Source organism: Microcystis sp. M144S2 (genome assembly GCF_020246065.1).
GTDB lineage: Bacteria > Cyanobacteriota > Cyanobacteriia > Cyanobacteriales > Microcystaceae > Microcystis > Microcystis ichthyoblabe_A.
In genome coordinates, this window is the sequence record NZ_JADBTR010000046.1 from 1 (window position 1) to 56164 (window position 56164).

The following is a 56164-nucleotide window of genomic DNA, read 5'->3' on the forward strand; positions in this document are numbered from 1 at the left end:
CGGCACCCCCCTTATCAAGGGGGACAGGGGGGATCGGCACCCCCCTTATCAAGGGGGGCAGGGGGGATCGGCACCCCCCTTATCAAGGGGGGACTAAGGGGGGATCGGCACCCCCCTTATCAAGGGGGACAGGGGGGATCGGCACCCCCCTTATCAAGGGGGACAGGGGGGATCGGCACCCCCCTTATCAAGGGGGGCAGGGGGGATCGAACCTAAAATTCATTTTTAATTTAATTATAACCAGCTACTTAACTCTATTATATTTCTCTCGACCTCCGCTACTCGCTGACTCAACGGTACAGTGTCGGCACAGCCTCAATAAGCGGCGATCGCAATACAGCGACAGCGATCGCACTGAATATTACTCTCAAATGGAATGATCGCAAGAAGTTTTCCTATAACATTACAATAAGCGTGTTATGCCGAATTATTATAGGCGTTCTTACGTTTTGAAAATCCCACAGGATCGCCGATACAAAATTAGGTTATACTTCATCTTTATGAGAAAGGCTGCCATACTGGAATCTAATTTTGGGGGGATTGATTACCATATTTAACTTCATTTGTCAAGAAATTCGCTCATTTTTAGGTGCGGCATCGCACTTAAACCCACAGCTGCAATTAATGTGCATGGTGCGTTCCCCAAAATCGATCGCTGGATCAGTAGGAACCACATTAGGGAACGCACCCTAGGGAGATAGCGTACTGCTACGCAGTGCCTTCGCCATCGCACTATAGATTTAGCGGTTCCATTGAATGCTTTAGCCGGCGGTCGGGTGCAGTGATTTATTAGACGCTCGCTTAATTGGCAACCTAACTAATCTATCTTTATGAGCCAGTTGCTTCTGCTTTAAGTCATTAAAAATAGCTCTTAAGTCATATTGAAACGATTGAGCGTATTCTTCTCTATACTTGTGAATTTCATCGAGAATTTCATTTTTATACATGACTAAACCTCTAGGTTATATCCAATAAGCTCATAAGGAGTGCAAATAACTGGCAATATATATCCGAGATCAGAACTAATCTGAGCCAGCTTACGCTGAATTTGGGCATTTGCCATGTGCTTGCAGTTCCATGTTAGCAAATAATCTAAGTTATAGACGGTTGCTAATGCCATATGTAAAGCGTCGTTAGATGCCTTTAGGGGCAGATTGCTTTGAGTCAGAAACGCTTGCGAAAGTTCAAACGCATCTTCTGTAAGTTCGAGAAGCATTAGGGATTGTAACAAGTTTAACCGTTGAGCGGCGATTATCGGATCTCCCTTAGCTGCCTCATCTTCAACGATCTCTGATGCGTAAAGCGTAAATGAGCTACTATGTTCGTTCCACCAATCTTGGGTGATCTTGATATTAGCAGCAACGATCAGATTGTCAGTGGGTCTGGCGGTTAAATGCCCAAAAATACTTGTTTCAATATAGACGCTTCCATTAACGGCAACCTAGAATATCTTTTCGCTCTCTATCCTACCTTATTTAATCTTGGTTTTGAGGGTGTTGGGTAACAGCCGCCAACCCAACCGACAGGATCAGCGTACTGCCACGTAGTGCCTTTGGCATCGCACTTAGACTCACAGCTGCAATCAATCTGCATGGTGTGTTCCCCAAAATCTATTGGTGGAGCAGTAGGAGCCACATTAGGGAACGCACCCTACAAGATCGGCGATCGCACTGAATTTATTTTTCCCGAATTGGATTTTCCGGAAATGGATATATACCCTCCAGACAAATTATATATCGTGATTCTCCGTCGCCATCAACATCCTTGACAGTAGGCAATTTAGGCAACGCAAAACTCTTGGATCCATCACCTCCGTATTTGGTCCTAAGTATGGAGTACAGCGCCTGATAGCCAGATATCGGTAGCTTAGATCCGTCACAAAATGCCCAGCCTGCTGGCGCAAAATCCCCTGCAAAAAGCAGAATCTGTCCGATCAAAAAATCCATGTTTTCTTCTTTCTCCAAACAGTGTTGACTTTTTTAGGTTGTGATCGTCTTTCTTATTTCAACTCGACCTCATCCCTTGAGCCAACTACATATTATACAGAAACTTTCCGTATCTCACGCCAAATACACATTTTTTAATAAATCTTTCCGTATATTCCTCTCCTATAGAGCGATCGCAAGAACTCTTCCTATAAAATTACAAGTAACCGTATTATACCGAATTATTATAGGTGTTCTCAGATGTTTTGAAAATCCCACAGGGTCGCCGATACAAAATTAAGTTATACTTCATCTTTATGAGAAAAGCTGCCATACCGGAATCTAATTTTGGGGAGATTGACTACCATATTTAACTTCATTTGTCAAGAAATTCGCTCATTTTTAGGTGCGATCGCTTTTTACACGATTATTCCGGTTCCGATTGCCTGGCCGGATTTTGGTAGAATTGCCCGATGGATTCCCTTAGTGGGCTTATTTTTGGGTTTAATTTTGGTTTTGCTCGATATAACTCTAGCTGGTCTGGGAATGCCACCCCTGACTCGTGCGGTTGTCCTTGTGGGGGTTTGGGTTTATCTAACGGGAGGACTACACCTTGATGGAGTTAGTGACACGGCCGATGGTTTAGCTGTCACCGACCCCCAGCGTCGTTTATTGGTCATGGCCGATAGTGTTACCGGGGCCTTTGGAGTCATGGCCGTGACCATGGTTTTGCTGCTAAAAATCGCCGCTTTGACTGATTTAAGCGATAATCGAGCCTTAGCTCTAATTTTAGCACCAATTTGGGGACGTTGGGGGCAAGTAATGGCGATCGCTCTTTATCCCTACCTCAAACCCACCGGTAAGGGAGCCTTTCATAAAGTGGCTTTTTGTCTGCCCTGGGACTGTGGGGGAGTAATTTGGGGGTTAATCGCCCTATTTGGTGGTCTAAGCTGGGGAATAATCGCCATTAGTGCCGGAATCGCCCTCGCTCTGCTTACTGGTTACTGGTTATATCGTCGTCTTCGCGGTCACACCGGCGATACCTACGGTGCGGTGGTGGAGTGGACAGAGGCTCTATTCTTGGTTTTTTTGACAATAATTAGCTAATTTTTGCCCTCCACGGCCCGTAAACGGGTTAATTTCAGGGTAAATTTTCCCCCACCGGTTTCTCCGAAAGCTCTCACCCGAATAATATATTTACCCGACTCGGTAATGCGCGCAAAGAGGAGAGCATTAGTGCCACCATCGGGACCATCATCATTTTCTGCTACAGTGGAACCATCGTCGGCCAGGAGAATTAAAACTCCATCAAAGTTTTCCGATTTCAGATCGATGGCCACCTGATCGTCCTTTTCCAAATCTACGGTATAATCTCTGGCAAACCCCCCCTCACCCGTGGGAATATCTTTGTCGGTGAGAGTATCGTTAATTTCTTTATTGAGGATGAGGGGGACGGGACTATAGATTTTTTCTGCTCGCACCGGTAAAGATTGACCGCTTAACCAGAATAAAGTGAGCAAGACGCATAAACTAGAATAGCGACCAGTCAAAGGAAATCTTGTCATAGGGGCAGGTATTCGTTTTCTCAATCTCCCTATTCTACAAAAAACTGATAACTATCAGCAGTTCGACAAAATTAAATTCACACCCCAGAAAGGGGGAACACCAGAACTGCGGAACTGCGGAAGGGAAAAATATGTGTAATTAATTTTGTTAACTATGAAGATATATTCCTTGCTGGCAAAACAAGTAAAAAATCCCCCTTGTAGCAAGAGGGAAGATAAAAACCGTTTAAGGTAATTGCTGTGATCATTAATTGACAATATTTAAAAGAGATTGATTGAAAAATGAACTAGAAGTTAAAAACTTAAAGAGGGTCTTTCCGTGGGCAAAGAAGCTAGAGATTGCATGATATGATAGGCTTGACCGCGATAGGTAACGGCTACCTGTTTCTCAATGGTTTGAACGACATCACGGTTTTTTAAATAGGGAACACCACGATAGCCTAAAATCATCGGACTGGAAGCAACGGTGGCAGTGGGATTTTTGTCGTAAGGAATGCCGCGATAGGTTAATTTCATAGCTGTCCCTGGAGATAATTAGTGAGTTAGTTTTATCTCCATCGGTAGCGAAATTAATTCCAGAAAATCTCAACTTTTTTCTGGGTAACTATCCTACCAAGAAGACCCCCGATAGCGCATTTCTCGACGCAAGGCATAACGACGGGCAAAATTGGGAACATCGCCCCGATGACCTAATAAAATGACCGTATCGCCTTGCTGTAGAATGGTGGAATTGTCGGGATGGGCGATGACACGACCATCAAATTGACGGACAGCAACGATAATAAAAGCACCCTGTCCCCGCACTTCCATCTGACTGATGGGTTGTCCCAAAAAGGGCGAATCGCTTAAAATCGAGTATTCTTCAAATTGCAGGTCGATATCGGCTAATAATTCGTTAAGATTGCGCCTACCTTCATCTTCCTGTAAAAAATCGATTGCGGCCGGATGGGTGATTAAATGGGCCATTCTCTCTGCTCCAATGGTAGCAGGTAAAACCACTTGATCGGCTCCGGCTAGTTTTAATTTTTTCTCGGTGCTGGGATATTCTCCCCTGGCGATAATGTATAGTTGCGGACTGAGTTCTCTTGCGGTTAAAGTGATGAAGACATTTAAGGCATCATCGGGCAACACCGTCGCTAAAACTCGCGCTTTGTCGATGCCGGCTTTTTGGAGAATACTTTCATCGGTGGCGTTACCATTAAGAGTTATGTAACCTTTTTCCTGAGCTAATCGAATCCGATCAGGGTTATTATCGACGATAATAAAAGATTGGGCGGTTTTTGCCAATTTAGTCGTTAGAATGCGTCCTATGCGCCCAAAACCGCAGATTATGACGTGATTTTCTAAGCATTCCATCTCTTTATTCATCCGGCGATCGCTAAAAGCTTTGTTAATTTCTCCCTCGGTGAGCATCTGAAAAAACCCTCCCACCACATAAACGGCCGAGGTGGTCCCACAGACGATAACTAACATGGTAAAAGCTCTCAGACTGGGAGTGTTAATCGGTTTAACTTCCCCGAAACCTACCCCAAATATGGTGATAATCACCATATAAACGGCATCGAGAAAACTCCAACCGTAGGCCATATAACCGATAGTTGCCCCGACTACCGTAGCGAGAAAAAAACTCGCCCCGATGATAATCCTTTTCAGTGAACTTTGCATCGATTTCCGTGACCTGACCATCTAGCTATCAGCTTACAACTGTTTACTAATTACTGTTGAGACTTGACATTGGGGACAAAAATGAGCCGAGCGCCCACTTAATTTAATTCTGGCAATAGTTGCACCGCAAAGACGACAATTTTCGCCGGTACGACCATAAACCCAGGCCATCGAGCCATAATTGCCATTAACTCCCGTAACGTGGAGAAAATCGCTAAAACTGGTGCCGCCTTCAGCGATTGCAGTTTCCAAGACAGAAATAATGTTTTTTGTCAATAAGTCTATTTGCTCAATTTTCAAGAGATTAGCAGCAGTTTGGGGATGGATACCACTTTTAAAAAGAACTTCATCTGCGTAGATATTGCCAATTCCTGCCACCACATTTTGATCGAGGAGAAAAGTTTTAATCGGACGACGACTTTTTTGACAGTGACTATAGAGGTAATCGGGGGTAAAATTGCGATCAAAGGGTTCTAGTCCCAGTTTTTTGAGAGCAGTAATCACGCTTTCTGGGGTTTTATCGGCGGCAATCCACCAAATTTTCCCGAAAGTGCGGGTATCGACAAAGCGCAATTCTTGCTGATTAGCAAAAAAGAAGCGTAAGCGCGTATGAATCGGCAGGGGAGTGGTATCTTTTACCCAGAGCAATTGTCCGGTCATACGCAGATGAACCCCGATACTGCTACCATTATCTAAATTGGCGAGGAGATATTTGCCCCGGCGCTGCCAATTGGTAATCGTAGTCTGAGCAATTCCTTGCAGAAAAGTTGCCTCACAATTAGGATAGGCTAGGGTACGCTGTAATAATACTTCCCCACCGATAATTTTTTTGCCCTGGGTAACTTGATTTAATCCGCGACGCACCGTTTCTACTTCTGGCAATTCTGGCATATAAGTGATTGAACAAAATTAAGTTCTTGGTTAGGGTAGGCAAAAGGCAAAAGATAGATAAACAGAACTTTTTATCGGGAAACGACACCAGATTAACGTCAATTCTACTTTAACTTTAACATTTCGATAGTATCAATTATTTCCCGTTCAAAACTGACTTGAGCGCGATTAGTTTTACCACCAATATAAAAGCGATCGCCAGATTGTAAGGCCCAAATTTGGGAATGGGAAAAGTAACTCATTACTACTCCCATCATCAATAAAGCAAAACCTAAATAGACGATCGGGACTCCCGGATCTGCCTTAATTTGTAAACCTGTACTGCCCACTAATTCGACTATTTTTAGATTAACTCCATTGATGGGAATCGTCATTCCTTCTCGTACAGCAGAGGTTAAATCTCCCTTAGCATCATAGACAATTACCGTACCCTGTAAATCTCTGGTTAAAAGAGAAACTCCCTCACTAAGATCGGTTTTAGTCGGAATCCAAGTTCCCCAGATTTGTCCATTACCTTTGGTGTCTAAACTAGCCATCGGTAGCTGTAGGATCGGACTATTATTCACCTGTACTTTTACCCCGGCAATCCCCCAACTGGTTTGATAAAAAGTCACCCCTTTATGGTGCAAAGGTTGGTTAACTTGAATAGTTTTGCGATCAATCTCCTCTCCTTGATTATCGATCACCGACAAATCAGAATAGAATTGTTCTACGTCACCTTTAGGACTATAATCAATCCAAAAACGATTAACTTTAATCCCCCAATCCTTAGGGAGAGAATTTTTAGATAAGGGTCCAGCTTCAATAATATTTTTAACCTGAAAACTATCGCCACTAGCTACCATTTCTTGAGCGAAAAACCCCGTTAACGCTCCCCAGATCGACCCTGCTAAAATAATTAACATGGCTGCATGAACGATAATCGGACCGATTTTACCAATCAGACCTTTACGAGCATAAAGACTGTTATTTTCTAGAAAAACTTTGTAGCCTTTTTTTTCTAATAGAGGTGTGAGAGATTCTAGGGAACCGGTTTCTAATTCGGCACTTAAAGCTAGTTTTTGAAATTGGCGAGATTGTTGATAAAATTGCCATTTTCTGGCCGCTTTTAAAGCGGGTAATTGTCGTCGGAAGGTACAAGCGGTTAAACTGGAACCAAAGAGAATTAATAATGATAGATACCACCAAGTGCTATAAACATGATTTAATCCCAATAGTAATAAAACTTTCCAAGTCAGAAAGCCAAATAAAGCGGGTTTCTCAGGATAATTAGCTTGGTAAAAAGATAGAGATTGACCCTGTTCGATTACCGTCCCAGAAATGCTAAAAATAGCGATTAAAAGTAAGAGGATAATTGCTAATCGCAGATCGGCAATAGTCTGGATAAATTTACGTCCCCATTGAGGCGGTCTATTCTTTAAATTTGAGGAAGTTTCCGATATAGTCATAGTTAAAAGTTTTGCAATTCTAGCCAATTATCTATCATAACTCTCCACCATCACAGCAGACGGGATAATAAAGAAAAAACTCCAAAACCGATTAATAAAACCCCACTGACAGGATTAATCCACCCGGACCATTGACGCAGAGAAAGAAAGCTTTTCAGCGAGGCAGTAAAAGAACCGACGATAATTAGGGGTAAAACATAGCCGGCAGTGTAGGATAACAATAATCCCCCTCCTAAGCTTAAATCTCCCGTATTTGCCACCCATGCCAATAAAGTTGCCAGAACTGGCGTACTACACGGAGAGGCGATTAAACCAAATGTTAAACCAAGAAGATAAGACCGCAAAATCGGGGGAAAATCGCTGGTAATCCAATCGGTAGCGCCAAGGGAGGGGAAGCGCAGGGGTAATAATTCCAAGAGGTTTAACCCCATCAAAATAGCGATCGCACTGACGATAATTGGTAAACCGATCCCCACCTGTCCATAGACTTTTCCTAAAGTAGCGGCAATTAGTCCCAATCCCGCTAAGGTGGTGGCTAATCCCAGGGAAAACCATGTGGACTGCCAAAAAGCCGCTAAACGACCTTGATTTTCGTAACCCCCGATATAAGCGACGGTAATCGGCAACATCGACAGCATACAGGGGGTAAGACTGGTGAGTAAACCGGCTAGAAAAATCACGGCAATACTGACAAAACTAAGGTGAGTTAGTTGGGAAGTCACTAAGCGATCGGCGTATTGTTCAAGGTGATAGAGTTGAGTCTGTAATTGGTCTAACATATCGGGGAATTTTTCAGGCTAAATTTGGCTCATTTCTAGGATATTACCATCGGGATCGCTGACAAATAATGCCTTTCTACCCGAGGCACTCATTTGAATTGTATAACCTTGACTTTCTAGATAGTTACCCATGGCTGTCACATCATCAATAGCGAAGGCAATATGAGGATTGCGTCCCCATTTTTGGGGATTGGGACGGTAGTTTTGATAATTGGTATCGACAATTAAATGAATTTGATAATCTCCCACTTGATACCAAACCCCATCGTATTGAAAAGGGCGATCAATTCTAGTCAATCCTAGAACATTTTCGTAAAAGTTAACAGCTTTTTCTAGATCGGTGACTAAAATCGCCGTGTGTAAGGATCGCATGATGTTCATAGTTAATATCTGACTCGCGGATCGAGCCAACTATAGGTTAAATCGGCAATTAAGTTAAAGATAACAATTAAAATCCCATAGATAAAGGTAATCGCCATCACTACGGGGGTATCACTGCGGGAAATAGAATCAATTAATAAAGCACCGATACCCGGCACACGAAACACTTGTTCTGTGACTAAAGCACCGGTAAAAATTGAGGGAATATCAAGAGCAATCAGGGTGACAACGGGGATTAAAGCATTGCGAACTATGTGCTTAGTGAGGACAGAAAAATTAGTTAGTCCCTTGGCTAAGGCAGTTTTAACGTACTCTTGGTGAATTTCTTCAGTTACGGAAGAACGCACAAAACGCATCAACATCGCCCCTTGATATAAGCTTAATACAGTTACGGGCATAATTGACTGTTTAACCTGCTCGATCAAACTATTAAAATCACTGATTTCTAGGGTACTGTTATAAAAAGATGGTAGCCAGTTTAACTGCACACTAAAGATAATAATTAATAATAATCCCGTCACAAAGGTGGGTAAAGAAAAGCCAAGTAGCGAAAAAGTAGAGATGATTTTGTCTAACCAAGAATAGCGCTTGACTGCTGAAATTACGCCTAAAGGAAAAGCAATTAAAACCCCGAACATATAGGCAATACCGACAATCCAGAGAGTTGTGGGTAAACGCTGCCAAATGAGGGTAAAAACTGGGCTGCGACTGGTGAAAGAATAGCCCATATCTCCTTGAAGAAATGCTAACAACCACTTGACATAACGCACGGGAAGCGGTTGATCTAATCCGAGACTTTTGCGAATATTTTCTCGCACCGCTTCCGTAATAGCTGGATTAGCTGCAAATTCTCCCATCGGATCCCCCGGCGCTAGGGCCAAAATGCCAAAAACCACCATACTAATAGCTAAAAGAGTGGGAATCGAAAATAATAATCTTCTCAGAAAATATTTGAGCATTTATTTACTACGCTTCCAGTCCTTGATGTTCCAAGTATTTCTATCCCAGGGAGTTAATTTAAACCCCGACAAACTCTTGCTAATTGCCACCACATCGGCACGATGAACTAGGGGAATAATCACAAAATCATTGATTAACATATCATTCATTTTAATCGCTATTTCTCTCCGTTTTTCTGGGTTTAATTCTTGACTAAAAGCTTGCCATAATTTATCGTATTCAGGATTACAATAACGAGCATAATTATCCCCGGCCCAACCATCAGCTTTTTGGGGAATTTCGCTACAGGTAAAGGTTTTAAAATAGGCTTTTGGATCGGGACTATTATTACCTGTAGTGTACATTTGTAGGTCAGCATAAAACTTTTCTACCGTGTCATCGTTAGCAGGATCGCTAGAAAAGAAAATACTGGCATCAACAGTTTTTAATTCTACTCCTATCCCGATCGCTTGTAAACTTTGTTTGATAATTTCTTGGGTTTTCTGACGGAGAGGATTGACAGTGGTTTGAAAAACTAATTTCATTTCTACCCCATTTTTATCCCTAGTGCCATCACCATTACTATCTTTCCATCCCGCATCATCTAGTAATTTATTAGCCTTTTCTAGATTAAATTCATAGCTAGTATTGGGCGAATTATATTCCGATGGCATCACAATAAAATTAGGAGTTGTTTTCCCAGTAATACCATAAAGCTGCGTGGCAATAGTATCTCTATCAACGGCTAAAGATAAAGCTTCTCTTACTTTTACATCACTCAAAAAAGGATGGGGAAACTTAATACTAGACCTCTCACCTTCAGGAGTAGCTTGATTAGGATCGCTCAAATTAAATAAAACTCGTTCAATCAAAGAACCGAAACTAGATATTAACTGACCCCGACCCGCTTTTTCTAAATCACTTAAAACCTTAGCCTCCACTTGCAAATTATAGGCATAATCCGCCTCCTGTGTCTGTAAAACCGCTCGTGCCGCCGAAGTGGCATCACCTCCTCCTTTTAATTCTATTTTTTGAAAACCCAATTTATCCGCTTCTCGAAAGAAAGAATTTGGTTCATAAACCGCCGTATCTCCCGGTTTAAATTCTACCACTTTATAGGGGCCAGTTCCCACCGGTAATAAATTAGCGGGGGCCTGGCGTGCCGTTTCATTGCTATACTTTTCATAGAGATGTGCTGGTAAAATCATCCCTTCTGTCCCCACAAAAACTAATGACCACGCGGGATTAACTTGCTTAAAAGTTATTTTAACCGTATGGGGATCTATCGCTTCTACACTTTTAACTATTTCATAATTGCCGGCGCTAGTGGAACCAGTTTTCGGATTGGTGATAAAATTATAGGTAGCGATGACATCTTTGGCAGTAAAAGGAGTACCATCTGACCATTTAATATCTTTTTTTAGCTTCCATGTCACCGATTTACCATCCCGGGCAACTCCCCCATTTTCAATAGTAGGAATTTCTGCCGCTAAAAAAGGAACTAATTCCCCTTTTTCATCGAAACTAGCCAAAGGTTCTAGGGTAATACGACTCGCTTCTGAGTCTTTAAATCCCGTGGAGAGATGGGGATTTAAAATCGTCGGTGCTTGCCAATACAAAAGTTTTAAAGTTTCTGAATTATTATTGGTCGTTGCCGGAGGATTATTAGCTGTTTGTTGACGACAAGCACTAAAAAGCAGCGTACAACTAAGGGATAAAATTAACAGGGGCAAGAAAAGCGATCGCTTAAACATTTTTAGTGACAATCAATAATTCAACAGGGTGACTTAGGTGATTTCCTACCCCACCAATAACAAGTTATCAGACATTGAGTCTTGATCTCGATCGATTAATTGATTATTTGCCTTTATCCATTCCTAGTCAAGTTAAATCGATCGTGCTATGGTAGCGATGCTGTACTAGACAAGAAAATTCTAGGCACGGCGACGAAAATGCTTATGACCTTATTTCATCAGGGTGCGACAGCAGAGGAAATCGTTAATCGTTACCCATCACTAAACCTAGCTGACGTTTACGCCACGATCGCTTTTTACCTCAAGCACCAATCGGAAGTAGAATCCTACTTGCAACAGCGACAACAGCAAGCACAGGAGATTCCGGTAATCAATCAAGGGAGATTTGACCCCCAGGGATTGCGAGATCGCCTTCTTGCGCGTAAAGCAGCGCAGCAAGAATGATTAAGCTTCTGGTTGACGAGAACTTTGATAATACTTAACTGGTGCGTTACGGCGGATTACTAATTTTGTTTTTTCATTCCAAGCTTATCACCGCCTAACGCACCCTACAAAATTGCTATATCTTATGTGCTGCATCTGACTAAGCGACTTGAGCAAGCGATCGCACGATGAAAAACTCTGCCAACTGACAAGCAGGATGCGATCGCGACCCCCATTCTGAAAGTAACCCCTAAATCTCAAGAGCAAGGATAAGGAGGAAATTCCATTTCGGATGTTAGATTACCGAGTTCAAGGGTTACAGGGCTTGCTTTAGGGCGCTATACTGGTCTATACTGGTTTTCAAGATTAGATCGCTGATTCTCTGGTTCGGATAAACTTAATTGTGTACCTTTTGACCTTAAGCAAATTCTTATTGTTAGAGGAGATCTGTTTGTGGAAGAAGAGATTTTGCAAGAACAAGATGTGTTTGTTGCATTACGTAGCTCCTATGAGTGCGTAATGAACTCATTAGAAATGATTACAAAAAACTTTGAAGAATTGCTTAAAGAAGTTGGCCAAGAAAGTCTAATTTCTAAAAATGGCTATGGCGGGAAAAACTTTAGATTGCTTCAAGACAGGGCAAAGTCAGAGCTTCTGAGTATAGCTTTTTTTGGAGCATTTTCTTCAGGAAAGAGCTTTCTGATTAGCGGATTAAATCAAAAGGTTGATTGGTATGAACGCGAGGGGCGAGATCAATATGCACCTCTGCTTCCCACTTCTCCCCGTCACACTAGTAATTGCCCTGTAGCTGTAGAGCCTGTTGTTTCTGGAAAAGCAGATGAATTTGCTGTTCTATTTGAAGGTTCAGATGTTTGGGAGCAGAAAACTCCGGCAACACTTGCAATAATTCAGGCATACGTTACAGATTTGCCCAATGCAGTATCCCAACGTCTCACAAATAAAGATAGAACCCGAACCGTCCGGACGGCAAGGGTTGGTGTTAGCTCAGCAATTATGAAAGCAAGAATATACGATTTACCCGGGTTTGGAGCTATTGGTGCTAATTATGAAGGGGTAATCCGAAATTTCGTTCAACAGGCAGATTGTATTGCTTATGTGGCTGGTGCAATCAAGCCGCTCGATGAAAAAGATTTAGAACTTCTAGGAGACGTTTATACCCATCACAAGCTTACTGGAAAGCCCGTATTTTTTGTTCTGACTCAGATAGATAGAGCATGGGATATTGATACAGGTAGTGGAAAGATTCAATGGGAAGACGTTCGTGATGCAAACAATGAGTTCCTCGAGCAAAACTTCCTAGTGGAGGGTCGGGCAGATAGTACATTTATAGGAGAGGGATTCATTCCTGTATCACCAGCGCTTGAAGCAAAAGGGATAGCCCTTTCCGCTCAGTCTCATGAGAATTCTCAGAGGTACATAGTTGAGAGTAGAATGGCTCTTCTTCGAGAAAGATTTGATGACTATCTCCAAAATACTAGCGGTCCAATGCACCTCGCTGAGCTTGCATCTGAAGCACAAAAGCTTCTTTTGAGACTGACTCATGATATAAGGCAGAGGTACTTGTCCGAATCAACGCCAGTAACAGAAGCTAGAAATGTAATTATTGGTTATAAGGCTCAACGTAGAATACTAATTGATAAAAAGACTATGGTTGAGAAAGAGTTGAGGGAACTTGGTCAAGTAGCAATAAGGCGGGCTTTTGCGGGCAGTGATCCTGATGATTTAGTTGCTTTTCTGAAAGAAAAGCTGAATGAGAAGATAAAGATGAGTGATGTTCTGAAAGAAAAAGAGATTCATCAAATTGAGACTGAGAAAGTCATCTTGGTCAGGGAGTGGATGAGTCGCAGTTCTAAGTCTCTTATTCCAAGGTGGGTAAGTTCTTGGGAATCTTTCTACAGCCAAACTAATGAGCTTGTGAACCATTTACTAGAAGAAGCCTTAACTGCGCAGCAAAAAGCTGTAGAAGAAAATTCTAAAGAAGAAGTTGATATCACTGCTGCAAAGGTTGAGGAGCGCCTTGCATCGAAGTACGAGGATATGAAAACAAAGACATTTAAGGATACTATAGACCTTATGTCCAAAACCTGGGGAACTTGGACTGTACTGGCAGGGGTTGGTGCTGCTACTTCCCTGCCTCAGGTTGTTGCGCTTCTAGGTGTGGGTTCTACTCCTGTTGGGTTGGGGATTCTTGCTACAGCTCTAATTGGTGCTTTTTATGGGCGCTATAAATTAGTCAAACAACGTGATGAGCGACGCGAAATGATGATGACAGAGTTTCCTGAGTACGCTCAGAAGATTGTGCGTGAATACCGTGTTCAGGCTGATGAGTTTATCAATAGTCGGGTTGGCTTTCTAGTTGAGATAATTGATAATGAAATTGATGCCCTATCTAACTCAATTGACTCATTAGAACAACGACTAAAAGAAGGAGAATATCTGAATAAGAACAAGCGTCTGGAAAATCTAGATTCATTGATACAGAGATGTCGAGAAGTCAATGCTCAAATTGATGAATTCTACGCTTCTGTTGCGAATACTTGAACTGATATGCAAAATGCGTTGATGTTGAATGCTGGAAGTTAGAAGAGTGCGGACGAGATCTAACGACCGTGTTGCAGAGCGATCGCAATCTTGTAGGGTGCGTTCCCTAATGTGGCTCCTACCGCTCCACTAGCAGTAGGCTAATCTGGCTAACACGCTTTTGGGCGTGATATACGGAAAATTTCCGTATAATCAATAGTTAGGCTGCTAAAATGACTTACTGATCTGATGAGATAGGAGTTTTTACGTTTTGTTACGACATAATCATCTTTTCCGCGATCTGAAGAGTTAAGCTGTCGCGCATTTAAAAGACTTATTCTCAAATTAGCTAAATCCCCGGCAATCCCTGTACTGTTCCCTGTTCTCTCCTATCAACCAGCAATTTAAAATCGTGATAGCTTAGGAACTAAACGCGATTAACGTTACGCTCACAATAAAGAAAACTGTATAGAGGAGTTCTTATGACAACTCGTGATACTGCGATCGCCAAATTGCACCAACTCTCCGAGCCACTCTTGCAAGAGGTGAGTGACTTCATTGATTGTATTATCCACAAACATCAAGCTAAACCTGATACCAGCCAAACTGCTGAAAAAATTGTCGAGAGATGGTCACAATGGTTTGAGACGGTGGATCATTTAGACGTAACGCCACTTCAACCAGTCAGCAACTATCAGCAACTCCTGCTCAAAAAATATCGGCAACAAGGACTAGATCTATGATCCTGTGCGATGCCGGAGTCCTACTTTGTCTTGTAGATCGAACTCAGTCTCAGCATAACGCCTATAAAAACGCAGTCCTCCGATTAGAAACGCCCCTTTTAACAACTTGGTCATGCCTGACCGAAGCCATGTACCTTGCGCTGCATCGGGGTGGTTGGCAAATGCAAAAACAACTGGGACAGCTTCTTTTAGACAAACTGCTGGTGGTTTACGATATTCAGGAAAGTGATTACAGTCGTTTGTTGGCATTGATGGAGCAATACCGTGATCGCCCCATGGACTTGGCGGATGCAACCCTGGTCTTGGTAGCTGAAAAGACAGGATATCGGCAAATTCTCACAATCGATTCAGATTTCCTGTTTTATCGGATTACAAACAAAGAAAGCTTTGATATCATTCAAGTGTAATGATCGAAGACCTGCTTCCAACGGCGTATAACTCCACCGTTAGACTGCTCCCACTGTCAGTATGATCGCAATCTTGTAGGGTGCGTTCCCTAATGTGGCTCCTACCGCTCCACTAGCAGTAGGCTAATCTGGATAACACGCTTTTGGGCGTGATATACGGAAAAGTTACAGCAAAAAAGGAGGTTTATTATGGCTGAATGACTAGCAGTTGATGTTTCGAGAACTTACGAATCTGGTATGCTTGGCAAGCGAGGAGACGATAAATTTCCTTGCACCGGAGCAAGAATAACACGGGTGGAATTCCACAAAGAGGTTTCCAAACACCGTATTACTCCCTTTGATGATGGCATAGGACGGGGTGACGCTCACACAAATGATACTGAACTGCCAGATGTTGGAGTTCACTACTGGCTAGATGAAGGAACGAGGCTGAAATACATTTTGAAGGTCTGGGTTGAGGATTAAGGATTTTGTGAATCAGTCGTTAGGGGGCGTTGGTTCCCCTTGCTTTTTTTGTGCGCTACTATGGAATTAAATGATTAAAAGCTAAGACTGCTATGGCACTGGCATCGAATGGACAAACAGCTATAATCCGCACAGAGCGAGGGCTTACAATTGCGGATACTCGTATTACTCTGTATGACGTAATGGATTATCTCAAAGCTCAGTATCCACCCAAGTTTATTCGTGATGCCTTCAATCTTACAGATGCTCAGATTCATGCTGCCCTTTCCTACATTGAAACACATCGAACAGAAGTGGAAGCAGAGTATCAGGAGATTTTAAAGACTGCCGCAGAAACTAAACAATTTTGGGAAGAGAGGAATCGCGAACGTTTTGCTCGGATCGCTGCTACTCCTCCTCGTCCAGGCTATGAAGCGGTTAGAGCTAAACTTCAGGAACGGAGAGCAAAGCGGGAAGCGAAGAAGCAATGATTGTTCTGGCTGATTACAACTTGAATCGGCAGGCAATTCTGATCTCTGGAAGTCTTGTTGTTAGCGGGTTATTAGATCTCGCTCTAATTCGGTTGAGGACATTTGAAGACGTTGGCTTACCCGCAGACAGCAATGATCGAGTAGTTTGGAGATTTGCCCAAACCAACGGGATGCTCTTACTTACGGCAAACCGGAATGCGAAGGGTGAAGACTCGTTGGAACAAGTAATGCGTGAAGAAAATCAACCGACTTCATTTCCGATCATTACGATTGGCGATCCGGATAGGGTCAATGAATCTGACTATCGAGAACGCTGCGTTGAAAGGCTTGTAGAAATTGTGATCGATATCCAAGACTATATGGGGGCTGGTCGGTTGTTTATTCCATAAGGTGACTGGCGCATCATATCTGTTGGTGACACGGCATAACAACCCCAATGCACTCCGACCGACGAAAGCTAATCAGTGTGATCGCCGATCTTGTAGGGTGCGTTCCCTAATGTGGCTCCTACCGCTCCACTAGCAGTAGGCTAATCTGGCTAACACGCTTTTGGGCGAGATATACGGAAAGTTTCCGTATAATCAATAGTCCAGTAGTCGTAACGCACCACCCACGAGATATATTGAAAATAGTAGGCGTTATTTTTTTATCGTTGGGTTGTAACCAGTAACGTTATGGGTTACACTTAATGGATGATAGTCAGTTTCAAGCATCGAGGACTAGAGCAGTTCTTTGAATCGGGAACCACCCGAGGCATTCAGGCAAATCATGCCCAACGAATTCGGCTGATTCTGGCTCGTCTCAGTGCTGCAACTTCACCGCAAGACATGAACTTACCCGGATTGGTACTTCATGAACTGGCAGGGCAACGTAAAGGAACCTGGACGGTGAGAGTATCTGGAAACTGGCGGATCACTTTCACCTTTGACGGTGTTGATGCTTGTGATGTCGATCTTGAGGACTACCACTGATGAAAATGCATAATCCACCACATCCTGGTGAAGTTCTTAAAGAACTTTGTCTCGAACCTTTGAATCTGACTGTGACTGAGGCTGCTGAAGCATTGGGTGTAAGTCGAAAAACCCTATCTGCCATCTTAAATGGTAGGGCAGGTATTAGCCCCGAAATGGCAATTCGCTTAGGGAAAGCTTTCGATACATCTCCTGAAAGTTGGCTCAATCAGCAAATGCAATACGATCTATGGCAAGCAGAGCAGACAATTGGCAATATCAAAGTCAAACGGCTATCAGTTGTCTAACCAGGGTTTGCAGCCGACGGACTCAACACCCCAGTGCGATGCCGAAGGCACTGCATAGCAGATCGCCGATCGCGTAGGGTGCGTTCCCTAATGTGGCTCCTACCGCTCCACTAGCAGTAGGCTAATCTGGCTAACACGCTTTTGGGCGTGATATTCTGTGTTTGTATTCCAACACTTCGTTAATCGATAGCTATATAGAACCCAGCCAATGAGTATGAGTGAATCCAACGAGTTTGACATCACAACGCCAGAAAAACGGCATAAAGCGCTTACCTTCTTGTCGCAGAATAGTTAGCTTGCAATGGTGCCTTTGGCGCTTCCAGTAGCACTTGTTTTGGACAGTATTTCCCTTCTTACATCAGGTGCTAACGAAAAAGAGATTGCAGAACAAAGAAAAGTAGCGATCGACATTATTCGAGCAGGAAAAGAAAATGGTGTTGATGAAATAGAGATTACAATGTCTCAGAAAGCTGGTGTTGGTCTATCTTCAGACGTTGATGGTGTCCCAATTGAGTTTATTGTTGGTGCTTCAGGTACAATGAAGCTAAAGGTAAAATACAAGTAGTGGGTGATGGCGAAACTCTACTATCGTGGCATGGCAGAGCAAAACGACAGACCCAAAATTGGTCGTAGTGCCAGATTATTAGGGGTTAGACCTAATATCGATATAAACATTCAGCAAATGCCAGTAGGTTGCCTAGATGAACAAAGCTATTTGTTACCAGAGCCACAGCGTCAGTTGCATGGCGATCTTGTAACGGTTGCCATTAAGGACACAAAGGGAATGTCTGTTGCCCTATCCATTGAAGGTTTACCAGCATTTCGCAAACCTGCCAGTTTTGGTGGAACTGGCAAAGACCCTTTATGGCAAATTGACGATAGCCATATCACAGGGGATTTACAGGCTGTCCAAGATAGCCCGACTCACGTTAGCATCATGCCAAGAGTTACAATGGCTCTAGAAAAGTACGAGGCAGCATTGGCAAACACCCAAAAATATTGGGAAAAGGTTGATTAGTGGCATACACACAATGGGAGGCTATCAAAATGGCATGGATATTTAGTCTATCGGCAGAATGTGGTTCGGATGAGAGCAACGCCTATAAATTTGCTCAGCATTTTGAGGGAATATCATGGTTGCTGTCAACTGGTCGCCATTGCCAGTGTCACACAGATATATTCCAAGACATAGAAGAAAATTGGTGGTGTCGTGTTTCACCAAGTAATCTTAGCGAAGTGGGAATAGACAGCCCTGAAAGTGCATATTCAATGACAGAGTTAGGTATCTTACTATATCAGTCCCTACGATTTGCTCCCCCATTCCGTTATGCACTGGTTGGTGTTGAAGTCGATGAATTTAGAACTTACAGCGAGCTTATCGAAGAATCATCTAACTTATCTATCCCAGGACTGGTTTTAGCAAAACCACTCGAACAAGAGCTAGGAATATTGTCAGTATTGCGCCCCTTTAGTTCTAGTTATGTTTGGCAACCCTACGCAGGAGAAGTCTACAATCCGCTTATGGCATCCCAAAACTTAAAAAATAAGCTTAATGAACTGCTTAAGTTAACCTCACAAGCGAAGACGGCATAACTAGACCGTTACACTGCTCCCACTGTTATAGCGGTTCTCGCATCTGTGCGGCACACTTAAACCTTTGCTGATTAAGCTGTTCAGGATCGGGAATGTACCTCTTGTGAATCAGAAACGCTATAGTATGATCGCAATCTTGTAGGGTGCGTTCCCTAATGTGGCTCCTACCGCTCCACCAATAGATTTTAATGATATTTATCAATCTCAGGTGCGCCCCCAAGTCGAGGAGGGCAATCATGGGAAGATTGTAGCAATCAACATTGAAACAGGGGTTTTTGAAGTGGCAAAAGACAGCCTCACAGCTTTCGATCAACTTTTAGCCCGATTGACCGATGCTCAAATTTGGTTCGTAAGAATCGGACATCGAGCAGTTCATCGAGTCGGTTTGATTGGGGCAAATTTATTTCAATGATTATAGGTAACGTCAATGCTAATCGTGAGGCAATTATTCAGATTGCAGTTCTAGAGGATTATAAAAATATCTGCTGTCGCACTCCAGCCCATCGCGGCTGAGTTCAACCGTTATCGAGAAAAATAGTTAAATCCCGTCAAATTCCCCTAAAACTTTCACCTCTGGTTCTAACCAGAGGGACCAGCGATCGAACACTTGTTCCTGCACATGACGAATTAAACGCAGAATATCCGAGGCTTTTGCTGAACCAATATTCAGGATAAAATTAGCGTGTAATTCTGATACTTGCGCCCCACCAATTTGATAACCTTTTAATCCCATTTCCTCAATTAAAGCCCCGGCAAATTGCGGTTTAGGATTGCGGAAAACACTACCACAACTAGGACGATCATAGGGTTGGGTATTTTTGCGATGGCGTAAATTATGGGTAGTAATTGCCATTATTTCCTCGCAATTATCGGTAGCTTCTAACTGAAATGTGGCTTCGACAACTAAACGTTGATTCCCTTGCAGAGAAGAACTGCGATAACTATAATTTAAATCTTCTTTGCTTAAAGTTTCTAACTGACCATCGGGATTTAATACCAGCGCCCGCACTAATCGATCCGCCACACAGGAGGTATGTGCGCCCGCATTCATCACCACAGCACCCCCCACCGTACCGGGGATACCCACCGCCCATTCTAGGCCCCTCCAGCCCCTTTTTGCCGCTCTCCAAGCTATTTTTGGCAGGGGTTCCCCCGCCGCTGCTGTAATCGTAGCAGTTTCGGCATCAAAACAACTCGATCGCAGATGGCGAGTATTGAGGACAAGTCCGGGTAAACCTCGATCGCTGATTAGTAAATTTGAACCAGCCCCCAAAACAGTCAAGGGTAAATCTTGCGATCGCCACCAAGCGAACACTTCTCTTAATTCCTCTAGATTAACTGGTTCGGCATACCATTGCGCTCTTCCCCCCACCCGGTAGGAAGTGAAATCAGCTAGAGAAACAGAGGATTTAATCATAGGGTTTTAGGGGTTGGGGAGCATTTTCAGTGAACAGTAATCAGTAATCAGTAAACATAATAACTGATAACTGATAACTGATAACTGATAACTGAATCCTATACTCTAACTGCTAATTGTTCGCGGTAATGAGAGAGCATTTCGGGGATAACTTGATTGAGATTGCCAGCGCCGAGGAACAGAGCCAGATCCCCTGGTTGGAGAATTTCTAGCAGGAATTGACCTAAAGAACTCAATTCGGGGTGATAGTAGGCGTTTTTATGGTGTTTTCTCACCTGTTCAGCCACTTGCTGCCCAGTGACGTGATTGATATTCACTTCCCCGGCACTATAAATATCCGTTAAGACTACCACATCGGCGGAACTGAAAGCGGAGCCGAATTCCTCTAAAAAGGCAGTGGTGCGACTGTAGCGATGGGGTTGGAAAATAGCGATCGAACGTTGGTACTGTTTGCCTTCTACCTTCAATTTTGCCGCCGCTAACGTGGCCAACAATTCGCTAGGATGGTGGGCATAATCATCGATAAAGGTGATGCCGTTTGCCTCTCCCTTGTGTTCAAAACGGCGTTTTGCTCCGGCAAAAGTAGCAATCGCATCGGCAATAACGGCAAATTCTAAACCGAGATAACGTCCGATGGCAACCACTGCCAAAGCATTACTAATATTATGTTGCCCCGGGATTTTCACTTCCATTTGTCCCAGATAACTGCCTTTTTCCCAGACGGAAGCTTTCATCATTCCCTGTTCATAGATAATCTCGCTGACGGTGTAATCCGCACCTTTTTCGGGATCGAGACTATAACTGATTGTCGGACGGAAATGCTCGGCGATCGTGTCACAATCTAAACAAGCGACTAAAATCTGGCACTGATGGGCGAATTCATGGAAAGTATCGATAACTTCGCTTAAATTATGGTAATGATCCGGGTGATCTAGCTCAATATTAGTGATTACGCCGATTTTCGGGGCGTGCTTGGTTAGGGAACCATCGGACTCATCGGCCTCTGCCACTAAAAAACGACCTTGACCAAGACGAGCGTTACCTTCCCAAGCGTCCACCTCACCACCGACAATGATCGTGGGGTCTAATCCCGCTTCTAACAAAACGTAACCGATTAAGCTGCTAGTGGTGGTTTTGCCGTGGGTTCCAGCAACGGCTATACTGTCATAATCAGCGATTAAAGCCGCTAAAACGTCGCTACGGTGAAAAATTGGGTATCCTAAGTCTCTGGCCGCTTGATATTCCTTGTTATGGTCATTAATCGCCGTGGAGCAGATTACTTGCGGAACTGTTTGGCTACTGTTTTGAAGGCCAGGAGAATGAAATAAAGCTAAATTATTTGCCTCTTGACGGTGGAAAATCTGCGCTCCCGCTCCCTGTAGCCGTTGGGTGATATGAGTAGGACGTAAATCGGAGCCAGACACGGGTAAATTGCGTTTGGCTAAGATATAAGCGAGGGCTGACATCCCAATGCCGCCAATACCGATAAAATGGAAAGGTTGGCCGTTAAAATTAACTTTTTTCACTTTTTTCACTCCTCAAACCCACGATTATATAAGTTTTAAACTCGATCGGTAGTAAAGTCAACCTCATGATAGGGGCATTTGAGCAGAATGCCAAAATGTTGCCCAGTCTCCTTGCACAATCCTTGACGCAGAATTAAAATTTTTTCTCCCAATTCCTTTTTTTACCCAGCTTTGCCAAACGTCCCAAAAATCGGTAAAACCCTACACCCCACAAGCTGCCCCCACGAACCTAATTAGGGCAGCCATTCTAGTAAAATTCCCACGGAGCTATCTTTACGAGCGCGGGAATTTTGGGCTTGAATATCGGCAGCTAAACGTAAATTAGAGGTAATCGCATAACCAAGAGAAAGAGTAGTTAATCCCACCTCGTTATCACCACCGGGGGAGATAAAACTCTGACTAACGGTGATATCTGCGGCTCCCGTGCGAGAAAGGGCTAATTTGAGCTTTAATCCTAAGTTAAGCCCATCGGTGCTGTAATTTCCTGTTTGAATGTAACGATAGCCCACCATGGGAGCTAGATTGACATAATCACCCAAAGGGAGGAGATAGTATTGTAAATTTCCTCCTATTGCCGTCCTTTTGCCGTTAAAAGCCGTCTGATAATCGCCGCTTAGGGTTAAACTGGTTTGACCGAAAAACACATCTTCTACCCCCAAAATCACGCCACTGGAATTATCGCTAGAAGGAAACTCTGCATATCCTAAACGGATACGAGTGCGAAAACTAGGATCGCGGCGAATATCTTCGGCGATATCGGGTATTTTTTCTAACCAACGCTCTAAAACCGGGCTTTCTTGCCGAATTTTCGGATCTAGGTCTAAATCCGTTTCTGCCCACACAGCACCACTCGCCCCCCATAATAAACTAAGAGCGATCGCATTTACAGAACAGCAAGAGAGCTTAAACATGATCTGCATTATACCCAAGGAGGCAGGGGGCAAGAGGCAAGAGGCAAGAGAAAGAATCTGGCAATAAAGCTTTTAGCTTAACAAATTACTGGTTACTGTTTACTGATCACTGAAAAGCCGGCACTCCCCCAAAGGTTACAATAAAAGAAAGATCAGATTCCCCGTTATTCTTGAGAGGACGGGGGGCAGTAGGAGCAGCAATAGTGGTTAGAATATTAAAACTTTCGCAATTAAGTAGCGCGGAACGGGCAAAACTTCAGAAAAGAGCCGAGTTAGATATTGATAACGCCCTCAAAGTCGCTCAAACGGTGATAGAAACCATCCGCGAGCGGGGGGATGCCGGCGTTGTGGACTATGTGCGGCGTTTTGACTACGAAGGTGCGACGGTAGAAAATATCAAAGTCAGCGAGGCAGAATTTGAGCGGGCTTTTCAGTTAATTGAACCGGAAGTAAAAACTGCCATTCAACAGGCTTTCCGGAATATTCAAGAGGTACATCGTCGCCAAATGCCGGAAGAAACACTACTGGCAGAAATTGAAACCGGTGTCTTTGCCGGCGAAAAAATCTCTCCTATCCCCAATGTGGGTTTATACGTTCCCCGGGGCCGCGGTGCTTTTCCCTCGATGATGTTAATGTTAGCCATCCCGGCAATGGTGGCAGGAGTGGAAAGAGTTGTCGTTTGCACTCCCCCCGATAAACAGGGCAACGTGGAGCCGGTTTCTCTGGTGGCGGCACGCATGGCTGGAGTCAGAGAAATTTATAAATTAGGGGGCGTACAAGCGATCGCCGCTTTGGCTTTGGGAACAAAAAATATCAAAAGGGTTGACAAAATTACCGGTCCGTGCAGCGTCTATGGGGCGGCGGCCAAGCGGTTACTGTTCGGTACTGTGGATGTGGGTTTGCCGGCAGGTCCAAGTGAGTCGATAGTTTTGGCCGATGAGTCCACCGATGCTCGTTTAGCGGCCTTGGATTTATTAATTGAAGCGGAACACGGGGCGGATTCGGCAGCTTTATTAGTCACCCACTGTGAAGATTTGGCGATCGCTGCTAGTGAATATGCACAGGAATACCTGCAAAAACTCCCGGATTGGCGACGGGAATTCTGTGAGGCGGGTTTAGCCGCCTATGGGGGCATAATTTTAACCGATAGTTTGCAGCAATCCCTCGATTTCGTCAATGAGTACGCCCCGGAACATCTGGAGGTTTTAGTTAGTAATCCTTTTGCCATTCTGGGCAAGATTAAAAATGCTGGCGAAATTCTCCTGGGAAATCATACTCCTTCCTCTATGGCTACCTACGCCATCGGAGTCAATGCTGTGCTGCCGACGGGAAGTTTTGCCCGTTCCTATTCGGCGGTTTCGGTTTATGATTTTCTCAAGCGCTCCACTTTGGCTTATGTCACCCCTGAAGGCTTTGAAAAGTTAAAAGAAACCACGAAAACTTTAGCCGAGTACGAAGGTTTTCCCGCCCATAAATTAGCAATTCAACACAGGGAAATTTTACTCTAAATACAGGGAATAGGAAACGGGGAATAACTTAGATATGTAGGCAAGCTTATTTTTTAAATTCAGAACGTAGGTTGGGCTTCGGCCGTGAGCTCAGCCGAACGGTTGAAGCATGAAACCCAACGCCCGCATGGGTTACGCTACCGCTAACCCACCCTACAAATAATTGTGCCTCCCTACTTAAAACACCTGAAGAAATTGCTAAAACTTACTCATCTTTGAGCTTAGAACAAGTTTATGCAACAATTTTGTACTGTTTGCATGAGCAAGAAAAAATAACCAATTATTTAACCGAATTGTCTAAGGTGTAATCAGCAAGACTGAGGGAAAGTAAGTTCGGTAGCGGTTGACATCTCTCGTTAGTAGGGGCATGGCAGTGACAGCAGCGTGAGCGCCGATGTAGAAATCCGGTAAGGGAGAACGTCGCTCACCTCCACGACGACGATATTCCAAAAAGCTTTGTCCTGCTAAAAAAGCTGCAGCATAGGGTAAAGAATCTCGGCGAAAGAAGTCTTCTGGTAGGGCTGCTTCTACCTCCTCGGGTTGATTAAACCCGATTGAGATTTCTGCATAAATAATTGGGTTAATCACTAAATTTCCTTGCTCCGCATAGTTTGTGAGCATTTGAGCCGACCACTCAAACCATTGCGGGTCTTCGGTTACAACATCAAGAATGACGTTGCTATCTACCAGAATGTCGGTCATGAGTCACGGGTCGCTTGCATGATGTCGTTGGTTGTTAGACGGCTAGTTGCTTTGCCACGGATAGCGGCAATCAGTTGCTTTCCCCGGCTTAGGGTTCTAGGCTTGCGAATTTGCAAGATATCCCCAATCACTTCCAGCTGGATTTCTGTACCGGGTAACAACCCAAGCTTTTCTTGAATATCAGGGGGAATAGTGATTTGTCCGTTAGGGCTAATTTTCATGGTGTTTTTCTCCATATACTAACAAATAATCGGAAGATTCAGTGCCACTGGCTGCTTGACCCCCCCCCAAACGTTTACCTGGGAATAACTCTGATTTATTATCCTGTCTCCTATCTGCTACTATGATAAGAGCAGAGAATCAGGCAAGCATTTTATGAAAAAAGTAATTGTTATTTTAATTCTGGGTTTTCTGAGCGAACAAATATCAATAAAATCACCAATTTCTGGTAATCAAACCCTCAATAATTTAGCCGTAGCTAACAACAATAATCGTCCCACTCCCCAGAAAAAACCTATTCCTTCTCCACAGTTTCGGTGCGATGGTAGAACTCACTGTTCCCAGATGACCTCCTGTGCAGAAGCGACTTTTTTCTTGAGAAATTGCCCCAATGTCAAAATGGATGGAGACGGTGATGGAGTTCCCTGTGAAAGTCAATGGTGTGGAAAAAAATCCTCAGAAAAATGTTGGGAAAGTTCTCCAGATAACTAATTTTGTTTCCTCACCCCAATTCTCTCACTTAAAGAATCGGGGTGAAAACAATCAAGAAGCAGTAATCACGGGAGAATTAAGATATTGATAATTCCAGTCCGATTGTTGCCAAACGCGACCATCAAGGGCAATTTGTTCGATTAAACTAGCTAATCGTAAAGCTTTTAAAGCTTGTTCCCCACCGACAGAAGGTTGGTCCCCACCGCGCACACAATGAACAAAATGTTCTAATTCCGCGTGTAGAGGTTCAATATTGCTGGTATAAACTTTTTCAATTAAACCATCTTGACGGTAGAGAACTTGACCGTAATCGGTGCTATAGTTAGCGGTGGTTTGCCGGTGAATGAGGATTTCATTATTGAGAAAATCCGCTTCCGTGAGAGAATTTTTACAGTGGGCCGCTAAACGGCGAATCTTGCGATGAGTCACCTTACTAGCGGTTAAATTAGCCACTACTCCATTACTAAAACCAAGGGTTGCAGTGACATAATCAAGATAACCGGAATCAGTGGCAGCGCGACTACCACTAGCGGTTAATTTCACCACGGGAGCCGAGACTAATTCTAAAATTAAATCTATATCGTGGATCATTAAATCTAACACCACCGACACATCATTAGCGCGTTGGGAATAGGGACTCATGCGATGGGATTCAATCGCTAAAATCTCCTCGGTTTTCAAGACCTTCGATAACTCTTGAAAAGCGGGATTAAAACGCTCGATATGACCCACTTGCAGAATACAATCGTGATCGGCTGCCGCGTTGACTAAAGATTCCGCTTCACTAATACTAGCGGCGATCGGTTTCTCGATCAAGGTATGTACTCCCCCTTGCAGACAGTCCATCCCGACTCGATGGTGTAACCGTGTGGGGACAGCGATACAAACCGCATCTACCCTAGGTAAGAGATCTAAATAATTTTCAAAAAAACGGACTCGGTATTTACTGGCAGTTTCCAGACCCTTTTCGACGTTGACATCGGCCACCCCGACGAATTCCACGTCTTTTAATAAACTCAGGATGCGACTATGGTGTTGTCCCATGTTACCGACCCCGATAATCCCGACTTTAATCGGTTTGAGTTGATTTCTGTTACCCGGAAAGTTTGCTGGTTGATTGGACATGAATTTTAGACTCCTGTGTTCACACTCCCCACACCACTTGATTAGATTAATCAAGCTGATTTTGTCGATTAATTACCAAGATGGTATCATGGTTATCCAGATTCTGACACGATGTCGGTGTCAATGGGAGTTCTGAGAAGATTTTCTGATTTCATCTCGCGGTTTTTACTCCCACATGCTTATCAAAACATCGTCCCTTAGTAGCGAGGACTACATTCAGCTAAATTTTAACTATGGACAATTCAACGGATTTTAACTCCTTACGGGGATTAAGTGTTTTTTTGCTAGGAATGATGGGATCTGGCAAATCCACCCTGGGAGAGTTGCTTTCCCGACGGTTACAATATCGTTTTTTTGATACAGATATATTAATAGAAAGGGTCGCGGGAAAGAAAATCAGGGAAATTTTTGCCGACGAGGGAGAAGGGACTTTTCGGGAGTTAGAAACCCAAGTTTTGGCCGAATTATCCTCTCTGACTAAAACTGTGATTGCCACCGGGGGAGGGATGGTTTTAAAACCGATGAATTGGAGTTATCTTCGTCACGGTTTAATGATTTGGTTAGATGTTCCTCTCGAAGTCTTGGTTAAACGTTTAAAAAAAGATACCTCTCGTCCCTTGCTTCAGTCCACTGATTTAGAAAGTAAACTGGAATTATTATTAGAACAAAGACGAGGACTTTATGCACAAGCAGATCTTCGGATTGTTGTTTCTGAACTAGATAGACCTACTGATATCGTTGAGAAAATTTTAACAGCAATACCGACGGTGATTAAAGATTTTCATCCAGAAAGAGACAATAACTAATGATAGCAGCTTCAATTTTTGATTTACCTGAACTAATTCCCGACCGAGAAATTCTGGAAATTTTGGCCCAAAGTCAGGCTATTCGTCTGGAAAGAATTATTTCCACTGGTCAAACCACTCCCCGGGGTCAATGGTACGATCAATCTGAGTTTGAATGGGTGATTTTATTACAGGGATTTGCTGAGATTAGTTATGAAGATGGCAGCCAAGTTAATCTGCAAGCGGGGGATTATCTCCTGATTCCTCCTCACCAAAAACATCGCGTCGAATTTACTAGCAATAATCCCCCTTGTATTTGGTTAGCTATCCATTATCGCTAGTAAGTAGGTAGGTGTTAAAAGTTGTCAGACACCCCCCTTATCAAGGGTGGATTAAGGGTAGGGTTGATTCATGAATCAACCCTACTATGAATCAACCCTAGTATTAAGGGGGGATTAAGGGAGGATCGAAGCTAAAATCCATTTTTAATTTAATTATAACCAGCTACTTAAAATATAGTTTCTAACTATTGCCAGCGATCGAATAAATCGGTTAAAACTAGATTAGAAAACAAAAAACCTTCGGGGTCGCTTAATCTGACCCTGCTATCCCCCTCAATTATCACTAAATTACGCTGTTTATGCGGCTCTAAGACCTCTAAAATTGCTTTTTTGATTTCCGAACCAAAATTAGCTTCAATGGCGGGTAAACTCACACCTTCTGCTAACCTTAACCCTAGCATTAAGGTTTCGAGAAGATCATCGATAAAACTATTTTTCTCCACGTCAATCTGACAGCCTTCTTTTACCCAAGCGAAATAGTCGCGACTTTTGCGCGGACGGGTAAAACGTTGTTGATGAAGATAACTAGCAGCCCCCATACCAAAGCCATAATAGGGACGATTTTCCCAGTAAACTCGATTATGTCGGCATTGATAACCCGGTTTAGCATAGTTAGAAATCTCGTAATGTTGATAACCGGCTAAAGCTAGTTTTTCACCGGCTAAAACATACATTTTCGCCGTGGTTTCATCATCGGGTAAGGGTTTTTTTCCCGGTTGATACTGTTTACCGAAAGGAGTAACCGCTTCTAAGACCAAATCGTAACAGGAAAGATGGGCCGGTTGCAGTTCGATCGCTTTTTCTAGGGAATTTTCCCAATCTGTCAGGGTTTGTTGTGGCAATCCCGAAATCAAATCCAAACTATAGTTAACTATTCCCAATCCCTGAATTAATTCCACTGCCTGATAGATATCCTTAACGGTATGCGATCGACCAGAAACCTGTAATAATGGTTCTTGAAAAGCCTGTACTCCTAGACTAACCCGATTGACTCCCGCGCTAACATAACCCTGTAATTGTTCTAAACTAAAGGTAGCTGGATCAATCTCCATAGAAATCTCTATATCAGCTGCAAAATCAAACTTTTTGGCTAAAGTATCCAGAATTGCTCTTAATAATTCCACCGGTAATAGGGAAGGAGTCCCCCCCCCAAAAAAAATCGTTTCTAGGGGTTTCCCCGTCCCCTGACTAAGGCTAATTTCTTCTTGTAATATTTCCACATACTCCACCACAGGGGGAAAAGTCGCCGGATTGGTGCGATTACCGACGACAAAAATCGGGAAATCACAGTAAAAACAGCGCCGACGACAAAAGGGAATATGAATATAAACCGAGGTTATGGGGTGAAAATAGGACATTACAGCAGTTATCAGTGAACAGTAATCAGTAATCAGTGAACTCATACAGCCTTTCTCGTCAAGGTGAGGTACAAACTAAGCCTTGCTAATCAAGTATTTTAGATGCAAGAACGAACCTCATCTATCTGAGAAACGCTGTAACTCCTATCTGATGACTGATAACTGATTCAAGGCTGACGGCTATAATTTCGTTTATCTTCGTTAAGATGTATTATGGCTGGGGAGAACATCTCCTAGAATGAAAGCAACTTTCCCGACACAAATTAGGAGAGGCCCACGGATATAATGTAAAAGTATCCATACTGATTATTTTCTACCGTCATTCCCCTCTATCCCCTCTGGTATTATCCCCATGCTTGATGCCGTCATAATTTTACTATTCGTCTTCGCTATTGCCAGTATTGGTTATAGTGGTGTGGACTTGCTGCCGGTTGCTGTCCAGTCGCAAATCAGCAATATTGAAGCTTTACGCTGGTTATCAGCGGGTTTTGCCTCAATTATTGGTTTAGCTCTTGGTTTAGTTGCCCAAACTACCTATCGTCGTCTAGAAACCCAAGTAAGACAAACTCCGATCGAAGTTATTTTAACCCGTTCCGTCGGTCTAGTTATCGGTTTGTTAATTGCTAATCTGATCCTAGCCCCGATTTTCTTCCTACCGATTCCCAGAGAATTCTCGTTTATTAAGCCGATAATCGCCATTTTAGGCAGTATTATGTTTTCCTATCTGGGGGTTAGTTTAGCAGATACCCACGGTCGCACTTTTTTGCGTCTGATTAACCCCAATAGTATGGAATCAATTCTAGTGGCAGAAGGGACCCTGCAAGCGGCCGCCACCAAAGTTGTGGACACCAGTTGTATTATCGATGGTCGTATCGAACAATTGTTAGACACGGGATTTATCGAAGGACAGATACTCATTCCCCAATTTATTCTTCAGGAATTGCAACAGTTAGCCGATGGCAGTAACGACCAAAAACGAGTCAGAGGAAGACGCGGATTAGACATCTTAAACCGGATGCAGCAAGAATTCCCCGAGCGCATTATCATTCATCCGGCCGATTATGAGGATATTAGCACCGTAGATGCTAAATTAGTCCATCTTGCCCAAGAAATTAACGCCACCTTGCTCACGAACGATTATAATCTCAGTAAAGTGGCCAATCTGCAAAAAGTCACCATCTTGAATGTCAACGATCTCGCCCAAGCAGTACGCCCGATCTACTTACCCGGGGATACTTTGGATCTGAAAATTCTCAAAGCAGGAAAAGAACCCACCCAAGGCATCGGTTATCTAGAAGATGGCACGATGGTGGTGGTAGAAGAAGGAAAAGATTATCTAGGGGGAGAATTGCGGGTAGTGGTGACATCTGCACTGCAAACCTCGGCCGGACGGATGATTTTTGCTAAACCCCAAAATTCCCTAATTGCCTAAAGGTAATAAAACCCAAAAAAGCCTCAAATACAGAGCCAGAGGGGATTGTATTTGAGGTATTTTATTTTTTAAGGGAAGTTAAGTCACCAATCGAACTATCTAGCCAATTGATACCTAATTAAGCTGGTTTATTGATTACAGCCATGGACTGACGAGCAAAACCGAAATAACTATCCCAGAATTGTTTCTGACTATCGAGGGCAACTTTGGTGGCGGTTTCTTGGGCGGTTAGGTAGGATTTCACCCATTCTTGTTGATATTCGAGGGATTTAACCAAAGTTTCCGGAAACTCAAACACTGGTGTAGTCGTGGGAAGACCATTACCCCAAGCGGACAGAAGCATTTTCTGCCATTCGGCTAGGTATTTTTGGTATTCCTCAAGATAATTGGTGTTCATAGAAGTCAAACCGCTAACTAGCCCATCTGGAAGGAGATGGTGAGAAAGTGGGGCGGTGTTGCCACCTTCTCGAAAGCAAAAACCGTGACGAGATAAAATATAATATTCCATCCCTTTCTTATATTATAACCTGAGTTTGTGATCGGCCCAAATCTTCATGCGATCGCGTTCAGCCCAGCCCTATTTTTTTGGTGACTCGGAACTGACGCTAAAATAGTCCTACTCTAGCCATTTTCTCCCAACTATGATCGATCGCCCTATTCATGTAATTGGTGGAGGATTAGCGGGGACTGAGGCGGCGTGGCAGATAGCCCAAGCAGGTATTCCCGTGACCCTGTACGAAATGCGCCCAATTCGCTCTAGTCCCGCCCACCATAGCCAATTTTTAGCCGAATTAGTCTGTAGTAACTCCTTTGGTGCCATGGCAGTGGATCGCGCCACCGGGTTACTCCATGAAGAATTACGACGCTTAAATTCTCTAGTTATTGCCCAGGCCGATCAGCACAGTGTCCCCGCAGGAGGGGCTTTAGCGGTTGATCGGGGGGTCTTTAGTCGAAATTTGACGGAAATCTTGGCTAACCACCCTCTAGTCACCTTAAAACGTCAGGAGATCACGGAAATTCCCCGGGATGGTATCGTCGTTTTAACCACTGGACCGTTAACCAGTGCTGCTTTAGCCGCAGATTTGCAAAATTTTGCCGGTCTGGACTATCTGAGCTTTTTTGATGCCGCTAGTCCGATTATTCTGGGGGAATCGATTGATCGATCGATCGCTTTTCTGGCCTCCCGTTACGATAAAGGTGAGGCCGCCTATCTCAATTGTCCTATGGATCGGGAACAATACCTGCATTTCTGGCAAGAGTTAAAACAGGCAGAACAAGCAGAATTAAAGGATTTTGAGCGAGAAAATGCCAAATTTTTCGAGGCTTGTCTGCCAATCGAAGAATTAGCCAGTCGGGGAGAAGATACCATGCGTTTTGGTCCCCTGAAACCGGTGGGATTAGCGGATCCCAGATATCCAGATCAACGTCCCTACGCAGTTATACAGTTGCGAATGGAAGATAAAGCGGGCCAATTGTGGAATATGGTGGGATTTCAAACTAATTTAAAATGGGGTGAACAAACACGGGTTTTCCGTCTGATTCCGGGGTTAGAAAAGGCCGAATTTGTCCGCATGGGGGTGATGCACAAAAACACCTTTATCAATTCTCCCCAGTTATTATCCTCCAGTCTCCAGTTTAAATCGCGACCGACGCTATTAGCGGCAGGACAGTTAATCGGCACGGAAGGCTATACGGCTGCGGCTGCTGGGGGATGGTTAGCGGGAACTAATGCCGCTCGTTTAGCTTTAGGATTAGAAACGGTGACATTGCCAACCACAACGATGATGGGGTCATTATTTGAGTTTATCAGCAGTGCCGAACCGAAACATTTTCAACCGATGCCGCCAAATTTTGGCATTTTGCCGAATTTTACCAGAAAAATCCGCAATAAACGGGAACGTTACGGTCAATATGCCGATCGCTCTTTGCAGGATTTAGAAGCATGGTTGAATCAGCTAAAAACTCCCTGTCTCGTCTAACTGTCAATCGCTAAATCGATCGCCCATAATAGAGAAGGAACCTATTTCTTTCTCTATCGCTATGCCAAACCCCGATTTTTTCCCTCCCCAATCCTACAGTCAAGAGGATGTGCAGGAAATTCTCTATTTGGCTATCTCCCGTCAAGGGGATAAGGGAGAAATTACCCGTCAACAGTTGTTAGAAATTGCCGACGATTTAGCTATTGAAGTTAAAGACTTAGAAGCGGCGGAAAAGGACTGGCAAGAGTCAAAAATGGTCAGTTATAAACGGCAAGAATTCGATCGCTTTCGTCGCGAGGAGCTAAAAAATAAAACCGTTCGCTATCTGATTATTAATAGTTTTTTTATTATCATTAATTTAATTAGTGCTGGAACAATTTCTTGGGCAATTTATATCTTTTTGCTGATGGGTTTACCTCTTTCTCTCTCGGCTTGGAAAACTTTCCAAAATCAAGGAATTGCCTACGAAGAGGCATTTAAACGCTGGAAAATTAAGGAGGAAATGAAAGAGTCTTTTACCAATCTTTGGACACAAGTTAAAAAGTTTTTACAGTTTTAATACTGTTGAAAAAGGAAGATTTTTAAGGGGAAAACTCTCTTCTAAAATCGGGCGTTACTTTCGATTTTTTCCCTCAATCCAAGCTTTTGGGGGGTTCTACCCCCCAAACCCCCCGTTGGGGGCGTGGCGCGGCCACTGAGCCTGTCGAAGTGCCGCCCCCAAACCCCCCGCGCATTAGTTTTTCGGTGGGATGCTTACACGCGATTGTTCATATATTTGTACCAGTTTAAGAGTCACTGATAATTGCTGATTATCGGTGTTTCTGCAAATGTGAAATGCAGCCTTTTTGTGAACCACAGAGACACAAAGGACACAAAGTTGAGTTTTCCACGACTACTTACTGTCATCAAAAATATCTAACTGCTGCAGAGAGGGGGAATTATCCGACTTAACCGGTTTAATTTTCTTAATTCCCTGACGCAAACCGATGGCAATTTTACTATGTTTTTCGATTTGACCCATCACCTGCATGGCACGATCGATCACAGAAGCTGGTAAACCGGCTAATCTTCCCGCTTCGATACCATAGGATTTATCTGCGCCTCCCGGTCGTACTTGGTGCAAAAATACTATCTCATGGGGTAATTCTTTGACCGTTACCTGATAATTAGCCACATTCTCTAAAATTGAAGCTAATTCGTTCAGTTCGTGGTAGTGAGTGGCGAAAATCGTCCGCGATTGCAGTACCGTGGCTAAATACTCCGCTACAGACCAAGCTATGGATAAACCGTCAAAAGTGGCTGTCCCCCGGCCAATTTCGTCTAATAATACTAATGATCTGTCTGTGGCGTGATTGAGAATATTGGCGGTTTCGTTCATTTCCACCATAAAGGTGGATTGGCCAGTAGCGAGGTCATCCACAGCCCCCACCCGGGTGAAAATGCGATCGCAGATGGAGATTTTGGCCGACTTTGCCGGGACAAAACTGCCGGTTTGGGCTAACAATTGAATTAATCCCACCTGTCGCAGATAACAACTTTTGCCACTAGCATTGGGACCGGTGAGAATAATCAAGTCGGGGTATTCTAAACCTTCCTGATTGCCCAAATTAATCGAATTCGGCACAAAAAAGCCGGCCCCAAGGGATTGTTCCACCACGGGATGACGACCATCTTTAATATCGATAAGACGACCATCGGCGATTTCTGGGCGACAATATCCCTGATAAACGGCGATTTCTGCCAATCCGGCCAACACATCTAAAGCGGCGACTTTTGTGGCTACTTCCCGGATTTCTGGGGAAAATTCGGCCACTTGACGGCGTAAATCGCTAAAAATCTCGTATTCTAATTTATTTAATTCATCTACTGCCGTCAGAATTATATTTTCTTTCTCCTTTAACTCGGTGGTGATATAACGTTCCTCATTGACTAAAGTTTGCTTACGCACATAATCTTTTGGGGCGAAATCGGCTTTACTGCGGGGTAAACTGATATAATAACCGAAAGTTTTGTTATAATTAACCTTAAGATTACTAATACCCGTTCTTTCTTTTTCTGTCGTCTCTAGATTCTTAAACCAATCGATTACTTCCTGATAGTCGCGCCGCAGGGCATCCAATTGGGCATCAATTCCCTCACGAATCACCCCCCCTTCCTTCAGATGCAGCGGAGGAGATTCCACCAGATGCGCTATCACCTGCTGGCCTAATTTTTCTAAATCGGCGGGAATTTGCTGTAAAGCTTTCAAATAGGGCGAATTTCCCGAAGCAACCAAAGCCGCTAAATCGGCTAATTTGACTAAAGATGCCGCTAGGGAAAGTAAATCGCGGGCGTTAGCCGTTCCTGCGCCAACACGACCGCTTAAACGTTCTATATCGTAGATTTCCCTTAATTTTTGCCGAATATCTTGGCGCAAGGAGGGATTATCCTTTAACTCTTGGATAGTATCCTGACGAGCGCGAATACCGCGAGAATCTAAGAGAGGTTGCAGTAACCAACGACGTAAAGCGCGACTACCCATGGCTGTACAGGTACGATCGATCGCCCATAATAGAGAACCATAGAAGCTACCATCGCGCACCGTTTGGGTAATTTCAAGGTTACGACGGGTTTGCCCATCTAAAATCAAAAATTCGGAGATAGAGTAGGTTTTTAAAGGTTGTAGGGGGACTTGATTGGCTTTTTGGGTATCTTCAATGTATTCTAATAAGCCCCCAGCTGCGCGAATAGCGAGGGGTAAATGTTCGCAGCCCATCCCCTCTAGGGAACGCATTTTATAGGTGATTAGGAGACGATTTTTCGCCTCTGTGAGAGTAAAGATATTTTGGGGACGGAGAGAATAACAAAAACTATCGGGTAAACAGGGGGGGAGATGGTCGGATTTTTCCCCGGGGCGCAAAATACGGTTTAAATCGGGGGCATTGATGGGAAAAAGGATTTCCGAGGGCTGTAAACGGCTTAATTCTAGGCTTAAAGCCGTTAAATCGCTGGCTTGGGTGGTGTAGAATTCTCCGGTGGAGATGTCTGCATAGGCTAATCCCCAATTTTCTCCGGTAATCACCACAGCAGCTAGAAAATTATTCTTTTTTGCGTTTAACATTCCCTCATCGGTGAGGGTTCCGGGGGTGAGCAGTTTGGTGATAGCGCGTTCTACGAGTCGTTTTTCGGCGGCTGCTTCCGTTGAATCCTCTACCTGGTCACAAATCGCCACTGCATAGCCTTTTTCCACCAATAAACGACTATAGCGCTCTAGGGCGTGGTGGGGAACTCCGGTCATGGCGACTCTCCCAATACCTTTACCCCCTTCCTTGCTGGTGAGAACTAATTCCAATTCTCTGGAGATAATCACCGCATCCTGAAAGAAACACTCGAAAAAATCGCCCACACGATAGAGTAAAAGAGCATTGGGATAGGTTTCTTTTACCTCCACATAATGCTGGTACATGGGGGTGAGTTTATCGCGATCGAGTCCGCGATAATCACGATGGGGATCTTTATTGGTAGCCAGTGGTTCTAAGGGAAAATCCGAGGGGAGAGTCATGGGTGAAGGAAAGCTGGAGAATTCTTTATTCAATTTAAGTAGGTAGGCGTTAAAAATTATCAGATGCCCCCCTTATTAAGGGGGGACTCAGGGGGGATCTCCCCGCCTATCGGCACCCCCCTTATCAAGGGGGGCAGGGGGGATCGAACTTAAAATCCATTTTTAATTTAATTATAACCAGCTACTTACCGCTCTTGAGAACCTACGATCAAAGAATCCCAATAGCCTAAGCTGCTGGTTCCTGTTATCCAACCCAGAATTAACATCTGAGCTATCTGGGTGGATTTGATATCATTCCCTGTCCGAGAATTATATTTTTGTTAATAACAGTTATTTTTAAGGGGTGGGCTGCACTCTTTTAGTATAGACTTCGGCAGGATTAATTGAGGTGGTTATATCTTCTAAATCAAATTTTCGCAAGGTTTTATCTTTGGTATTGACCTGATAAACCAAACGATTAGTGATATCTAATCCAGTTAACCAATTACTGTGGGGATGATAGGCTCCCGTGTCGATATCTAACCAACCGGCACCGGCGACTAATTGCCCCGGACTTACCTCCGGAAAAGTAAAAGTAATCGTGTGGCCAGTGATAATTAATTTATCACTAAAAAAAGGTTCTGGCATACTGTGGAATTCATCGCGGATCCAACAAAAATGAGTGGCATCTTGTTCTTCGAGGGGTAAATGGGGATAAACCCCAGCATGAACCAGCCAAATATCGCCTAAATCGAGGTAAAGAGGCAAGGTTTTCAGCCAATCGATGTGATCTTGCGGTATTTTGTGGTTATAGCTCACGAGAGTGGCATGACCGCCACTATAAAGCCAAGCCGGCAACATTTCCCCCATCATTCTTTGGCTGCCCAACACTTCTAGCAGCATCTGTTCATGATTGCCCAATAGACAACGATAGCGGTGTTGACGGACAAATTCAACCACTTGGGCGCTATTGGGACCACGATCAATTAAATCGCCCAAGAAATAAACTGGTTCCTTTTCTTGAGGCGCGATTGCCTCCATTAGCTGCAAAAGAGCATCGTATTGACCGTGAACGTCACCGATGATGATTCGACGGGAGGACATGGTGGTAGAAGTTGGGTATCTGTGTTATTGTCCCCGGAGCGGGACTAATTCTAATATGCCCAGTTGAGAATTAAAAATTAACATTGATTTAGGGATTAGGGAAATGGGGGAATGGGGGAATGCAACTAAAACCCTAAAACCCTAAAACCCTAACCGCCCAACACCTAACCAGTCTAAATGTTAAGTTAAGTATCGAAGAGCGTCCGTTTCATCACCCAGTAGTAATATAATCACTGAGTTATCAACTTTGATCCTTGAGTATGACTGCATTCACCACAACCCCCACCCTTGCCAATTTGCCGGCCAGTGACAGCCGTAGCCGCGTCAGTGAATTTATGAAATCCCTACAGGATGAAATTTGTCGGGGATTAGAAGAAGTGGATGGACAAGCAAAATTTATCGAAGATAGTTGGCAACGGCCCGAAGGTGGCGGCGGACGTTCGCGAGTTTTGCGGGAAGGGGCAATTTTTGAACAAGCAGGGGTGAATTTTTCGGAAGTTTGGGGGAAAGAATTACCTCCTAGCATTGCTAAACAACGGCCCGAGGCTGCCGGTCATCAATTTTATGCCACGGGAACCTCGATGGTTTTACATCCTCGCAATCCTTATATTCCCACGGTTCACCTCAATTATCGCTATTTTGAAGCAGGTCCAGTTTGGTGGTTTGGCGGTGGTGCCGATTTAACTCCCTACTATGGGTTTGAAGAAGATGCTAGTCATTTTCATCGCACTTTTAAACAGGTTTGCGACCAACATCATCCTGAATATTATCCCGTTTTTAAACGCTGGTGTGATGAATATTTTTATCTCAATCATCGTCAGGAAGCCAGAGGCATCGGCGGGATTTTCTTTGATTACCAAGACGGTTTAGACCCCCTCTATCGTGGTCCTTTTGCCGAAAGTGATGCCGCTATCTATTCAGAAAAATTATCTCCCCAACAACCCCGCAACTGGGAAGAAATTTTTAGTTTCATTAATGACTGTGGCCGAGCTTTTCTACCCGCTTACGTTCCCATTGTCCAGAAACGGCACTCGACGGAATACGGTGACAGAGAACGTCAGTTTCAACTCTATCGTCGCGGTCGTTATGTAGAATTTAATTTAGTTTATGATCGTGGCACAATTTTTGGGCTGCAAACTAACGGTCGTACCGAGTCGATTTTGATGTCTTTACCTCCTTTAGTCCGTTGGGAATACTGTTATCAACCTGCACCCAACACCCCAGAAGCAAAACTCTATGATGTCTTCCTAAAACCCCAAGATTGGGTTAATTGGCCAGGTTAAATCAGTTATCAGTTATCAGTTATCAGTTATCAGTTATCAGTTATCAGTTATCAGTTATCAGTTATCAGTTATCAGTTATCAGTTATCAGTTATCAGTTATCAGTTATCAGTTATCAGTTATCAGTTCACTGAAAATACTTCCCACATCCTTGTCAAGTAAATAAATCTAAAAATTTTGGCTAATTTTTGGACACCTCTCCATACTCGTCTGGAAACCACAGTCAAAAAGGGACAATTATTACCTAAAAATGCGTCTCTGTTAGTGGCATTGTCGGCAGGTCAGGATTCCCTCTGTTTAGGTCAATTATTGCTGGATTTGCGCTCTCGTTGGGGTTGGCAACTAGCGATCGCTCATTGTGATCACCGTTGGTCTTACGACCGAGGATTAGTCACTCATGTGCGGAAAATCGCCGAAATTTGGCAATTACCTGTTTATATTACCACCGCACCCCCCATGGCGGAAACGGAAGCCAAGGCCCGACAATGGCGTTATCAAGCTTTACAAACAATCGCCCAAGAACAGGGTTTTAATTATCTTCTCACGGCACACACGAGAAGCGATCGAGCGGAAACTTTTCTTTATAATCTCACGCGCGGGGCCGGTAGTGATGGACTTTCTGCCTTAACTTGGTTGACAAGTTTAACCCCGGATATTTTTTTAGTCCGTCCCCTCTTAAATGTCACTCGCGGGGAAACTTTCGCTTTTTGTCAAAGTCGAGAATTACCGATCTGGTACGATCAAGCTAATGAGAATTTACGCTATGCTCGCAATCGCATCCGTCTGGAATTATTACCCTACCTGCAAACTAATTTAAATCCCCAAATCGAAAAACATCTCGCCCAAACTGCCGAAATTTTGGAAGCAGAAAGCGATTATTTAGATAGTATTGCCCGGGATATTTTTCGTCAGGTTATCGATCTAGATCAACAAAGACTCGATCGCTCCCCTTTACAAATTCTACCTCTAGCGATACAAAGACGAGTGATTCGTTTATTTTTGGCTCAATATTTACCCTCATCCCCTAATTTTGCCGAAGTTGAGTCAGTGGTTAATCTCATTACTGGTGTTAATCGCGATGCCACTTCCTCCTTAACCGGCAAAATTCGGGTAGAAGTACAACAAAATTGGCTATATATCAGTGATCAGTGATCAGTGATCAGTTATCAGATTACAGTTTTAAGTGGACAGTGTTAATAGTAATACAATTAAACTAAAAATAAAATTGGCGGGGCATAATGAGCGAAACTAAAGTAATTAATCGAGAAAATTTACTGGTAAATCTCCGGCAACAACTGCGTGCGGGACAACAGGAATTAGCCGATTGGCAAGGGGGAAAAATGGCCATTTCTGCGGTGCCGGGGGCAGGAAAATCCCACAGTTTGGCCGTAGCTGCCGCTATGGTTATTGCTCGTGAGCAACTTCATGCTAAAAAACAGTTAATTATTGTCACCTACACCCGCTCGGCTGCCGCTAGTATTAAAGCTAAAATTAAACAACGCTTGCAAGATTTACAACTTTCAGCCCAAGGGTTCAGCGTTCAAACTCTGCACGGACTGGCCCTACAATTGGCCCGTCGTTATCCGGAATTATCGGGATTAGACCTCGAATCTTCTACCTTAGTTATTCCGACTCCTAGCCACAGAATTATTAGAAACTCGGTGGAAAAATGGCTAATTGCCGACCCAATTCGTTATCAAAAGTTATTAGAAGGAGTGGAATTTGATGGGGAAGAAACAGAAAGATTACGCCGTCAATCGGTGCTGAGAACCGAAATTTTACCTAGTCTTGCCTATACGGCCATTCATGAGCTAAAAAGTTCGGGATTATCACCGCAGCAAGTTTGGGAATTAAGCCACTATACCGACGATAATTATCAAATTCTCGCTATTGCTAGTGGTTTGTACCAACAGTATGAAATCCTGATGCGTCAGAAAAACTATATAGATTATGATGACATGATTTTAGGAGCCTTGCGGGTATTAGAGGAAGAAAAAATTCGCCGACAATGGCAAAAATCTGTCTTTGGAGTCTTTGAAGATGAGGCACAGGATTCTAGTCCTCTCCAAGAAAAACTAATTACTATTTTAGCAAAAAATAATGACGGGGAAATACCTAATTTAATTCGCGTCGGCGATCCCAATCAAGCCATTAATTCTACCTTTACCCCCGCCGATCCTGTTTACTTTAATTGGTTTTGTGAAAGTTGTCAAAACGAAGGCAATTTATCCACTATGAACCAAGCAGGTCGCAGCAATACTAAAATTATTGAAGCTGCTAATTTAGTTTTACAATGGGTCGATCGAGATTGGAAACAGGGAAAAGATAATCATAAAGTTACCGAGGCTCCTTTTCGGGTTCAAGCGATCCTTCCCGTCAGCGCCGAAGATCCCCAACCTAATCCAGTTAAGGAGGGAAAAGGATTAGAAATTTATCAACCCGATGACATTTATCAAACAGTAGAATTAATTGAAAAACGTCTAGTTAAATTACTTCAAGAAAACCCTCAACATAATGGGGCTATCCTCGTTAGAGAAAATCGACAAGGACACTTTTTTGCTCAAAAATTCGCCCATTTTTATAAAAGTTATCAAATCAGAATTTTTGAAGCTAATGAGATCGATCGCTTTTCCCAAATTCCCGCCGAAATGCTGAAACTATTGGCTTTTGTCGAACGTCCCCACTCTCCCGATTATCTCAAAGCGGCCTTAGAAGTGCTACAATTGAGGGGTTTAATTACTGCCCAAGACTTAAATCCTTTAGTTACCTATCCCGAACAGTTTCTCTATCCCACTCCCCTCGATCCCGAACTGAAATCTAACGAAAAAATTGCCCGTCGTTATTGCTGCAGTTTACTAAAAGCTAGATTAGAATTACCCCATTATCAACTCCTGTCTTTTTTCGCTATGACTCTCCAATATTCGGGGTCAGAATTAGCCACATTGCAAAAATTAACCGCCCGTATTTATCAGGAAACTGCTGGTAATAGTTCTCTCAAAAATACAATTAATACTCTTAATGAAATTATCGCCTCTGAGCGCTTTGAAGGAGTGGAAGAAGATAACGACGATTGTTATACTCGTCCCGCACAACTGACGATTATTACTATGCACAAAGCCAAGGGTTTAGACTGGGATTATGTTTTTATTCCCTTTCTTCATGAAGATATTATTCCTGGCAAACCTTGGGTACCCAATGGGGCGAAATTTTTGGGAGATTTTACCCTCGCAGAAGTGGCACGAGCGCAAATTCGAGCAGCGGTTCATCAACGCTATTTAAACCCCGACAGCATACCAATTATTCCCCCACCTTTAAGCGCTTGGTTAGAAGCTGGACAACTTAAAAAAGCTGAAGAATACCGACTTTTGTATGTAGCGATGACGCGAGCAAAAAGACTTTTATGGATGTCGAGTGAAAAAAAAGCTCCTTTTCGTTGGAACACTTTTCGCGGAGATGAAAGTAGTCAATTACAGGATAAAAATCCCTGTCCTGTCTTTCCTGTTTTAATCAATGCTTTCCCCGATTCTTTCTGTGTTTAACTGTTGCTGCAGCGTCCGCGGATAAAGAATTAGGAAGACAAACCACCACAGGAGTATGGGAATAGATAGGAGTAGGGTTAACCAGAGACGCTGAGTTAAAAACCAACACCCAGCAATCAGGGTAATTCCTGTCAACAAAATCGACCAAGGTTGACACCAACGGGGTTTGTGATCCCAAACGCTACTAGATTTCGAGTTAGACATTGGTTAAGGGGCGGTAATTTACTAACTTGATTTTATCGTACCTGACTATTCAGATCACTGCTACAATTTTGGTTAATTCTATCGATAGAGTTTCTTATCTCTAGACAAACTAAGCTAAATTTTCCTATGATTGATGTCTTTTATCCGATTCCCAAGCTGTTAGATACTATTCTGACGGAGATTTATGCCGAAAATCGCCGTAAACATGAAGAAAGAATGACCGAATTGCAAATAATCTCTAATTCTTCCCTTCGCGATGCCTACGCTCAACAGCTATTATTAGATCGATTTCTTGCTCCCGTGGAAAATGCTCAACATAGCATTCAAAATGCCGCTAAACACGCTCAGTACATGGCAGAAGTAGTTAATTATTATCATCATGACCATGGCTGTAGTCAAGAGCAAGCTCAAGAAATATCCCGTCAATTTCGGGCTTTAGCGGTTAAAATTTCTCAAATTGACTCTCTTTACGATTTAAAAATCATTTATCAAGTGGTTACTGTTTTCACCCAGCAATTATCAAGATTTAAACACCGAGAAAGAAATTATTCTTGGGAAAGGGAAATCAGAAAGGGTATTTTAGATCCCTTAAATACCTGCATTGCTGTGGAGAAAAATTTTCAAAGACGGGTAGCTTTGATGACTGGTGAACACCCATCAGCTACGGTAATGGGATTATTAGAGTCAGAATAGACAAACTGACTCTAGGGACATTCTTGGGGGAGTTTTAATACAAACTTCCCCCAATCATAGCCGCTAATAAAATAAAACCGACCCAAACATTTTGACCGAACATTTGACCATAAACTGGTTTAGGTAAATCCGATTGACGTAACAGCCGGTATTGACGCCACCAAGCGATCGCCGCTAGACCCAACCCTAGCCAAAAAAAGGCTGATAACTGCATTTTTTGCCCCTCCCAAGCCAATAAACCCACTGTTAGGGCAAAAAAGACCCCCACGGCTTCCGGAGCGTATTTGCCGAAAAATATGGCACTGGAGTTAATACCAACCTTGAGATCATCCTCTCGATCGGATAGAGCATAAATTGTATCAAATGCCAATGTCCAAAAAATCACCGCTCCCCATAATATAAATGTATTACTATCTAACGACCCGGTGACGGCACTCCAACAGATTAAAACCGCAAAACCCCAAGCGAGAGAAAGAACCAATTGGGGTACAGGAAAAAAACGCTTGGCGAGAGGATAGCAGATAATCAGGGGAACGGCGGCCACACATAGGCAAAAACTCAAGAAATTCAGATATAAAGCTAAAATTGCGGCGCAAAAGAAAGCAATCAGAGCGATAATCAAACCAACCTTGATCGATAAAGCTCTGGCCGCTAAAGGACGGTTACGAGTGCGATCGACCTGTGGATCTATATCCCGATCCCAAAGATCGTTAACCACACAGCCGGCGGCGCTAGTGGCCAAAGTTCCCAAAACGATCACCCCGATCAAGGGTAGCGGTGGCACCCCGTCTGCCGCCAAAAATACCGCCCATAAAGCGGGAATCATCAAAATTAACCTACCGGCGGGTTTATCCCAGCGCAAGAGGCGAATAATCGTCATCCAAGTGGGTTCTAGATCGGGTTGGGATATAGTCATAATTTCTCGTAAAAAGTAGAAACTAGGAGTTAAGGGGATGTGGGGTGTGGGGTGTGGGCTTCGGCCGTGAGCTCAGCCGAACGGGTGTGGGGTGTAGGGTGTGGGAAGAATAAATAAAAATAATCTCCTGACGACCGGCTCCTGACTCCACCAATAAACTTTTTCAGCAAACCCTACTTACTTAACGTGATTACCAGCCCCAACTATTGGGAACGCCTTTAAACGGACCAACCACATCGGAGGTTATCCATCCCCCGTAAAAGTTGCCCGGTTGCGGTTGTACTAATTCCCCATCGGCATAACAAGCGGTCATTTTGGCGGGATAAAAAGCCAGATAATTCTTAATTGCCTGAAACTCTGGTGTCGGGTCCGGATAATACCAAGCGGCGTTAATTGCCTGTTGATCCCCAACGGTGATATTGTAATATCCAGCTAGACCTTTCCACTCACAAAAAGACTTTTCTGCTGTGGCTTGCAGGTATTCCATTTTAATATCTTGGGGCGGTAGATAATAAACTGGAGGATGACTGGTTTCTAGAACTCGATAACTGCTTTTAGTATCGGCAATTATCACACCATTAAAGATAATTTTTAGGTGTTTAGGTGATAATTCTAGGCGCGGGGGACGAGGATAATCCCAGACGGATTCCTGTCCTGCTTTTGCTGGTATCGGTTGGGGACGAAACATAATTTTTCTTATATTATTCTCCGAGTCAGTATTCTCTGAGTCATTTCACCGTTTACTGATTACTGATTACTGATTGGGTGCATCTCCTATTGGTGACTTTCTCTGACATATAGGTGAGCAGCAGAAGTCATTTAAAGAGGGCGAATACAATTCGCCCCTACAATAATAATATTATCGCACCAATGGTAGGGGCGCATCGCGTGCGCCCAAATGTAGTATAGATATTTCTACAAAATTGAGATGCACCCGATTACTTTTCACTGTTTACTGATTACTGATCACTGAAAAGAGTTTTCTCAGGGTTTCCACTCGTTCTCGATTGACATTTAAATCCGATTCTCCTAACCGGGAGGCCGAGCGAACATCGATCGCATTTTTGCTAGGATTAAGAGAAAATTCCACATCATCGACAAATCCCATCCATTGACTGCTAAATTCGGCGTAGAGATAGTTACTATCTTGGTTAATAATTTTAGTTCTCGGTTGGGAGGCGATAATTTTAGCTAATTGCTCGATCGCTTTTTCACCGCTACCCTGATAACTAAGGGGTTCGATCGCATGAGCCTGATCCTGACTCTGACTACTAACACAATTAGGAGTGACCGGACAAGAGGCCAGTTTACCCTCCCTGACTCCCAAATAATCGGGACGATTACCGGCGAATAAACTAACGCTATCGGGAGAAATTAACCTAATTCCTAGCCAGATGAGCAGTATTCCCAGGAAAATAAACGGGGTTAGCCGGAAAGATTTTTTCACCGTGTCGGAAGTTTCAGTCATGCTAGTCTCACAGAATCACTTCAATTAACTTAACATTGATAGGTGTGACAATATCAGGAGATAGAATAAGATGTTTCTCGATGAATTACAACCCGTTGTTAAAGAACTGATTCAACAACCGATCGCTTTTTTCGGTGGTTTTGCCTCTGGATTACTGCGCTTGAAACTTTCGGACGATCCCCTCAAAAAATGGTTAGAAGAGCAGGGATTAGTCAGTTTTAAGGACAATAATCAGGATAACGGCAACAGTCCCCAGTCGATCTCGATCGATTAGGGATCGGGGGTTCGCTGTTGGGGGTGAGGGTATTCTTCCATACCCAACCCCCCCGCTTACCACCCCATCAGCTTAACTTTTGGCTGAAAGTAGATAAATTTCCTCGGCTACTCGTTTTAAGCGTCTTAATTGCGCTTCCATATCCTTTTTAGTCCATTTGGCGGCGAATTGCTGGAATCCCCACCCCACAACCGGATTAGGAATCGCAAACTCAAAACGATTGATTAAACAAGTGCCGTCATCATTGGGTTGACATTCCCAGCGATCGCATCCGCGAAAAAAGCCTTCAAATTGCCAGACAATTAACCCTGGTTCCCTCTCAATCACCGTACTTTTTAGCGTTGGCTGAATTAGGGGGATTTGAATCAAAAAACGACTTCTCCCACCGATATCGGTCTTCCAATCGCCGATAGGTTCACAAACTAACACCGGATTCAACCAACGACGCATTAACTCTAAATCCGTGATACAACGCTCCACCGTCGTGGCACTAGCTTTAATCTGAATTGATTGTTCAAATACTTGACAAGATGACATTGATCTGCTTATAAATTGCTGGCTGAGAATTATCGGTAGTCGGACAAAAATAAAGTTAACTGTGCAGACAAGGCAACAGTAAGGGTTTCGGCTTTGATTACATTTCTTAACATAGTGTTGTTTATAGCCTTTCTCATCAACATGAAGTGTAACCTAATTTGCTATTGGAGTCAGATTTGTCTAGAAAACGGGTTTCTTAAAGAAACCCGTTTTCTGTTATTAAAGACTGATTATTTAGGATTTGCTGAAAAACTTTTTCGGCAAACCCTAACTATAGGCTCAAGCTCACTTTTTAACTAGCTTGAGCAACTCTCGAAAACGTTGGCGTAAACTCTCGATATTAGCCGATTTACCGCCATAACGCCAATCAACGTAGGCGCGAGCAATCTCCTCGATAATATTCGCCACTGGCGGCGGTTGGACGCGGCGGGCGGCGGCGGCGTATTCTAAAGGGGTTTGAGCGGGATGTTTACCATAACCGGCTTCTGTTAAGATTCCTAACATTTGCTGGTATAAACGCTCGATCGGTGGTAATTTGGCCAACTTGCGACTCCTACGCCAACGATGGAACTGTACCCATCCTAACCAACTAGCGTAAGCGAAGACGACCCCGACTAAACCGCCGAGAATTCCCCCGAAAAGACTGCCGGAAATAAAGCGCCATAACCATGCCAATAACTGACCGATAGTCAAGATAACATTTTCCCAAATCAGACCGAGAAAACCCGTTACTGGAGAAGGCAACCATCCGGCCACCCATTGCCAAAATTGCTTGAGGACGCTAAAAGGTTCCGCTTCCTCAAAGGATGGGGGAATTAATTCGTGGCCCGGGATAGAATCGAAAGTGTACCAACCGTAACCAGGGAAAAACACCTCTGTGATGGCGTAAGCGTCCGTATTTTGGACAACATAAAAGCCAGTGAAAGGATTAAACTGGCCAGGGGCAAAACCGGTGGCTAATCGGGCAGGAATACCGATCGAGCGTAACATAATCGTTAACACGGTGGAAAAATGATCGGCGTAACCCCCCTGAAAACGAAACAAAAAGGCCGAGACTAAATCCTCATTTTCGGCTAAAAAGGGCAAATCGGTTTTTAATTCGTAGTTTTGCTTCAATGCTTGGGCCAAATATAGGGCCTTCTCGTAGGGAGAGGTTAAAGGTTTGGGAGATTTGGCCAGCAATTCCTCGGTTTTTCGGCGGACTTTCGGGGCAATTTCGGCAGGAATTTGTAAATAATACTTGAGAATAGACTTAGGATAGTTTTCTGATGCCGATCGCAGTTGGCTGCGATTGCGTTCCGGCACTTGTGAGATTACAGTATAAGTTAGCCCTTCTGCTAACCCTCCCGGCGACCTTAAGCTATTTTCTCGGTCCAAAGATACCTGTCGAGTGGGAAAAAAGAGAAACTGGGGCGAAGTAAGAGCAGGGATAATATTCGGTAAACTGGAGACAATGCTGTAGGTTTGGACTACCTGATGGGTTTTGGCCTGGGTTGCGGGTAGCGGCACAAAAAAGCGATAGGACCAACTACTGCGATTTAAATCCTCTAATTCTTGATCTCGCGAGATTTGCCACCCTTGACCAGTATAGCGATCAAAGGCCATAGCCCGCCAGAATCCGGGGGCTTGGGAACGTACCCGCATGACTGTCTGGGGAGTCATACTTCCCCGCAAATTTTGGTTGATTTGGGTGTTAAAGCCGTAATAAAAGGTAGAATCTAGCTGTCCTGACCCTGTAGTGGGACTATTACCGCCATTTACGCCACCCTTCCCCGTTTCACCCTCGCGCACATAGCCGGGGTTAACGATTTGTCTGTCTCCCTGTTCAAAATCCTGATTTTCCATACCTCCTGGACTATTGACGGGAAAAGATTGAATTTGATAACCCGGAAAACGCGGCATCAGAGCAAAAATTGTCAATCCCAAGAGGAGAATTGTCAGAAAGAAAATCCCGAAACGTTTGGGAGAAAGGGGGGAATTTTGCGGGGAAACTAATTTTTTTGTGGCTAGACGCGGGGGTTTCTTTGAGAAGAAAGGGAGACTCTGATTGAGATTATCTAAACCTAAACGAGAACGGTAGTCTAAAACTAGGGTAGGTAGGGATAAAAGCAGAAAGAGGATTAACCAAGGCGCAAAAGCGAGGGTTTGAGAGATTGTCCCAGCGACTCCCAAGAGAATTAAACCGATTACCATAGAATAACCTAAATCTTTGCGTCGGGGCAGGTCAAAACTATGGAGAATTTGTAATTGAATTAATAATTGTGTTAGGGCAATGCGACTATCCTGCATCGCAACGATATCACCCAAGAATAGCGCCAACACTACCAACATTCCGATCGCTATACAAAATTTTGCCCCGATATTGCGCTTTTTCCTGCGTCGCCAACTCCAGATTCCGCCGATAATACTGATAGGAACAGCCCAAATACTGGTATAACTATCAGTAGCCACATCGGTGGCGATAATACCGACGATTACTAACGCTTGCACCAGAATTCTTAAAATAATCGATTCCTCGGTTTCTGGCAAGGGAGAAGATTCTATCTTTTGCCAGAGGGTTTTTAAGGAAGGTTTTGGACGAGCGGCACTGCTAACCATAGGCTAAATTGGGAGAAGGACAAAGAAGTTAATTTTATATTTCCCAGTTCTAATCTCGATCGCTCCATGGGGTAAAGTGGATTTTAGATGTCAGGAGATAGGAAAATAGGGAGATAGGGAGACGATAACTGATTACTGATTACTGATTACTGATTACTGACCTATGATAGCCGTTACCAACCCTGAAATTTTACCGTTGCTTCATCCCCTGATTGGACAATTAGCCACAGCAATTCTCTCCCACTGGGAAAATTATCTTGATTTGTCGCCCTTTGAGTTGCCGGAAGGTTTAGGCTATGTGGAGGGACGTTTAGAAGGGGAAAAATTAATTATCGAGAATCGCTGCTATCAAACCCCCCAGTTCCGCAAAATGCACCTAGAACTGGCTAAACTGGGCAATGGTTTGGATATTCTCCACTGTGTCATGTTCCCCCGTCCAGAATATCCGCTGCCGATGTTTGGATGTGATATAGTCTCCGGCAAAGCGGGAATCAGTGCCGCTATTGTGGATCTTTCTCCCACCAGTGGCGATAAAACTCTCTCTAGTGCCTATAATGAGGCTTTAGCGGCTTTACCTGCGGCCGATTTCGCCCAAGCTCGTGATTTGCCTCCTTGGGGTCATATTTTCTCCCAATATTGTCTGTTTATTCGTCCCGAAACCGCCGCCGAGGAACGACAATTTTTACAAAGAGTTACAGATTTCTTGACAATTCACTGCAAATGTGCTAAGGAAAGTCAGCCTCTTTCCGGGGAAGAAGCTGGCATTTATTTACAGGGACAACGGGATTATTGTAGTCAACAGCAAAAAAACGATAAAACTCGGCGTGTACTAGAAAAAGCCTTCGGTTGGGAATGGGCAGAGCGTTATATGACGGGTGTTCTCTTTGATTTGCCCGATTAAGTAGGGAGGCACAATTATAGCGTTTTTCAGTCTGCTGAGGTACAAAAGTTATGGGTTTTAGGCAAAAGGCAAGAGGCAAAAGTCAAAAGGGAAGAAAAATATGTGTACCTCACTAGCTTAGGAAACGCTATATTTGTCGGATGGGTTAATGGTATAAAACCCTACACCCCACACCCCACACCCTGCCCCCACCGAAAAACTTTTTTAGCAAACCCTAATTAGGCCAGCAGTCTCTTGAAACTTAACAATATTAACAGACAAGGACGGGAAAATAATTGCTAGATTGATTTAGGTACAGTCAAATGTAACCGCGAGAACAAGAGAAAAAAGGTGGTTTTGCTAGGTAAAACCGTCAAAAAGCCTTAGCTTAATTTCTCGATTCTGACGATTAAATAAATATTAAAACAGCCGATGAATCTAACGAACTTTCCTTGGTTAACTGCCATCATCCTTTTTCCCATCGTCGCCGCTTTATTGGTTCCCATAATTCCCGATAAAGACGGTAAAACCGTGAGATGGTTTGCTCTGACGGTGGGATTAATCGACTTTGCCCTAATTATCTACGCTTTCTATAGCAGTTACGATTTCGCTAATCCCAATCTGCAATTAGTGGAAAGTTACCAATGGTTGCCAGAAATTGACCTAAGATGGTCTTTAGGAGCCGATGGCCTCTCCATGCCTCTGATTATCTTAACGGGATTTATCACCACTCTGGCTATCTTAGCGGCTTGGCCGGTCACTTTTAAACCGAAACTATTCTACTTCCTGATGCTGTTGATGTACGGGGGACAGATTGCGGTGTTTGCCGTGCAGGATCTGTTACTATTCTTCCTCGTCTGGGAATTAGAATTAGTCCCCGTCTATCTCATCCTCTCCATTTGGGGCGGTAAACGCCGTCTCTACGCAGCCACCAAATTTATCCTTTACACCGCCGGAGGCTCTCTCTTCATCCTTGTAGCGGCGCTGACGATGGCTTTTTATGGCGATACCGTCTCCTTTGACATGGTGACTATTGCTGGTAAAGACTTCCCCCTGAAACTGCAATTATTCCTCTACGCCGGTTTCCTGATTGCCTACGGGGTAAAACTGCCGATTTTCCCCCTCCATACTTGGCTGCCGGATGCCCACGGCGAAGCCACTGCCCCTGCCCATATGTTACTAGCGGGAATTTTGCTTAAAATGGGTGGTTATGCGCTCTTACGGATGAATATGGGGATGTTACCCGATGCTCACGCCGTTTTCGCCCCCGTTTTAGTGATTTTAGGGGTAGTTAATATTATCTACGCCGCCTTAACCTCCTTTGCCCAACGCAATCTTAAGCGCAAAATTGCCTATTCTTCCATCTCTCACATGGGATTTGTCCTGATTGGTATGGCTTCCTTTACCGATATTGGTACAAGCGGGGCGATGTTACAGATGATTTCCCACGGACTGATTGGGGCGAGTTTATTCTTTATGGTCGGTTGTACCTATGATCGCACCCATACCCTGATGTTAGACGAGATGGGCGGTGTCGGCAAGAAAATGAAGAAAGTTTTTGCCATGTGGACCACCTGTTCCCTCGCTTCCCTCGCTTTGCCCGGGATGAGCGGTTTTGTGGCGGAATTAATGGTATTTATCGGTTTTGCCACCAGTGATGCCTATAGTCCCACTTTCCGCGTTATTATCGTCTTTTTAGCAGCTATCGGTGTCATTCTCACCCCGATTTATCTCTTGTCCATGTTGCGAGAAATTCTCTACGGGCCGGAAAATAAGGAATTAGAAGAACACCATGCCCTAGTGGATGCGGAACCCCGGGAAGTCTTTATCATCGCTTCTCTATTAGTGCCAATTATCGGCATTGGACTCTATCCCAAAGTAGCCACGACAATTTACGATGCTACTACCAATAAATTAACCGCCCTAGCGCGTAATTCTGTCCCCAGTTTAGTGCAACAGGCAAAGGCAAAAACCGCTAGTTTCTCCCTTTATTCCCTAAAAGCCCCCGAAATCTAAAAAGTTATCAGTTATCAGTTACCAGTTACCAGTTATCAGATTTGAGTTTTAAGTGAGCAGTATGTATTAAGTGAGCAGTATTAAATAGTAGTTTCCCACTGTCTTTTCACTGTTCACTGATTACCGAAAAATTCCCACCCTACCCAATCACCTCATGTAAATCCGTCGGTGCGAGATTAGGATAAACCACTTCACCATCCTTAAACCAGATAATGCGCTGAGAGTGACGCGCCACATCAGCCTCGTGAGTTACCATGACGATAGTAATGCCACTGTTATTCAATTCCGAGAAAATAGCCATCACCTCTTGGGTAGTTTTCGAGTCCAGCGCCCCCGTCGGTTCATCAGCAAGTAATAATATGGGTTGATTGACAATTGCCCTAGCAATAGCGACGCGCTGCTGTTGTCCCCCCGATAATTGATTGGGTTTATTGTGCAGTCGATTATCTAATTTTACCCTCGTTAAAGCAGCGATCGCTCTTTCCTTTCTTTCTTGGGGAGGAACCCCACCATAAATCATCGGTAACATGACATTTTCTAGCGCACTCATCTGGGGTAAAAGATGGAATTGCTGGAAAACAAAGCCGATTTTACGATTGCGAATCTGAGCTAAATCCCCATCCGGCAGCGTGGAAACGTCGAGATTTTCTAGATAATAGGACCCCGAGGTGGGACGATCAAGACAGCCGATAATATTCATGACCGTGGATTTTCCCGAACCCGATGCCCCCATAATAGCGCAATATTCCCCTTTTTTTAGGCTTAAATTGATGTTATTAAGGGCTTTAACCATGGTTTCGCCACTGCCGTAGATTTTAGATACATTTTCGAGGCGAATAATTACTGGCTGATAGACTTCGGCTTTATCGTTGCGTTGGCTGAGAGAGGAAGTATCAAAACTCATGAAATAAATTCGTGGGGGCAGGGTGTGGGGTGTAGGGTGTGGGGTGTAGGGTTTTAGCGATTTTTAGGGGGTCAATTACCTAATTTTCAGGCAAAAAGTGCCTAAATTTCCCCCCTGATCACTCCAAGGGCTGGCAGTTTTTGATTTCAAACAAGCTTAAAGATATTATCCAACAAGGTTTTTAGATTTATTCAGCCAGCCCTAAATAAAGATAAAACCAATAAATGCAGCTATTCTAACCTGAGCAATTCTCCATTCAAGCAACATCCTTGAGAAAACCGACTAAAGGCAAGAAAACCGGCGCTAAATTCGATCGAGCCACGGCTAAACAGGGATAGGATCGATCGCTATAATTTTCCCCCACCTGCAAGGGAAAAATCTTTTCTCCTAAAGAGATAAATACCCCGCCGGCGGCCTGTAGAATTGCCCAGACCGCAGCAATATCCCAGACTTTTGGGGTTGCTTCCACTCCTCCCAAGACAGTGCCATCGGCAACCAAAAGCAGATTATAACTAGCCACTCCTATCATCCGCACTTTGCAGGGAAAGGGACTTTTTAATATATCTGTACTACGAGCGCAGAGATTGAAAAGATGATTTTTGCTGGGAAAATCTTCGCTGGTGTGAATCGGTTGACCATCCCGGTAGGCCCCCTCTGGACCAGTTAAACCCGTCTCACCGTACCAATAACCATAATAGGACTGTTTCAGGCAGGGCAGATAAACAAATCCGAACACGGGAGTCCCCCGGTAGAGAAGTCCCAGGGAAATGCCCCAGATGGGAATACCGCGAGTAAAATTAGTTGTACCGTCGATCGGATCCACGACCCAACACCATTCTTGATCCGGGAAAATATGGGTAGTTTCCTCGGTTAGGACTCCATGATCCGGGAAAGTGCTGGCAATTAGCGATCGCAATTCCCGATCAGACCAACGGTCGGCAGCCGTCACTAAAGTCCCATCTGCTTTATTGGTGGCCTGTAATTTGCCAAAATCAGCCAGTAAGCGATCGCCAACCTGGCCGGTAGCCTGATAACAAAAGTCTAAAACCTGACTCCAAAAAGTTTCCATAATTTTCTAGTTCGTCTTCTAGTAGAATATCAAATCATTGTCTAAACTTAGGTAGTCGAGATTGAGCGCGGAACCCCACCAGGAGATCAGACTAGCTACCCGTCTAGAAGCGATACTTTACCTAAAAGGGCAGCCTGTCCCCTTAACCGAGATGGTGACATTAACCAACAGCGATCGCTTGACGGTGGAAGATGCCATGATCGAGTTAATGTCCGATTATGCTCACCGGGATAGTGCCTTGGAAGTGGTGGAAACCCCCCTCGGTTATAGTTTACAATTGCGGTCAGCTTATCAGAATTTGATCGAAGACCTGATCCCGGCCGAATTAGGCACGGGAACTCTCCGCACTTTAGCAGCGATCGCACTAAAAGAACCAATTTTACAAGCGGATTTAATTAATTTACGGGGCAGTACGGCCTATCAACAGGTTCAGGACTTGGTAGAACGAGGATTTGTGAGAAAACGCAAGCAAAACGAAGGTAGATCCTACTGGTTAGAAGTAACCGATAAATTTCATCAATATTTCGAGGTTGACAATCTTAGGGAACAGGGTATTCTGGAGGCTACCGATCAGGAATAAGGAGAGAGGGTATATTATGGGTAAATATTTCTGATCACTGAGCTAAACTTGAGGAAGATGGGGGGGGACTTCGGGCAATCAAGAAGAGCGATTTGTTAACCTAAATCTAATAACCACTACAGTGTGGGAGTTCTGATGACTTTTAATCCTGATTTTTTTCCCTGGGAAACCGAAGAACAAAATGATAACGGTCTGATGCAGTATCTACAGCAGCAGCATCCTGAAACCCTTGAGAGAATAGCCCAATCCGTCAGTAGCGAAATTAAAGATATTATCTCGCAAAACGTCAGGGGATTGGTGGGAATGTTGCCCTCAGAGGATTTTGCGGTACAAATTACCACCGACCGCGAGAATTTGGCGAATCTTCTCGCTTCAGCTATGATGACAGGTTATTTCCTCGGTCAAGTGGAGAAGCGCCATCATTTAGAATCAATTTTGTTAGCTACAGAATCAATTAAATTGGGCAAAAAACCAAAAATAGATTAATCTCGATAGAGACACTTTCACCGGTGTCTCTATCACTTTATTAACCCCCTTTGGCAAAACTCACCATCACCAAAATCGAGAGCAGGATACCGGGGACAAGTAAACCCGCTAATAATCCAAATTCAGTCAACGTCATAGGAGAATATGCCCAAAATTCCATCACTTCCCACTCTAACCCCCTCTTCTGGCTACCTCAACAAAGCTTAAGGAAAATTTAAAGCCTTTTATCGGTTTTTCTCCTATCAGTTGTCCGACTAGACAAACCAAAGAGATTCTTTTTGATGTTGCCAAGTGGTCTATAATTCTTTTTTCAGCGCCTCATATAAAGCTGAATAATCTTGCTCTGCTAATCCCATTGCTAAAGCTTTTTCCAGAAGACGCTCTACTCCTGTTAGGGGAAAAGTGGTTAAATCTAACTTCTCCGATTCCTCTAAAAAGAGATTAACATCTTTGAGTAAATGTTTAGTGGGAAAATTAGGGTTAGCATAATTTTTCTCTAACATTCTCGTTAATTTTTTGTCAAAAGTAGGCGCATATAAGGCACTTTGACGCAGGATAGTCATGAACTTTTCTAAATCTACTCCTTGGCGGGATAAAAAAGCTAAACTTAAACCAAAAGCGCTGGTTAGAGAGGCAATTAATTGATTTAAAGCTAATTTTAACGCCGCAGCGGTTCCCACTTCCCCGATTAACATCGGTTCTTGACCAAAATGTGCTAATAAATTTGACCATTGATGGAACTGTTTCTCCGTTGCTCCCACCATAACTAAGAGAGTCCCCTTTTTAGCTTCGGGAATACTTCCTAACACGGGTGCTTCTAGATATTCTCCCCCTTTAGCAACAATTTGATCTCGCAGTTGTTTACTTTCAGAAGGAGCAATGGTTCCCATCTGGATAATAGTCCGATTATTGAAGTTAGATTGCTCAGAATTTAATCCTAAAACCTCTTGGATAGCGGCGGCATTAGTTAACATTAAAATCAGACAATCTGCCTCTTGAATGACTTGTTCAGAAGAGTTAACTGTTTTGGCTCCCAACTGCTGTAAAGGTGCT

Annotated in this window: 60 protein-coding genes and 1 pseudogene (1 of these 61 cut by a window edge); 30 read left to right on the forward strand and 31 right to left on the reverse strand. The window is 43.7% G+C overall.

Annotated elements, in window-relative coordinates; translation table 11 throughout:
- Positions 1-761 precede the first annotated feature (761 nt).
- Together IM462_RS06055 and IM462_RS06060 are read right to left on the reverse strand one after the other, a co-directional pair.
- Positions 762-947, reverse strand: a complete 186-nt coding sequence (locus IM462_RS06055) for a hypothetical protein (RefSeq protein ID WP_002757942.1) — start codon at positions 945-947, stop codon at positions 762-764.
- Positions 948-949: 2 nt separating this feature from the next.
- Positions 950-1417 (reverse strand): type II toxin-antitoxin system VapC family toxin, encoded by a 468-nt coding sequence (locus tag IM462_RS06060; protein WP_149988197.1) that lies wholly within the window; start codon positions 1415-1417, stop codon positions 950-952.
- 168 nt (positions 1418-1585) lie between these two features.
- Here IM462_RS06060 and IM462_RS06065 point away from each other — a divergent pair, with 168 nt between their 5' ends.
- Positions 1586-1768, forward strand: coding sequence for a hypothetical protein (locus tag IM462_RS06065; RefSeq protein WP_353737337.1), 183 nt, complete (start codon positions 1586-1588; stop codon positions 1766-1768).
- A gap of 19 nt (positions 1769-1787) precedes the next feature.
- On the opposite strand, the pseudogene IM462_RS20965 reads toward IM462_RS06065, so the two are convergent.
- Positions 1788-1946, reverse strand: a pseudogene (locus IM462_RS20965) (phage tail protein); the annotation flags it as partial.
- 327 nt (positions 1947-2273) lie between these two features.
- Between IM462_RS20965 and cobS the strand changes: the two are divergent.
- Positions 2274-3032 (forward strand): adenosylcobinamide-GDP ribazoletransferase, encoded by a 759-nt coding sequence (cobS, locus tag IM462_RS06070; protein WP_287699854.1) that lies wholly within the window; start codon positions 2274-2276, stop codon positions 3030-3032.
- Here the strand turns inward: cobS and IM462_RS06075 are convergent.
- The 9 genes from IM462_RS06075 to IM462_RS06115 form a co-directional block, all read right to left on the reverse strand.
- Complete coding sequence (locus tag IM462_RS06075; RefSeq protein WP_287699853.1) at positions 3029-3490, reverse strand: PPC domain-containing protein; 462 nt, start codon at positions 3488-3490, stop codon at positions 3029-3031. The genes cobS and IM462_RS06075 overlap by 4 nt on opposite strands.
- Before the next feature lie 294 nt (positions 3491-3784).
- Positions 3785-4006 carry a DUF4278 domain-containing protein gene (locus IM462_RS06080; protein WP_287699852.1) on the reverse strand — a complete coding sequence of 74 codons (222 nt, stop codon included), beginning with the start codon at positions 4004-4006 and terminating at the stop codon, positions 3785-3787.
- A 93-nt stretch (positions 4007-4099) separates the two neighbouring features.
- Positions 4100-5155, reverse strand: coding sequence for a potassium channel family protein (locus IM462_RS06085; RefSeq protein WP_104396596.1), 1056 nt, complete (start codon positions 5153-5155; stop codon positions 4100-4102).
- Between the two features lie 33 nt (positions 5156-5188).
- The gene (locus IM462_RS06090) at positions 5189-6046 is read right to left on the reverse strand and encodes a DNA-formamidopyrimidine glycosylase (protein WP_287699851.1); all 858 of its coding nucleotides are present in this window, start codon (positions 6044-6046) and stop codon (positions 5189-5191) included.
- Between the two features lie 104 nt (positions 6047-6150).
- The gene (locus IM462_RS06095) at positions 6151-7494 is read right to left on the reverse strand and encodes a cytochrome c biogenesis protein (protein ID WP_287699850.1); all 1344 of its coding nucleotides are present in this window, start codon (positions 7492-7494) and stop codon (positions 6151-6153) included.
- A 50-nt stretch (positions 7495-7544) separates the two neighbouring features.
- Positions 7545-8273: a cytochrome c biogenesis protein CcdA gene (locus tag IM462_RS06100; RefSeq protein WP_287699849.1), complete on the reverse strand. Its 729-nt coding sequence runs from the start codon at positions 8271-8273 to the stop codon at positions 7545-7547.
- Positions 8274-8291: 18 nt separating this feature from the next.
- A complete protein-coding gene (locus IM462_RS06105) occupies positions 8292-8654 on the reverse strand; it encodes a VOC family protein (RefSeq protein ID WP_002780396.1) in 363 nt (120 codons plus the stop codon).
- A 2-nt stretch (positions 8655-8656) separates the two neighbouring features.
- On the reverse strand, positions 8657-9613 hold the full coding sequence (locus IM462_RS06110; RefSeq protein WP_193977585.1) for an ABC transporter permease: 957 nt from the start codon (positions 9611-9613) through the stop codon (positions 8657-8659).
- Positions 9614-11347 (reverse strand): peptide ABC transporter substrate-binding protein, encoded by a 1734-nt coding sequence (locus IM462_RS06115; protein ID WP_287699848.1) that lies wholly within the window; start codon positions 11345-11347, stop codon positions 9614-9616. It lies immediately after the preceding gene.
- 204 nt (positions 11348-11551) lie between these two features.
- On the opposite strand from IM462_RS06115, the gene IM462_RS06120 reads away from it, so the two are divergent.
- The 12 genes from IM462_RS06120 (at position 11552) to IM462_RS06175 (ending at position 19659) form a co-directional block, all read left to right on the forward strand.
- Positions 11552-11791, forward strand: coding sequence for a DUF433 domain-containing protein (locus IM462_RS06120; protein WP_287699847.1), 240 nt, complete (start codon positions 11552-11554; stop codon positions 11789-11791).
- Between the two features lie 432 nt (positions 11792-12223).
- Positions 12224-14332, forward strand: coding sequence for a P-loop NTPase family protein (locus tag IM462_RS06125; protein ID WP_287699846.1), 2109 nt, complete (start codon positions 12224-12226; stop codon positions 14330-14332).
- A gap of 461 nt (positions 14333-14793) precedes the next feature.
- Positions 14794-15054 carry a hypothetical protein gene (locus tag IM462_RS06130; RefSeq protein ID WP_002736321.1) on the forward strand — a complete coding sequence of 87 codons (261 nt, stop codon included), beginning with the start codon at positions 14794-14796 and terminating at the stop codon, positions 15052-15054.
- The gene (locus IM462_RS06135) at positions 15051-15461 is read left to right on the forward strand and encodes a type II toxin-antitoxin system VapC family toxin (RefSeq protein ID WP_002803249.1); all 411 of its coding nucleotides are present in this window, start codon (positions 15051-15053) and stop codon (positions 15459-15461) included. The genes IM462_RS06130 and IM462_RS06135 overlap by 4 nt, the downstream gene beginning before the upstream one ends.
- Before the next feature lie 557 nt (positions 15462-16018).
- Positions 16019-16396, forward strand: coding sequence for a DUF433 domain-containing protein (locus tag IM462_RS06140; RefSeq protein WP_287699845.1), 378 nt, complete (start codon positions 16019-16021; stop codon positions 16394-16396).
- Positions 16393-16785 carry a hypothetical protein gene (locus IM462_RS06145; protein WP_002791850.1) on the forward strand — a complete coding sequence of 131 codons (393 nt, stop codon included), beginning with the start codon at positions 16393-16395 and terminating at the stop codon, positions 16783-16785. The genes IM462_RS06140 and IM462_RS06145 overlap by 4 nt, the downstream gene beginning before the upstream one ends.
- Positions 16786-17088: 303 nt before the next feature.
- On the forward strand, positions 17089-17367 hold the full coding sequence (locus IM462_RS06150; RefSeq protein ID WP_024968549.1) for a type II toxin-antitoxin system RelE/ParE family toxin: 279 nt from the start codon (positions 17089-17091) through the stop codon (positions 17365-17367).
- 5 nt (positions 17368-17372) lie between these two features.
- Positions 17373-17654, forward strand: a complete 282-nt coding sequence (locus IM462_RS06155) for a HigA family addiction module antitoxin (protein WP_238141989.1) — start codon at positions 17373-17375, stop codon at positions 17652-17654.
- Positions 17655-17955: 301 nt separating this feature from the next.
- Positions 17956-18219 carry a hypothetical protein gene (locus IM462_RS06160; RefSeq protein WP_287699844.1) on the forward strand — a complete coding sequence of 88 codons (264 nt, stop codon included), beginning with the start codon at positions 17956-17958 and terminating at the stop codon, positions 18217-18219.
- A 6-nt stretch (positions 18220-18225) separates the two neighbouring features.
- Positions 18226-18672, forward strand: a complete 447-nt coding sequence (locus tag IM462_RS06165) for a Tse2 family ADP-ribosyltransferase toxin (RefSeq protein WP_502845511.1) — start codon at positions 18226-18228, stop codon at positions 18670-18672.
- Between the two features lie 29 nt (positions 18673-18701).
- Positions 18702-19247 (forward strand): hypothetical protein, encoded by a 546-nt coding sequence (locus IM462_RS06170; RefSeq protein WP_004158994.1) that lies wholly within the window; start codon positions 18702-18704, stop codon positions 19245-19247.
- 157 nt (positions 19248-19404) lie between these two features.
- Entirely contained in the window at positions 19405-19659 is a 255-nt protein-coding gene (locus IM462_RS06175; RefSeq protein ID WP_104396587.1) for a hypothetical protein, read from the forward strand.
- Between the two features lie 126 nt (positions 19660-19785).
- Here IM462_RS06175 and murB read toward each other — a convergent pair whose 3' ends face one another.
- The 3 genes from murB to IM462_RS06190 form a co-directional block, all read right to left on the reverse strand.
- Positions 19786-20664: a UDP-N-acetylmuramate dehydrogenase gene (gene murB, locus IM462_RS06180; RefSeq protein ID WP_287699842.1), complete on the reverse strand. Its 879-nt coding sequence runs from the start codon at positions 20662-20664 to the stop codon at positions 19786-19788.
- A 98-nt stretch (positions 20665-20762) separates the two neighbouring features.
- A complete protein-coding gene (murC, locus tag IM462_RS06185; protein ID WP_287699841.1) occupies positions 20763-22190 on the reverse strand; it encodes a UDP-N-acetylmuramate--L-alanine ligase in 1428 nt (475 codons plus the stop codon).
- Positions 22191-22423: 233 nt separating this feature from the next.
- Complete coding sequence (locus IM462_RS06190) at positions 22424-23110, reverse strand: hypothetical protein (protein WP_104396584.1); 687 nt, start codon at positions 23108-23110, stop codon at positions 22424-22426.
- Positions 23111-23304: 194 nt separating this feature from the next.
- On the opposite strand from IM462_RS06190, the gene hisD reads away from it, so the two are divergent.
- Positions 23305-24609 carry a histidinol dehydrogenase gene (gene hisD, locus IM462_RS06195; protein WP_287699840.1) on the forward strand — a complete coding sequence of 435 codons (1305 nt, stop codon included), beginning with the start codon at positions 23305-23307 and terminating at the stop codon, positions 24607-24609.
- A 297-nt stretch (positions 24610-24906) separates the two neighbouring features.
- On the opposite strand, the gene IM462_RS06200 is transcribed toward hisD, so the two are convergent.
- Positions 24907-25311, reverse strand: a complete 405-nt coding sequence (locus tag IM462_RS06200; RefSeq protein ID WP_185241568.1) for a type II toxin-antitoxin system VapC family toxin — start codon at positions 25309-25311, stop codon at positions 24907-24909.
- The gene (locus tag IM462_RS06205; RefSeq protein WP_223212298.1) at positions 25308-25532 is read right to left on the reverse strand and encodes an AbrB/MazE/SpoVT family DNA-binding domain-containing protein; all 225 of its coding nucleotides are present in this window, start codon (positions 25530-25532) and stop codon (positions 25308-25310) included. The genes IM462_RS06200 and IM462_RS06205 overlap by 4 nt, the downstream gene beginning before the upstream one ends.
- A 154-nt stretch (positions 25533-25686) precedes the next feature.
- On the opposite strand from IM462_RS06205, the gene IM462_RS06210 reads away from it, so the two are divergent.
- Positions 25687-26022: an excalibur calcium-binding domain-containing protein gene (locus IM462_RS06210; RefSeq protein ID WP_287699839.1), complete on the forward strand. Its 336-nt coding sequence runs from the start codon at positions 25687-25689 to the stop codon at positions 26020-26022.
- Between the two features lie 51 nt (positions 26023-26073).
- Here the strand turns inward: IM462_RS06210 and IM462_RS06215 are convergent, their stop codons facing one another.
- The gene (locus IM462_RS06215) at positions 26074-27147 is read right to left on the reverse strand and encodes a Gfo/Idh/MocA family protein (protein WP_012265360.1); all 1074 of its coding nucleotides are present in this window, start codon (positions 27145-27147) and stop codon (positions 26074-26076) included.
- A 233-nt stretch (positions 27148-27380) separates the two neighbouring features.
- Between IM462_RS06215 and IM462_RS06220 the strand changes: the two genes are divergently transcribed.
- Positions 27381-27953, forward strand: a complete 573-nt coding sequence (locus IM462_RS06220; protein WP_287699838.1) for a shikimate kinase — start codon at positions 27381-27383, stop codon at positions 27951-27953.
- Positions 27953-28273: a cupin domain-containing protein gene (locus IM462_RS06225; RefSeq protein WP_004266823.1), complete on the forward strand. Its 321-nt coding sequence runs from the start codon at positions 27953-27955 to the stop codon at positions 28271-28273. The genes IM462_RS06220 and IM462_RS06225 overlap by 1 nt, the downstream gene beginning before the upstream one ends.
- A 185-nt stretch (positions 28274-28458) precedes the next feature.
- Here the strand turns inward: IM462_RS06225 and hemW are convergent, their stop codons facing one another.
- Positions 28459-29631, reverse strand: a complete 1173-nt coding sequence (hemW, locus tag IM462_RS06230) for a radical SAM family heme chaperone HemW (protein WP_287699837.1) — start codon at positions 29629-29631, stop codon at positions 28459-28461.
- 352 nt (positions 29632-29983) lie between these two features.
- Between hemW and IM462_RS06235 the strand changes: the two genes are divergently transcribed.
- On the forward strand, positions 29984-31063 hold the full coding sequence (locus IM462_RS06235; protein ID WP_194018187.1) for a PIN/TRAM domain-containing protein: 1080 nt from the start codon (positions 29984-29986) through the stop codon (positions 31061-31063).
- A 118-nt stretch (positions 31064-31181) separates the two neighbouring features.
- On the opposite strand, the gene IM462_RS06240 is transcribed toward IM462_RS06235, so the two are convergent.
- Entirely contained in the window at positions 31182-31460 is a 279-nt protein-coding gene (locus IM462_RS06240) for a hypothetical protein (RefSeq protein ID WP_002736942.1), read from the reverse strand.
- 244 nt (positions 31461-31704) lie between these two features.
- Between IM462_RS06240 and trmFO the strand changes: the two genes are divergently transcribed.
- Positions 31705-33042, forward strand: a complete 1338-nt coding sequence (trmFO, locus tag IM462_RS06245) for an FADH(2)-oxidizing methylenetetrahydrofolate--tRNA-(uracil(54)-C(5))-methyltransferase TrmFO (protein ID WP_287699836.1) — start codon at positions 31705-31707, stop codon at positions 33040-33042.
- Between the two features lie 61 nt (positions 33043-33103).
- Positions 33104-33601: a 2TM domain-containing protein gene (locus IM462_RS06250; RefSeq protein ID WP_061433123.1), complete on the forward strand. Its 498-nt coding sequence runs from the start codon at positions 33104-33106 to the stop codon at positions 33599-33601.
- A 333-nt stretch (positions 33602-33934) separates the two neighbouring features.
- On the opposite strand, the gene mutS is transcribed toward IM462_RS06250, so the two are convergent.
- Both mutS and IM462_RS06260 read right to left on the reverse strand, forming a co-directional pair.
- Entirely contained in the window at positions 33935-36583 is a 2649-nt protein-coding gene (mutS, locus tag IM462_RS06255) for a DNA mismatch repair protein MutS (protein ID WP_287699835.1), read from the reverse strand.
- A gap of 336 nt (positions 36584-36919) precedes the next feature.
- The gene (locus tag IM462_RS06260; protein WP_287699834.1) at positions 36920-37666 is read right to left on the reverse strand and encodes a metallophosphoesterase family protein; all 747 of its coding nucleotides are present in this window, start codon (positions 37664-37666) and stop codon (positions 36920-36922) included.
- Between the two features lie 260 nt (positions 37667-37926).
- On the opposite strand from IM462_RS06260, the gene hemF reads away from it, so the two are divergent.
- From hemF to IM462_RS06275, 3 genes are all read left to right on the forward strand, one after another.
- Positions 37927-38949, forward strand: a complete 1023-nt coding sequence (gene hemF, locus IM462_RS06265; protein WP_287699833.1) for an oxygen-dependent coproporphyrinogen oxidase — start codon at positions 37927-37929, stop codon at positions 38947-38949.
- A 175-nt stretch (positions 38950-39124) separates the two neighbouring features.
- Positions 39125-40099 carry a tRNA lysidine(34) synthetase TilS gene (gene tilS / locus IM462_RS06270; protein ID WP_287699832.1) on the forward strand — a complete coding sequence of 325 codons (975 nt, stop codon included), beginning with the start codon at positions 39125-39127 and terminating at the stop codon, positions 40097-40099.
- 86 nt (positions 40100-40185) lie between these two features.
- Positions 40186-42486, forward strand: a complete 2301-nt coding sequence (locus tag IM462_RS06275; protein ID WP_287699831.1) for an ATP-dependent helicase — start codon at positions 40186-40188, stop codon at positions 42484-42486.
- Here the strand turns inward: IM462_RS06275 and IM462_RS06280 are convergent.
- A complete protein-coding gene (locus IM462_RS06280; protein ID WP_016514583.1) occupies positions 42451-42690 on the reverse strand; it encodes a DUF6737 family protein in 240 nt (79 codons plus the stop codon). The genes IM462_RS06275 and IM462_RS06280 overlap by 36 nt on opposite strands.
- Positions 42691-42816: 126 nt before the next feature.
- On the opposite strand from IM462_RS06280, the gene IM462_RS06285 reads away from it, so the two are divergent.
- Positions 42817-43383 (forward strand): hypothetical protein, encoded by a 567-nt coding sequence (locus IM462_RS06285; RefSeq protein WP_287699830.1) that lies wholly within the window; start codon positions 42817-42819, stop codon positions 43381-43383.
- A gap of 34 nt (positions 43384-43417) precedes the next feature.
- On the opposite strand, the gene IM462_RS06290 is transcribed toward IM462_RS06285, so the two are convergent.
- The 3 genes from IM462_RS06290 to IM462_RS06300 form a co-directional block, all read right to left on the reverse strand.
- Positions 43418-44299 carry a 4-hydroxybenzoate solanesyltransferase gene (locus IM462_RS06290; RefSeq protein WP_287699829.1) on the reverse strand — a complete coding sequence of 294 codons (882 nt, stop codon included), beginning with the start codon at positions 44297-44299 and terminating at the stop codon, positions 43418-43420.
- A gap of 190 nt (positions 44300-44489) precedes the next feature.
- Positions 44490-44987 (reverse strand): DUF427 domain-containing protein, encoded by a 498-nt coding sequence (locus tag IM462_RS06295; protein ID WP_004163102.1) that lies wholly within the window; start codon positions 44985-44987, stop codon positions 44490-44492.
- Positions 44988-45251: 264 nt separating this feature from the next.
- A complete protein-coding gene (locus IM462_RS06300) occupies positions 45252-45767 on the reverse strand; it encodes a DUF1499 domain-containing protein (protein ID WP_287699828.1) in 516 nt (171 codons plus the stop codon).
- A 70-nt stretch (positions 45768-45837) separates the two neighbouring features.
- On the opposite strand from IM462_RS06300, the gene IM462_RS06305 reads away from it, so the two are divergent.
- Positions 45838-46041 (forward strand): ssl0294 family protein, encoded by a 204-nt coding sequence (locus IM462_RS06305; RefSeq protein WP_002791803.1) that lies wholly within the window; start codon positions 45838-45840, stop codon positions 46039-46041.
- Positions 46042-46113: 72 nt separating this feature from the next.
- On the opposite strand, the gene IM462_RS06310 is transcribed toward IM462_RS06305, so the two are convergent.
- Positions 46114-46578: an SRPBCC family protein gene (locus IM462_RS06310; protein ID WP_287699827.1), complete on the reverse strand. Its 465-nt coding sequence runs from the start codon at positions 46576-46578 to the stop codon at positions 46114-46116.
- Positions 46579-46863: 285 nt separating this feature from the next.
- Positions 46864-49176: a transglutaminase TgpA family protein gene (locus tag IM462_RS06315; RefSeq protein WP_287699826.1), complete on the reverse strand. Its 2313-nt coding sequence runs from the start codon at positions 49174-49176 to the stop codon at positions 46864-46866.
- Positions 49177-49339: 163 nt separating this feature from the next.
- On the opposite strand from IM462_RS06315, the gene IM462_RS06320 reads away from it, so the two are divergent.
- Together IM462_RS06320 and ndhD1 are read left to right on the forward strand one after the other, a co-directional pair.
- Positions 49340-50077, forward strand: coding sequence for a phycocyanobilin:ferredoxin oxidoreductase (locus IM462_RS06320; protein WP_287699825.1), 738 nt, complete (start codon positions 49340-49342; stop codon positions 50075-50077).
- A 411-nt stretch (positions 50078-50488) separates the two neighbouring features.
- Complete coding sequence (gene ndhD1 / locus IM462_RS06325; protein ID WP_016516375.1) at positions 50489-52072, forward strand: photosynthetic/respiratory NAD(P)H-quinone oxidoreductase subunit D1; 1584 nt, start codon at positions 50489-50491, stop codon at positions 52070-52072.
- 139 nt (positions 52073-52211) lie between these two features.
- Here the strand turns inward: ndhD1 and IM462_RS06330 are convergent, their stop codons facing one another.
- Together IM462_RS06330 and IM462_RS06335 are read right to left on the reverse strand one after the other, a co-directional pair.
- The gene (locus tag IM462_RS06330) at positions 52212-52976 is read right to left on the reverse strand and encodes an ABC transporter ATP-binding protein (RefSeq protein ID WP_287699824.1); all 765 of its coding nucleotides are present in this window, start codon (positions 52974-52976) and stop codon (positions 52212-52214) included.
- Between the two features lie 256 nt (positions 52977-53232).
- Entirely contained in the window at positions 53233-54045 is an 813-nt protein-coding gene (locus tag IM462_RS06335) for an inositol monophosphatase family protein (RefSeq protein WP_287699823.1), read from the reverse strand.
- A 61-nt stretch (positions 54046-54106) separates the two neighbouring features.
- Between IM462_RS06335 and scpB the strand changes: the two genes are divergently transcribed.
- Together scpB and IM462_RS06345 are read left to right on the forward strand one after the other, a co-directional pair.
- Complete coding sequence (scpB, locus tag IM462_RS06340; protein ID WP_287658883.1) at positions 54107-54625, forward strand: SMC-Scp complex subunit ScpB; 519 nt, start codon at positions 54107-54109, stop codon at positions 54623-54625.
- Positions 54626-54760: 135 nt separating this feature from the next.
- Positions 54761-55111, forward strand: coding sequence for a DUF760 domain-containing protein (locus tag IM462_RS06345; RefSeq protein WP_287699822.1), 351 nt, complete (start codon positions 54761-54763; stop codon positions 55109-55111).
- A gap of 296 nt (positions 55112-55407) precedes the next feature.
- Here IM462_RS06345 and IM462_RS06350 read toward each other — a convergent pair whose 3' ends face one another.
- A protein-coding gene (locus IM462_RS06350) for an NAD(P)-dependent oxidoreductase (RefSeq protein WP_287699821.1) crosses the window boundary here: on the reverse strand, positions 55408-56164 show its 3' portion. Its footprint extends 107 nt past the window's final position; 757 of the gene's 864 nt are visible here — the last part of the coding sequence; its start codon lies beyond the right edge, outside the window; the stop codon is at positions 55408-55410.

What these genes read in the sequence shown, in the direction of transcription:
- IM462_RS06130 (WP_002736321.1), top strand. Translation starts at nt 14,794, where the DNA reads ATGACAACTCGTGATACTGCGATCGCCAAATTGCACCAACTCTCCGAG.
- IM462_RS06110 (WP_193977585.1), bottom strand. Translation starts at nt 9,613, where the DNA reads ATGCTCAAATATTTTCTGAGAAGATTATTATTTTCGATTCCCACTCTT.
- ndhD1 (WP_016516375.1), top strand. Translation starts at nt 50,489, where the DNA reads ATGAATCTAACGAACTTTCCTTGGTTAACTGCCATCATCCTTTTTCCC.
- hemF (WP_287699833.1), top strand. Translation starts at nt 37,927, where the DNA reads ATGACTGCATTCACCACAACCCCCACCCTTGCCAATTTGCCGGCCAGT.
- IM462_RS06080 (WP_287699852.1), bottom strand. Translation starts at nt 4,006, where the DNA reads ATGAAATTAACCTATCGCGGCATTCCTTACGACAAAAATCCCACTGCC.
- IM462_RS06315 (WP_287699826.1), bottom strand. Translation starts at nt 49,176, where the DNA reads ATGGTTAGCAGTGCCGCTCGTCCAAAACCTTCCTTAAAAACCCTCTGG.
- IM462_RS06165 (WP_502845511.1), top strand. Translation starts at nt 18,226, where the DNA reads ATGGCGAAACTCTACTATCGTGGCATGGCAGAGCAAAACGACAGACCC.
- IM462_RS06260 (WP_287699834.1), bottom strand. Translation starts at nt 37,666, where the DNA reads ATGTCCTCCCGTCGAATCATCATCGGTGACGTTCACGGTCAATACGAT.
- IM462_RS06305 (WP_002791803.1), top strand. Translation starts at nt 45,838, where the DNA reads ATGTTTCTCGATGAATTACAACCCGTTGTTAAAGAACTGATTCAACAA.
- IM462_RS06140 (WP_287699845.1), top strand. Translation starts at nt 16,019, where the DNA reads ATGGCACTGGCATCGAATGGACAAACAGCTATAATCCGCACAGAGCGA.
- IM462_RS06155 (WP_238141989.1), top strand. Translation starts at nt 17,373, where the DNA reads ATGCATAATCCACCACATCCTGGTGAAGTTCTTAAAGAACTTTGTCTC.
- IM462_RS06150 (WP_024968549.1), top strand. Translation starts at nt 17,089, where the DNA reads ATGATAGTCAGTTTCAAGCATCGAGGACTAGAGCAGTTCTTTGAATCG.
- IM462_RS06250 (WP_061433123.1), top strand. Translation starts at nt 33,104, where the DNA reads ATGCCAAACCCCGATTTTTTCCCTCCCCAATCCTACAGTCAAGAGGAT.
- IM462_RS06135 (WP_002803249.1), top strand. Translation starts at nt 15,051, where the DNA reads ATGATCCTGTGCGATGCCGGAGTCCTACTTTGTCTTGTAGATCGAACT.
- IM462_RS06240 (WP_002736942.1), bottom strand. Translation starts at nt 31,460, where the DNA reads ATGAACACCAATTATCTTGAGGAATACCAAAAATACCTAGCCGAATGG.
- IM462_RS06295 (WP_004163102.1), bottom strand. Translation starts at nt 44,987, where the DNA reads ATGTTTCGTCCCCAACCGATACCAGCAAAAGCAGGACAGGAATCCGTC.
- IM462_RS06205 (WP_223212298.1), bottom strand. Translation starts at nt 25,532, where the DNA reads ATGAAAATTAGCCCTAACGGACAAATCACTATTCCCCCTGATATTCAA.
- IM462_RS06290 (WP_287699829.1), bottom strand. Translation starts at nt 44,299, where the DNA reads ATGACTATATCCCAACCCGATCTAGAACCCACTTGGATGACGATTATT.
- IM462_RS06280 (WP_016514583.1), bottom strand. Translation starts at nt 42,690, where the DNA reads ATGTCTAACTCGAAATCTAGTAGCGTTTGGGATCACAAACCCCGTTGG.
- hemW (WP_287699837.1), bottom strand. Translation starts at nt 29,631, where the DNA reads ATGTCCTATTTTCACCCCATAACCTCGGTTTATATTCATATTCCCTTT.
- IM462_RS06235 (WP_194018187.1), top strand. Translation starts at nt 29,984, where the DNA reads ATGCTTGATGCCGTCATAATTTTACTATTCGTCTTCGCTATTGCCAGT.
- IM462_RS06215 (WP_012265360.1), bottom strand. Translation starts at nt 27,147, where the DNA reads ATGTCCAATCAACCAGCAAACTTTCCGGGTAACAGAAATCAACTCAAA.
- IM462_RS06320 (WP_287699825.1), top strand. Translation starts at nt 49,340, where the DNA reads ATGATAGCCGTTACCAACCCTGAAATTTTACCGTTGCTTCATCCCCTG.
- mutS (WP_287699835.1), bottom strand. Translation starts at nt 36,583, where the DNA reads ATGACTCTCCCCTCGGATTTTCCCTTAGAACCACTGGCTACCAATAAA.
- IM462_RS06310 (WP_287699827.1), bottom strand. Translation starts at nt 46,578, where the DNA reads ATGTCATCTTGTCAAGTATTTGAACAATCAATTCAGATTAAAGCTAGT.
- IM462_RS06075 (WP_287699853.1), bottom strand. Translation starts at nt 3,490, where the DNA reads ATGACAAGATTTCCTTTGACTGGTCGCTATTCTAGTTTATGCGTCTTG.
- IM462_RS06170 (WP_004158994.1), top strand. Translation starts at nt 18,702, where the DNA reads ATGGCATGGATATTTAGTCTATCGGCAGAATGTGGTTCGGATGAGAGC.
- IM462_RS06330 (WP_287699824.1), bottom strand. Translation starts at nt 52,976, where the DNA reads ATGAGTTTTGATACTTCCTCTCTCAGCCAACGCAACGATAAAGCCGAA.
- IM462_RS06100 (WP_287699849.1), bottom strand. Translation starts at nt 8,273, where the DNA reads ATGTTAGACCAATTACAGACTCAACTCTATCACCTTGAACAATACGCC.
- trmFO (WP_287699836.1), top strand. Translation starts at nt 31,705, where the DNA reads ATGATCGATCGCCCTATTCATGTAATTGGTGGAGGATTAGCGGGGACT.
- IM462_RS06210 (WP_287699839.1), top strand. Translation starts at nt 25,687, where the DNA reads ATGAAAAAAGTAATTGTTATTTTAATTCTGGGTTTTCTGAGCGAACAA.
- IM462_RS06145 (WP_002791850.1), top strand. Translation starts at nt 16,393, where the DNA reads ATGATTGTTCTGGCTGATTACAACTTGAATCGGCAGGCAATTCTGATC.
- IM462_RS06220 (WP_287699838.1), top strand. Translation starts at nt 27,381, where the DNA reads ATGGACAATTCAACGGATTTTAACTCCTTACGGGGATTAAGTGTTTTT.
- IM462_RS06105 (WP_002780396.1), bottom strand. Translation starts at nt 8,654, where the DNA reads ATGAACATCATGCGATCCTTACACACGGCGATTTTAGTCACCGATCTA.
- IM462_RS06225 (WP_004266823.1), top strand. Translation starts at nt 27,953, where the DNA reads ATGATAGCAGCTTCAATTTTTGATTTACCTGAACTAATTCCCGACCGA.
- IM462_RS06115 (WP_287699848.1), bottom strand. Translation starts at nt 11,347, where the DNA reads ATGTTTAAGCGATCGCTTTTCTTGCCCCTGTTAATTTTATCCCTTAGT.
- IM462_RS06300 (WP_287699828.1), bottom strand. Translation starts at nt 45,767, where the DNA reads ATGACTGAAACTTCCGACACGGTGAAAAAATCTTTCCGGCTAACCCCG.
- IM462_RS06120 (WP_287699847.1), top strand. Translation starts at nt 11,552, where the DNA reads ATGACCTTATTTCATCAGGGTGCGACAGCAGAGGAAATCGTTAATCGT.
- IM462_RS06055 (WP_002757942.1), bottom strand. Translation starts at nt 947, where the DNA reads ATGTATAAAAATGAAATTCTCGATGAAATTCACAAGTATAGAGAAGAA.
- IM462_RS06190 (WP_104396584.1), bottom strand. Translation starts at nt 23,110, where the DNA reads ATGCAGATCATGTTTAAGCTCTCTTGCTGTTCTGTAAATGCGATCGCT.
- IM462_RS06160 (WP_287699844.1), top strand. Translation starts at nt 17,956, where the DNA reads ATGGTGCCTTTGGCGCTTCCAGTAGCACTTGTTTTGGACAGTATTTCC.
- IM462_RS06275 (WP_287699831.1), top strand. Translation starts at nt 40,186, where the DNA reads ATGAGCGAAACTAAAGTAATTAATCGAGAAAATTTACTGGTAAATCTC.
- murB (WP_287699842.1), bottom strand. Translation starts at nt 20,664, where the DNA reads ATGATTAAATCCTCTGTTTCTCTAGCTGATTTCACTTCCTACCGGGTG.
- IM462_RS06090 (WP_287699851.1), bottom strand. Translation starts at nt 6,046, where the DNA reads ATGCCAGAATTGCCAGAAGTAGAAACGGTGCGTCGCGGATTAAATCAA.
- IM462_RS06345 (WP_287699822.1), top strand. Translation starts at nt 54,761, where the DNA reads ATGACTTTTAATCCTGATTTTTTTCCCTGGGAAACCGAAGAACAAAAT.
- IM462_RS06335 (WP_287699823.1), bottom strand. Translation starts at nt 54,045, where the DNA reads ATGGAAACTTTTTGGAGTCAGGTTTTAGACTTTTGTTATCAGGCTACC.
- IM462_RS06200 (WP_185241568.1), bottom strand. Translation starts at nt 25,311, where the DNA reads ATGACCGACATTCTGGTAGATAGCAACGTCATTCTTGATGTTGTAACC.
- IM462_RS06095 (WP_287699850.1), bottom strand. Translation starts at nt 7,494, where the DNA reads ATGACTATATCGGAAACTTCCTCAAATTTAAAGAATAGACCGCCTCAA.
- IM462_RS06085 (WP_104396596.1), bottom strand. Translation starts at nt 5,155, where the DNA reads ATGCAAAGTTCACTGAAAAGGATTATCATCGGGGCGAGTTTTTTTCTC.
- IM462_RS06285 (WP_287699830.1), top strand. Translation starts at nt 42,817, where the DNA reads ATGATTGATGTCTTTTATCCGATTCCCAAGCTGTTAGATACTATTCTG.